Below are 57,671 nucleotides of genomic sequence, written 5' to 3' on the forward strand. Positions count from 1 at the left end.
GAGTAGGTCGCCGCCTTTCTTAGATCTGAACCTTGTTCAGATACTTAAAACCTCAATCTAACGATTGAGGTTTTTTTATGACCAAAAACGAGATAGTTGTTAATCTTAATAGCTTAAGTAGGGCTTGTTAAAAATTGTATGCTGGGGGATGTAGTGGCTAAGCATAAATAGTGGGAAACTAAAAAAATATATGCAGGTTTTACTGTTTCCAAATAGCAGAGCATTAAAGAGTACGTCGAGAAGTTCTGTAATGTTATAGTTAGTAATATCCCGTTTAAAGTCGAAAAATAAATATTTCTATATTATAGCACCTTGAAATCTTTCTTTAAATTGTTTGCTTTTCGCATTAAGATTGCATGTGAGTATTTACTGCTTTATTATTATGCTGTGGAATATATTCTTATGGTGTAAAGCAGTATTCTAGCACTACTATAAAGGCCTTTAATTTGTGCTTGCGGCACTTTTTCATGCCATTTAGCCAGCCTTATAAGTTTCGAAGTTTTATACTTTTCTTGGTTATAAATCTAGGATAGGTTTGTAAATAATTTAGATACATCTTCTGTATCTAGCCATCGTTTAAAGAGTATATTAGTGTCATAAGCGCGGCTTTTAGATCATTTTTATAGAGATTACAAACTAATTATTTGCTTTTGCAAGTACTTGATTAAAAAACACATCGAATAGAAAGTATTTTTGACTTGTATTTTAAATACGATCTTTTATTTTTTTTAGGGTGGTACTTTCCTTGTCACTAGCATTCCAATTTGTTTAATTCTATTCTTTTGTAAAGCTTTTATAACGATTAAACTCGCATCAATAGAAGTTTACTTTTTAAAGGACCTATTTTGTTAAAGGGCAACATCAGTTCCTTGCGTTAGATGACAGATTTCTACTCCCGAAGTTTCGGAATATAACATTCACAATCTAAACCCGACATACGATAATTTTAGTAAGAATTCAAAAGATATAAAGCGGTTAAGTGTCTTACAGCTCTTTTTCGGTCTGGACACGATAGCGAAATATCTTGTAGAATTCAATAAAATTATCAGAAGTCTAGATTTTTGTTTCTTGGTATTTATCCCGAGCGAAGTCGAAAGGTCAATGGAAAAGAAAAATGAATAAAATTGTAAGACAACTTTAAAGTATAATTACTCTGAGGTTAATGACCATTATATCTGCTATTTTAAAGTCACTTCATTAATCTTTGAATTGGCTTGAAAGTCTTTTAGAATTAAGAGAATATAAATTATTGATAACGCTTTTCTAATTTATTATAACCGACTAGTATTTTTTTATAATAAGCAGTAATTTTAGTTAAAATTTTCTTGCGGAGTGCTGCTAGTTATCAATTTTTTGTAACTACTTTTTATAGTGTTCATTTAGCCAAGATCATACGAGGATATAAAATCCTATTTTCTCGAAGAGGAAATCTTCAATATTAGTTTTCTAAAATAATCTTTAGAATTGGATATAATCAGGTTTAATTCTTCTGTAATTATATTTAAGTTTATAAAATAGTAATGATGAGCTCTATTTTTAGATTTGTATTTACTTATTTAGGGTTATCAGCAAGTAAATCTAATAATAATTTAGCAAGTGCAATTTAGTTAGTCATCATTTATAAAATTTATATACCACCAATTTGAAGCTAATTTCTTATTAATTTAAAAGTTTTTAATGCTCTGGATTCATAGGTTATGGATAAAGAATAAACTCTTTTTATTTTTGGTAGTTGAATAGAATTTAACTTAAAAAATTGTTTTTTACTACTTATTAATATTTCTTTGCGATAAATGTTTTTTCTTCTAATAAATTTCTAGTGAGCAAAGTATTTATCACCATCATTTTACTTGAAAATTTTATATTTAATTATGCTCTACAGGGTTTGGTTATAATTCAATACTTTCAGAATTGGAAGCAGATGCATCAGGTTCTATGATTGCACTTGTCCATGTATTTATAGATTTGCTGCATTGAATTCTACTGCGGTTCCGTAAATAAATATGTCGTTTACAAATGCATTTACATTTTGATACAATGAGAATCGTAAATACCTAGTGAAAATGGTGTTCTGTTTGTATTCCATTTTTTGAAACTATCGCAAGGGTCTATAAAAAAAATAGTCCATTTAGATATTTCGCCGTATTCTATTGAGAGATCCTGCTTATTATGCATATCATTCAAATTTTTTTGAGAGATTTTGCACCCTTTCTCTAAATCGATAAGTACATGATAAGATTCCTGCTTCATAATGTAATTTAGTTTCCAAGAATTACTGGTTGCATGTTCTCCTTATTGTTCATCTAAATGCTGTTCATCAAGCAAAACTAATGGCGTGTTTAAACTTCCTCATTTTACCAAATCTGTAATTATGTTTGGTGTTATTTTTATATCGTTGCCATCGATAATCTCTTTTTTTTTCGGTTCCTCTATTTTGAATCCAATAGGAACAGGGTATTTAAATATAAATATTGCATTAATCGCTGCGAATGGACTTTCTTTCATAGATAAACGTAAACAACGTGTGTCGATTTCTTTTATATGTTTATTTTAGAATTGAAATTTATCTAATAAATAAATAAAGCAACCCTATTGGATGAATTTCCATATTCAATAGAAAAATCATAAGCATCGTGCATATCGTGAAGATGTACTTCTGAATTATGATACTCTTTTCCTAAATCGATCACGACATAATACAGAGCATTGGTGTTTTTATAGCTGGTTTCCAAGAGTGGCTTATGGCTTTTTCTCTGGCATTTTCTGTAAAGTAATTTGAGTTATCAGATTGATTTAGGAAAAATGTAACATCGGTATCATAGTGGTTATGTTCTGCAGTTACCTAGTTAATTTCGTTGTAATTTTTTATAATATGATTTCCGTTAATTGTTTTAAAATAATTTCGATTGATTTTTAGTGGAGCGAGCGTATCACTAATTGAACGGTTGTCTGTAAAAATTCCTAAATTAGAAGCTATGTAATTATTGCTAAACGTACTATGGCCTTTGCCATATATTGCAATACCCGTTGAAGGAGCTTCTATAAGATTATTGTTCTAGGCATTTACAACACTGTTAACGCCAATTTGTAGGATGCTGGTTTGATACTGGATATTACTTAAAGCTGCATTTAAGAGTGTATTATTATAAATTTAGACATCTTCAACCATATTGGCTATTTGTATAGATTCTCTTAAGGTATTTCGAACAATATTATTGTACATTTTGACATGTTTAAACTCCATTCCTGGTGATTTGGTTTCCCTTAAATACATCCCTTCTGATACATTTTCTATAAAACAATCGTGTATACTTAAATTTTTAAAGACAGGTTAATGAAAAGGAGGATTGCTATTATAATTTTTTTTAGTCATAATACCGAAAAACCCATCGGGATCTATTTTTATAAATTCAGCTTCACAATCAAAACTTAATTCTGCAAACACTAATCCGCATTCATCCGCAGATAATTCAAATCCGTATTTGTAGTTTGGATGTTCGGCGCCACTAATTTTTATATACCTACAATTTTCAAAAGTAATAGTGCGCCACCTGTAGGTGTCGCGCCTCTCAATTTTTACTTGACCGCCCTTGTTGATAATCACAAGCGGATTATTGATATCTCTATTTGTAAATTGAAACCTTAAAGTATTTGTTCTAGAAGAAGCAATAAATATGGTGTCTCCGGCAATGGTTGCGCTGCCTAATCTTTGTTGATTTACATAATAAGGGAAACTGTGGTCAATTATAAAGTTCTGATATTTAAATTAATAAAGTAAACTAATACATAAAGTAAGAATACGAAAAAAAGCTGTTTTTCATGAGGGAAATATAAAATGGAATTAAAATTAGCAATGCCAAAATAAACCCTAGTTATATTTCTTGTTTATCGTTTATTTAGAAAATGATACTTTCTTTAAGGTATCGTAATACTATCAGTAAGAGCTACTTTTACTTTTTATTTTAAACTATTTTATCAAAAGATTATCAATAAAATACTGCATGCATGGTATCATTTTTTATAGTTTGCCAGTAATAAAGTAGCGGAATTAACTTTTATTGATGGCGGAATTATACGCTTCCGATCTTTTATAATGCCTTTATTTTGGTTCTTTTAAATACTGTTTAACAAACAATTAATCTGTGCTTGTTTTCTCATTTTGATCAACCAAAACATATTTATCAATAATATAAGTCGTAATCGGTTTTAATTCTTTTAAGGTTTCTGGGTGTATACCTCGATGTGTAAAAAAACTAATTTCTCCTATCTCCGATTTTCCATACCATATAGTTGGTCTTCCGTAGGAGAAAAAAGAAGTTTCGTTGGTTACTTCTATCTTCTTAAATTTATCAATAGCAATATTGTACCGCCCATTATTGATTGCATTTTTTGCGGCACAAGAAGATTCTTCGAAAAGATTAGTATTCCAAATAATACAATCTGCGGTGGCAGCAGTGTTGTATCTGTAAATAAAAAAAAGTAGCGGAAAGATACATAGTATACCAACCGAGACCATTATTTTTTGGGCGGATACTTTTTCTTTAAAACGCCAAGTATTCTTCTTATTGCTGCGTTTAATAATTTTTTCTGTTGGTCCTTTTTCTGCTGCATACTCCTCATAATTTTTATAATTTAAGTATTGTGCCATCACATCACACAGAAATTTATCTGGCTCTTTTACACTTACCTTTTTTTTGTTTTCAACATACTTTTCATAAATTCTTGTTGCTTTTTTTACTCCAATATAATTTCTATCATGATACCCAACTTCTTGAAGCTCTTGAACCCAAAAGACAGCTTTCGCATTTTTATTCTTCTTCAGTTCTCGTTTTTCAATCTCACAAAAAAAATCTATAACAAGTTGTTTGATCATAGCTGCTTATTTAAGGATTCAAAAATAGACATTTTAGACAAACTCTAGTTAAACTTGTCAAAAATTAGACAATTTATTGATGTCTAAAAACTGTCTAAACCTTTATTACTATTAGTTTTAAATGACTGTTGATCTTTGCATAAGAATTAATCTTCTAAAAAAAAGACAGATAATTAATTCAGAAAAAGAGCATAGAATCGTTTTGTTTTTTTGTCTTGGGAAAACAGACTTATACAACTATTTCATGCAAAAACTTCCCGCAGAAGAGGCGCGCGACTCTTTTAAATGTTTATGTGTTGTGAACAACAAAAAAGCTGAATTCTAAAAATTCGGATAGCAACACTATTGTTTAATTTTTAAAAGAGCAATCATGAAAAAAATATTTTTGGTATTCGCAATAGTATTTGCAAACAGTGTTTTTACATCTTGTACCGATTTAGATGAAAACCTAGAAAATGAATTTATAAAGTTAGAGACTTCAGTAACCGGAGGAGAAGATGGAGAAGATTTTGATGAAGAAGAAGAACCTACAAATGGAGGCTAGTAATTTTAAATAATAATAGTATTTTAGAGGAATGAAACAAGTAAAAGTTGCGTTCCTCTTTTTTATAATATTATTCTTTTTATCCTGTAAAAAAGAAGTTTTTAAAGAAAATAATTCGTCTCAAAAAACATCTGAAGTGCAAAACACGTATCAGAGTTCGGCATATAAAAAACTTAAGTATCAAGAAAAACTTCAGGTGTCAAAAAAAATACTGCTAGAAGCATCTCTAAATAGTGCCGATAGGTATATGATTTTTAATAATATTAGCTACTTATACGGTAAACTGAATAAAATTGATAGCTCAATTTATTATTCTAAAGAGATGTTACAGTTAGATCATGTTAAGAATAATGATCAGTATTTAGGAAATATTAATTATAAGTTAGGGGGGTATTTTATTAAAAAAGATCAAAGAGACAGCGCTTTTTATTATTATAATAGATCAAAAGAATATTTTTTGAATAGAAAAGACAGTATCTATGTTGGGCGCTGTTTTCTGAATATTGCTTATATAGAATCAAATTTTGGAAGTTATTCTAAAAGTGATTCATGTGCAGTAGCATCCATAAAGTTTATCAACAAAAAAAGAAAAATAACTACAGCATCTGCCTATAATATTTTAGCGATCAATTCTAAAAATAGATTTTTATATAACGATGCAATTTCTTATTATCTAAAAAGTATCGATATTTCAAATAGTCAAAGGTCAAAAATAATTTATAAAAATAATTTGGCCAACGTTTATAAAGAACTCAAAAATTATTCAAAATCGATTTTAATTCTTGAAGACTTATTAAAAGACTCAATTAAAGACTTAAAAACAAAAGCAAGAATTATTGATAATTTAGCAGATGTAAAATGGTTAAAGAACCCAGAAGAGCCCATTTTAAAAGAGTTATTAATGGCTAAATCGATTAGAATAGCACAAAAAGATAATTATGGGCTGTTAGCTAGCTATAGTCATTTGTCAGATTTTTTTAATAGAAAAGATAAAATGAAGTCATTGGTTTATGCGGAGAAAATGTACGAAACCTCAAAAAAATTATCGAGACCAAAAGACCAAATTGAAGCTATAACAAAAATTTTAGCACTGCAAACGCCCCAGAAATCTATAAAATATTATAAAGAGAGTATACGTTTAAGAGATAGTTTACAAAAAACAGAAATAAAAAGACAGTATAAGTTTGCTAAAATTAAATACAATTTTGAAGAAGAAGAAAAAGAAAAGCAAAAATTTAAGACACTGTCTATTGAGAGTAGGTGGATTGCCGAGCAAGAAATTAACCAGAAAAAAAACCTTTTAATTGTTGGTGTTTTATTAGTATTGGGCTTGCTTTTTTTGATGTACAAAAGAAAGCAACAGCATAAAAAAGGAATTTTACAAGAAACCTATACCACAGAAATAAGAATAGCAAAAAAATTACACGACGAATTAGGAAACGATATTTTTAAGACACTTACCAAGATTCAGAGTACAAAATTTAAGACGCAAGATATTATACATGATTTAGATAAAATATATATGCAAGCGCGATCAATTTCTCATGAGAATGATTCTATTGAAACAGGTAACAATTTTGAAAATTATTTTAGAGATTTAGTAGCAAGTTATAATTCGGATGATTGTAAAATTACTTTAAAAGATTTAGCTGATTTAAATTTAAACGAATTAGAGCAAGAAAAGCAAGTTGTGTTTTATCGTGTTTTTAATGAGCTTTTTGTAAATATGAAAAAGCACAGCAAAGCTAGCTTGGTGGTCATTTCTTGTAAAAAAATAAAGAATTATTTAGAGGTTGTGTATGCTGATAACGGCGTAGGTTTTAAGGATGAAAAAATTATTTTTAAAAATGGACTTATAAATATGGAAACCCGTACAAAAACTATTAAAGGATTAATTATCTTTGAAAACCGAATTACGGGCGGATTGAAAGTCGTTTTCAGTTTTAAAAAATAAAAAATGATAGAAAAAGTTTTAGTTGTAGAAGATTTTGATGTTATCAATAGTGGCATAAATTCTGCCCTAGAAAAAATGGAAATAAAACAAATAGATTCTGTTCCTTATTGCGATGAAGCTTTTTATAAAATTAAAAATGCTGCTGTCATAAAAGAACCGTACAACTTGATTATTTCAGATTTGTCATTTGTGAATGATGGTACTCCGCAAAAATTAAAATCGGGTGAAGAGCTGATAGCAAAAATACGCACAGAATTTCCTGATTTAAAAATAATTGTTTTTTCAGTTGAAGACAAACCTTATAGAATTCAACACTTATATCATACTCTAAAAATTCAAGGCTACGTCTGGAAAAATAGAAACGGATTAAAAGAATTAAAAGAAGCAATCCATTCCGTTTTTACTTCCAACGAGTTTTATATTTCGCCAGAATTAAATAGTGCAGTACATCCTAAAAAAGCTATAGAGATTACCGAATTTGATGTTTTTTTAATCGCGTCTTTATCGCAAGGTTTTCTGCAAGAAGACATCAGTAAAAAATTAAAAAAGAAAGGCACCATACCATCTAGTGTAAGTGCTGTAGAAAAAAGATTAAAAATTTTGAAAGAACATTTTAATGCAAAAAACCCTGCGCACTTGGTAGCTATAGCTAAAGATTTCGGACTTATTTAACACTTGATTTAAATAAAATTATGCAGACTACGGAAACCCGTAGTCTTTTTTTGTTTTATAGTGTTAGTTTTGACTTTTAATCAGAAGGAAAAGAAAAAAATGGGACTATTTAATCAATCACTCGAAAACGCAGGTGAAGTTTTTACAGAAAAACTATATGAGAAATATAAAAGATTACTCATAGAAAGCGAAGTGGTTGAATTAGGTTTTAAACTTTTTAGAGATATTTTTATGTTTACCAATAAAAAATCGATACTTATAGATATTCAAGGTTTAACTGGCGGTAAAATAGAATATATATCGATGCCTTATAAAAGTGTCTCTAGGTTTTCTTTAGAAACAGTAGATGCTTTTGATTTAGATGTAGAACTAAAAATATGGATACCTAGTTAAAATATGCCAGCAGTTCGTAAAAAGTTCAACAAAAGTATCAATGTTTACGGTATCCAAAATATCTGGCAAGTAAAATTTTATAATAGTATTATGCGAAGAGAGAGTTTTATTTCAACGCCTTACGATTTTCTGTAAGGCGTTGTTTTTAATAAGTTCTACTTTTGAAAAAAAAATAAGCAATGACAACCTATTACGTAAATAATAAAGCACAAGAAAACGGAGATCACGAAGTACATAAAGAAGATTGTATGTATTTATCTTCAATTATAAGTAGTATAGACGTAGGTGATTATTATGGTTGCGATGCCGCCATTAGAAAAGCTAAAACTATTTATGCACAATCAAACGGTTGTTTTTATTGTTGCAAAGCTTGCCATACTTCTTGAAAAATAAGTTTGTGAATTTTAAAGGAGGTGAAAAGAGTAGGATATAATATAAACAAAAAATAAACTTATTAATTTATGAAAAAAAAATATATCAAAATTTCAACAATTTTCTTTGTGTTTATTTTTATCACGGGTTGCCGTGCAGATAGACTACCAAAACTATTAGATACAGTTAAGTTAGAGAAAGAGAAGTTTAAAATAAATAAAATAAATTTCTATTTTGAAAACTCATTAAGCATGAATGGTTACCTCAAGGGTGAAGATTTCAGACACTCTATGGCTGAAATTATTTATAATTTTAAAGGAGATTCGATACATAATTATTTTGTGAATACAAAAGTTCACAAAACGGATTCGATGCTAGACAAAATTAGGAAAGGAAACATATCTGTTGGAAATACAGGTAATTCGGACCATAAATTTATTTTTACAAATGCTATAAAAAATGCTGCTGGTAATAATTTAAGCATTGTTGTTACTGATGGTATTTATTCCATGAGCAGTGGTGGTTTAACACTTGGAGATGTTGAAAAAGACATAGAAAAAGCTTTTGAAAATGCATTAAAACAAAACGAGCTTGAAACAGTAGTCTTAAAAATGGCTTCTAATTTTACAGGAAGATATTATTCTGAAAGTTGTCCTATTAAGGGAGGTGTAAAAATAGACCAGGAAAGACCTTATTATATTCTTTTATTTGGAAATAAAGAGGTCATAGATAAAGCCCTTGAAGAAATTGTAGTCTTGGAAGATTTAAATGGCTTTAAAGAACAAGCTAGATTTTTCATAACAAAAGAAATAAAAGTTGATTATTCAATTCTTTTAAACGGAAAGGATAAGAAAGGTTCTTTTAAACCTTCGGATAGAAAAAATAAAATAATTAAATCTATTGATCTTGAAGAAAGGTATGAGCCTCGTAATTCAGATATAAGTAAGGCTTATCTTCAATTTGCTGTGGGAGTGAACTTTACTAATTTATCAATTCCTAAGGACTATCTTTTAGATACAGAAAATTACACTATTTCTGATAATACTGATTATGAAGTTCTTGAAATTAAAGATTTAAGGAACCTTGACCAAGCAACTAAGAATGATATTAAATCAAGAGATAAAGATTTCTCTCATATCATAATATTGAAGGGAAAAACAAAATTGTATGGTGATTTAAAAATTCAATTGGATATTAAAGTTCCCAGTTGGATAAAAAAAACAGGAACTGCTAACGATTGCGCCATACAAAATGATACTACAAAAACTTTTTCATTTGACAAATTAATGCTTGGTATAAACAAAGCCTATGAAAAAATTAATAAAAAGAACGAATATTTTAATCTTATAATAAAAATTAATCCTTAACAATTATGATTGAATTCCTAAACAACATATTTGCTCCATTGTATGAAGCATTTTTTGACTACCAAACAAATAATGAATTATTACAATGTATTTTTAACAATTTTGATTATGCTAAAATGGTAGGTGTTTTACTAATAACTCCTGTCTTGTTACTTTTAGGTTTTTATAAAATATGGGATCCTATTAAAAACCCAAAGTTAAAATGGATTTTAACGATTATAATTAGTGCATTAATTAGTGCTATTCTAACACAAAAAATTTTAATAGAATTGAATGTTTGTTTGCGCATGAAAATAGGAGGCTTTACTGGAGATGGGGTTGATCCCTTTAATTTCGCTTTAAGTATGAGTATGATTTCATTCTTTTACGCATTAATTATTTCAATTATCCTCTCAATAATCCCATTTAGATTAATAAGTACTAATAATAGATACAATCCCTTTTAAATTATGGCAAATAAATTATACGTTTTTGGAATTGGAGGCACGGGTTCCAGAGTAATTAAAGCATTAGCAATGTTATTAGCTTCAGGTGTAAAATTAGATAGTAGTTTTAATACTGTAGTGCCAATTATTATTGATCCCGATACAGCAAATGGAGATTTAAATAGAACAGCAGATATTTTAACAAAGTATCAAAATATTGTAAACAAAGCAGGGAGTGAAAATGCCCTGTTTGGAACTAAAATAAAAACACTAACACAGCTAACAAATGAAAATAGCCCAAATTTAAGTAACAACTTTAAGTTTGGTATAGACGGTAGCGGTCAAGAATTTGGACAATCCATAGATTATAATGGATTAGATGATGAAAATAAAGCATTGATTGATTTATTATTTAGCAAAGAAAACATTGAGGCAGATATGACAGTCGGTTTCAAAGGAAACCCAAATATAGGAAGTGTCGTTTTAAATAAAATTGTAGATTCAAATGAGTACGTAGAATTTTCGAATTCTTTCAATCAAGGAGATGCAATTTTTATAATTAGTTCAATTTTTGGAGGAACCGGAGCTTCTGGATTCCCGTTGTTATTGAAAAATTTAAGAACCAATGATGCAAGTAAGTTAAATTCCAATTTAATTAGTAAAGCAACTATTGGAGCCATTTCTTATTTACCATACTTTAAAGTATCTGATAATGACAATACTAAAAAAGCAATAGATTCTGCAACATTTTTCGGAAAAGCAAAAGCCGCATTAAGTTATTATGAACACGCAATTTTTAATAACAATAATAGCATATTAAATGCATTTTATTATTTAGGTGATAATGCCAATAATAATATGAAATATGCGGTAGGAAAATTAGCTCAAAAGAATAAGGCACATTTTGTTGAATTGGCAGGTGCGCTAGCTATTGTTGATTTTGTGAAAAGTATACCCGTTGTTTCTCAAAGCAATCAAACCGCTATTAAAGAGTTTGGGGTTGAAGATGGAAGTTTAAAATTGAAATTTGATAGTTTAGGACAAGACGCAAAAGATAAATTGAGAGTTCCCTTATCAAAAATGTACTTATTTGATACGTTTATTGAAAAATCTATGGGCGAATTATTGAAATCCCCAGGCAGTTATAATGGTGAAAATGGGATTAAAAAGGAGTTTTATAATTCTGACTTTTATAAAATTGAATTTATTCCTTTTTTAAATTATTTCAAAGAATGGATCGGAGAAATGGCGACAAATGAGATTTCTTTTACTCCTTTTCATCAGAATCAAAAGCATGACTCCTTATTAGATTTTATCATTGGAAATAAAGTTTCAAAAGGAGGTCTTTTATCAAGAAATAAAATTACTGGCGATATTTTAATTAAAAATGCTCACAAATTAGTAAAAGAGGGAAAACTAAACAATGTAACGGTAGAGGAACGTTTTATCAAAGTGTTTGATGAAATTTTAACAGTTCAACTTAATAACATTCTAAATTAAAAAAAATGGGAAAGAAAGTTTTTAGAATACACAATCAAGGCGCTTTAACAAATGATTGGTTTGCATCTACGCCAATTAATGCAACCTTAATTGATAGTATAATAACAGATGGTGGAGATGGTAAAAAATTACCAACTTCTATTCCTAGTCCATTTGCAAGAATTGATTTAGTTAGAACTGCATTTAATATTATTGGAAATAGTGGTCAATTAGATGGAGTAGAAACACATGGGTTAGCGACAGCATCAGATAATCATAAATTAATTTCTGACGCTCTAGATATAGGACAAATTCTATTTAATTACGATAGATACAAAGAAGATTTAGAATTGGTTGCTTGGGATAAAGTAACAAGTTTAAATACGTTATTAAATGGCAACGACCAGCAGAAGCATTTAGGTAATACGCTTGATTTATTTTTAAAACAAGATAGCCAACAATATAATTTTAATGATTGTGATAAAATTTACATATTAAAATACAAGTTTAAGATTATTGGGGGTACATCTCCAAGAACCCTTTTTTTTGCGGCGCCAAATGCAAAGGAAATTGATATTAAATTTGGGAATGATATTATGTTAGATGAAGGTTTACATCCTTTATATAAAAGAGATAAAGAATATGTAAAATATTTGTACGCATTGTCTAAAACGAATAACTTTAATGCTAAATTTCCTGAGTTTAATAGTTATTTAATTAAATCCTTTCAGGAAATTTATAAAATAGATCAGACTTTTTATAATGAATTAATGAATATTAATACTGATCATTATTTAAATTCATTACCAAATGTAGTTTTTAATGGAAAAGCAGGACAACCCATAGAAGTGATAAGGGGTTTGTCATTAAAACAATATGTATTAGATCCAATAAAAATTCAAGAAAATAGTGATTTAACAATAGTTACAACTAAAACTAATAAAGGTTTTAAACCATTAGTTTTACCTGTCGACCCGCTTAATTCAAGATGTAGATATACGTTAGACTCATGGAATCCTGCTACAACTGTGCCAGTTGAAGATAGTAGACCTTTATCAAAAAGAACATTACCAGAGCAAGGTGACTTATACCCTTACTTAACAATGAATGACTTTTTATCGAGCACAATTATTAAATTACCTTATGAAATAGATAAGGAAAAGTTTTTTACGGTTGGGGAAAACAAATATCTGTTACCGCTCACAAAAAGATTTTTTGATTATTTCAGTGTCGATGATATTTTAAATAAAAATATGATTGAGCTAAATGCTAGAGCTGGAGATAGTGTAGAAATTAAATTAAATATACCTATTAAAAAAGGATTTATTCAATATTCAAAAATATATTATCCAAAAACTAGCAATGATCCTAAAAAAGGAAGTGTGGTAGAGAAATCGTTTGCTCTTTCAATTTATCCTTTTGTTTTTAGCGAAGAAGTAGATATTATGTACGCTTTAGGATTAGCTGATGTAATGCCAGAGAATGGAAATTCATTAGATTTAACCGTTTTTAATTCAAAAGAAAACAATGAAAATATTCCTGTAAATCAAAAGCAAAGATCAAAGACTCCATATATAACTACGCAAACAATTGTCAAAGATCGGTTTGATACAATCTCAATTAAATATGGAAATTATGAGAATTACTTAATTCCAACTTGGCCAAATTATAAAGGTAATGGAGGTGATGACTATGAGTTTTCAATCGATTTTGGCACAACCAATTCTCATATAGAATATAAAATTGATGGTCAAGGAAGCGAAAAAGCTTTTGATATCTCTAAAGAGGATACTCAAATAGTATTTTTAATACCTGAAGACACTTCTATAAGAACACAGGAAATTAGAAGTGTTTTTGACGCAGGAACTCACTTAGAACAGGAGGTAATTAGCAAATACTTTGGAGATAACGAGTTGAGAAATGCGCCATTTAGAACCTGTTTAGTTCAAAATAAGGATATAAATTATAACCAACCTACATTTATCTTTGCAGATGCTAATGCAGGTTTTGATTATGAGAAAGTAGTTATTAGAACCTATTTAAAAGCATTTACAGATTTGAAATGGGCGAATAATAATGCCGATGATAAGCATAGACTTAAACTTTATATTGAAGAGCTTTTAATATTATGTAAAAACAAAGTACTAAAAAATAATGGAAATATAAATAACACAAAGGTTACTTGGTTTTATCCTGTTAGTATGACTTCAAATCATTTAAATAGATTAAGAACAATTTGGAAAAATAGTTTTAAGGAAGTTTTCGGTAAGAATATAAAAGACGAAAATTTGCTTGACTTTCCTGAAAGCGTAGCGCCATTTTATTATTTTAAAGCAAAAGAGGGAATACCTACGATGGCAAAGCCTTCTGTTTCAATAGATATTGGTGGTGGCACTACAGATATTATGATTTATGCGGATGGTGAACCAAAATTAATATCTTCCTTTAGATTTGCTGGGAATGCAATTTTTGGAGATGGTTTTAATGGAAACATAAATGGTAATGGTTTTGTAAATAAATATTATACAAAGTTTAAAGAAGTACTTTCTCAAAATGAATTAAAAGTAGAATTAGAAATTCTCGAGAAATTATTTCACGAAAATCAAACATCTCAAGATTTAATTAACTTTTTATTTTCCTTACATGACAATAAAAACATCAAAGACAAACAACTTAAAAACCTCAATTTTTCTGAAGAACTAGCAGGAGATAGTGATTTTAAAATTATCTTTTTATTATTCTATAGTGCAATTATCTACCATATTGCAGAATTAATGAATACAAAAGGATTTGATGCACCTAGAAATATTGTTTTCAGCGGTACAGGCTCTAAAACATTGCAAATTTTGGATAGAGACACTAAAAATCATGAATCTTTAAAAAAACTTTTCGAGGCTATTTTTAATAATGTATATGAAGAAACAGATGCAAAAATTACGATAAAGGCAACTAATAATCCAAAAGAAGTTACTTGTAAAGGAGGCTTTTATATGGGGGCAAATTTAAATAATTTAAATCATACGGAACTTGTTGAGGTAAATGTTGGGAGTAGAAATAAAATAGTTCAAAATCTAAGTAATATTTCTGAAGATACAATTAAATATAAAGATTTAACAAAACCATATTTAGAAAGTGTAGTTCAAAATGTAGAAGATTTTTACAAGCTCTTTAATAAATTGATGATTGATCTTAATTTCAAAAACGCTTTTGATATATCAAACAAATCATCAAAGATTTTTAATAGTATAAAATCTGAAGACTTATTAGATTATGAAATGCAAGGAATCGAAAGTCAAAAGTCAGATACAGTTGATGAGGACCCTTTGGGTGAAACCTTATTCTTTTTTCCGCTAATCGGTAAATTAAATGAATTAGCGAATGAAATTAGCAACGAATAATCAATTAAAACTATGAAAAAAATTTGGTATTTGTTTATAGTAGTTTTTTTGTTCACGAATTATAATTACGGGCAATCTAAACAAGATAGTATTGATTCTTATGAAAAAGTGAATAAATGGGCAGTGGTTAAATTAACTATTGCCTACATGGCAGACTTAAGAAGTTGGTCTGCAGAAACGGAGAAATCAAAAGTAAAACAAAGTTTAAAAAAAGAGTTTGATGACTATATTACTTTAGAAAAAAGCTACGATGAATATTCAGAAGTAATAGATTTAGAGGAGTTTGAAGCCTCATTAGAAGATAATTGGTCAGGCACAAAAAGGGCTGTATTCAAAAAATACAAGAAGGAACTTGTAGATAGCACAAATGTTAATAATTTCGTGAATATACGTTTTGTTCCTCCAAATGCCCCTAAAAATAATCGCTCAAATATAATTCTAATAATCAATAAAAAATATAATTCTTTACTTCCTAAATCAGGAAATAAAAATAAAATAGTTGTAAAAGAGAATATTTCCAAAAATACAGCTTCTAACACTAGTTCTATAAGAAATAGTAATAAATCAAATCTTGTAAATATTACAATTTACCCACTATTGGCTTTAGCTGTATTATTAATTTTATATTTATCTTATAAATTAACGAAGGCTAAAAATAAAATTAACGGAATCAAAAAAAACAGAAGGAACCAAACTTCTGAATCTATTGATAATAATAAGGCCTTTAATAATAAAATTAATTCATTACATAAAGAAATTGATTCCTTAAAAAGTAAAATTAAATTATTAGAAGAAACGAATTCAGATTTAATGAATCAACCGAAATCAAATAAAAATAATTTAGAAGTCCAGGAAACAAAAAAATCTATGGAAGACATAAAGTCAATACCTATAGATTTAACAACTCCTAAAGTACAGCAAACGATAACAAAACGGATATACTTTCCTTCACCTTTTGAGAATGACAGATTTGCAAACGAAGAGGCGAGTGAAACTGAAAAGCCAATTTCTTTGTATGTCGCTGAAATTGATAAAAATACAAATCGAGGAAGAATTAGTTTAATAGAAACAGCAGACCTATCTAGGGCGCTAAACTCTCCAAATACTTTTTTAGAAATGGTCTGCAACTATGAAAATGCATACAGTTCTTCTGCAAAAGAAATAAAAGTAATAGAAGAGGGCAAAGTAGCTTTAGTAGGAGAAGATTGGATAGTGAACCCTAAAATAAGAATTAAATTTATTTAAAATTATGTACCAATATTTTGAAGTACTTATAATAATCACCATCATAATCTTTCAGATTATAATTGCTAGAGATTTATATTTTAAGATAAGAGCATACAAAGCAATTTTCGATTTTGAAGACTTACCTACGATTACTCAAAAAAAGGTTTCAAAAAATGTTTTTAAATCTGGAGATGTTTATGAAATATTAACGTTTGAAGGAGAAGAAGGTGTTGTAAATATTACTTATTTGCAATACAACAATAAAAGTCGCGTGTTGGCTACAATGGTGAAATACATAAATGTTTATTTGATTAAAAATAAAGGAGCAACTATTGATTTCCATTTAATAAAAGATATTGTAGATAAACATACAGAGACATCGCAAAATGAAATTGAAAATAGAATACCAGCGCCCTTATATTTAGGTCTAGCCGCTACCATGTTGGGGATTATTATAGGACTTTTTTCTGTTAACTTTAATGCTAATAGTAATGCTTTAAATGCAATTCAGCCTCTTATTAATGGTGTAAAATGGGCAATGTCTGCAAGTGTAATAGGCTTAATAATAACTACTGTATTTTCGATAAAGATTTATAAAGATGCTCAAGTAGAAGCGGATGAAGAAAAAAGTGAATTCTTATCCAAATTACAATCGGAATTAATGCCAAAAATGGCTACCGGTAAAATGCCTGAAGTCGCTATTCTGTCAGATAAATTAGATGTTTTTGCAAGAAATACAAGTAGTTCAATTTCTCAATTAGATGCTATTGTGCGCAATACTTCTAATACTGTTGAAAGAGAGCAGCAATTAATTCGTGATATAAGGAAATTAGATGTTGCTAAAATTACATCGGCAAATGTTCAAGTATTTAGTGAGTTAGATAATATGATGGATTCTTTTAAGAATTTTGCAAATTATTATAATAAGTTAAATAGTTCAATGGAAGGAACCACTGATCTTGTTAGCAAGTTACAGCGTTTTATTTCGAGCACAGAAAATATTAATATTGTTCTAGAGGGAATTAAGAAAAATATTGAAGAAAGTAATGTTGCAACTACTTTTTTTAACACTCACATTCAATCATTTGAACGATACGGGGATGCTGTAAATGAAGCTGTCATTAATGCTGATTCAAAAATGACTAAAGCGATCAGTGAACTTGGGAGATTAACTGAAGAACAATTCAACTCATTTAATGAAGCAATTGCAAACTTTGATTCTAAACTTTCAACAGCTTTTACCCATTCTATTGAAAAATTCATGGAAGCAATGGATGCACAAATTTTAAGAACAGAGATGGCCTTTGCGGATAGTAGACCAAAATTTGAAAAATTGGATAAATTAGATTTGCTTGATCAATTAAGTCAATTAGATCAACTGCCAAGTATAAATGTCCGTTTAGAAAGTTTAGAAAAAAATTTAGCCAATGTTTTTAATAAAAATAGTCAAGAAATAATTTTAGCATTAAAAGGAAACAATCAATTCTATCAAAAAGATGATAGTCCAAATAATCCTTTACCAATTGAAACTATAGAAAAGAAAAAATCACTTCAAGAAAAAATACTTTTAGTATTACAGATTGGTACTTATATCGTTATTATAAATTACGGGGTCTATACACTCTTACAATATTTTCATTTAATGAAATAATGAAGAAATCAAATTTTTTTTGGGTTGGGTTTGCAGATTTAATGACAAGTCTATTTTTTATAATGTTAATTTTATTTGTTGTGACAATTAGCTTTCTTCAGTTTAAAATGAAAGAAAACGTGAATATTTTAGAAAGAAGTAAAGCTGTAATTGAAAAAAACAAACAGTTGATTAAAGAAAATGTTACTCTAATTAGCTCATTAGAAAATAAAGAAGAACAGTTGAACATAGAAATTCAGCGTTTAAATAAATTATTGAAAATTGAAGAGCAATTTAAACCATTAGAAGATAGTCCATATTTTGTTTATTTAGAAAAGTGTAAGAAATTTGTAGCCCGTAATTTGGTAGGAAAAGAAATTTTTGAGTCTAAACAAACGAATATAAAAAGTGAATTTAAAGATATAACTATTAAGGCAGGCGAAATTTTAGAAGATTTTTTAAAGAACATGCAGAATAGCAATCCTGAACAATCATATTTATTGGTCATTGAAGGTAATATGGCTAATAAGTTAGATAAAAGTATCAACGTTAATAATTCGTGGGGGTATAAACAAAGTTATGAACGTGCTCTCGCTGTGTATAATTTATGGCAAGAGAAATCCATTAATTTCAGAAAATATAATGTTGAAGTTATGATTTGTGGGAGCGGATTTAATGGACTTTGTAGAGATGAAGCAGAAGAAAATAATAAGAGGTTTTCTATTCAGATAATTCCAAAAACAGAAAATCAGTCAAAAAAAAGTAAAAAATGAAAAAGTCAGGTTTTTTTTGGGTGAGCTATGCGGATTTAATGACTAGCTTGTTCTTTGTTATGCTCGTATTATACGTGATATCATTCGCCATTCTGAGATCTAAACAAGGAATTTTAGAGGCACAAGCACAACAGTTAAAAGAAATTAAAAATGTTCAAAAAGCAATTGAAAGTTTAGACTCTACCTATTACCAATTTGACAAAGAAAATAAAAGGTATAAATTAAATATTGATGCTAAATTTAGACCAAATAGTTCAAACGTTTTTGATATACCAACAGATAAAAGGATTGAGATTGCTAAAGCTGGTAAAAATTTATATGATAAAATTGAAAGTATAATCGATACAAGTAAAACAATAGATTATTTATTAATTATAGAGGGAAGCACTCAAAGGTATAATAACAACTGGAAAGACAACCCTAATTTAGGGTATAAATTAAGCTATCAGCGCGCACTATCATTATACAATTATTGGAAACAACAAGGCGCCGATTTTAGAAGGTTAGGAAGTCAATGTGAAGTTATTATTGCGGGTAGTGGTTATTTTAGTCAGTCAAGGGATGAGCAAAATGAAAATAATAATAGGAGGTTTACCATTCAAGTAACTTCAAAAGTAGGTAAGTTTTTATATAAAAAGGAAGTGCCTCTAACTAATATACCAAAAGTAGAAGAAGAGAGTGTTATCGACAAATTTTTTAATTAGAAAGAATGAAATATAAAATAGTTATTTTTAGTATGGTATTTTTTTTACTATTAATTTTAAATGCATCATGCACAAGTTGTTCTAGATCTGGCAGGGCACAAATAATTGCAATGGCGCAAAAAGAGGCTGCTAAAAAAAACACAATACCCGAACCGAATACAATTATCAAAGATGTAGAACCAGAAATTGTAATGATTGAGGATGTGGTTACTCCCAAAGAAAGAATTGTAATAAAGAAAGAATTGATTAAAAGTAGAATTCCAGAAGCTGAAGGAGATTTAATACAGGTAGAAGGATTGATAGCAAAAGAAGTTTATGAATTAACAATAGACCTAGAAACGGGATCAAACCAAATAAATCAAATTATTGCTATGAGAAATTATGTTTTCAGTCATTGGCATTATGTATTTGATCCTGCTAGTGGCCATGATACTTGGCGGTCTGCAGAAGCCACACTTTCTTTAAAGTATAAGGGTAAATATTCTGGTGATTGCGATGATTTTGCTATTTTACTGGCTTCCTTTGCTAGGCAAATTGGGTTAAGGTCAAGAATGGTAGGCGGTTATGATGGAGATTCAGGGCATGCATTTGCTGAGTTTTTATTAGAGGATAAAGAGGCGAATAATAACAAATTAAAAGGTATTGATTATAGAATTGATTTTTCTGGTAAATGGATAAGTTTAGACTGGTTTCAAGGAGTAGATCACGAAAGGTTTACACAGAATATTAAGGTCTATGAAGATATTTGATAATCACAACCTAAAACATCCAAAGTTATCATGAAAAAATCAGTATTATTTCTACTTGTTTTCTTTTTCAATTTTACAAATGCTTCTTATAGTAGTAGCCAAGAAAATAGAGTTTTATCTAGTTTAAAAGAGCAAGAAAAGAAGATCGCTTTAAAAATCTTAACATGGAATATTCAAGATTTAGGAAGAAGTAAGAATGCAGATGAAATAACTGCTATTACCAAAATAATAAAGGCGCATGACATTATTGCAATCCAAGAAGTTGTAGCAAAAGATCCGGCAGGAGCCCAAGCTGTAGCAAAAATAGTAGATGAATTAAACCGCTTAGGTAGTAAATGGGATTATAGCATTAGCAATCCTACCAAAAGTCCGTCTAGTTATATTAGCGAACGCTATGCTTACATCTGGAAAACCTCAAAATTAAAACTTGTAAGCAAGGCGACTTTAGACGAAAGTTTAGAAAATAGTATTGAAAGAGAACCTTATTTGGCAAAATTTGAAATTAAAAAAACCAAAACAGCCTTTTATTTTATCAATATCCATGCACGTGTTCATAGCAGAAACCCAGAAATGGAGATCGTTAATTTTAAAGAATACCCTCAAAGATTAAAAACAGATAACATTATTATTTTAGGTGACTTTAATTTAAATGAAAAACATAATGTTTGGAATCCGTTATACAAAATGGGATTTAAATCCGCTATAAAAAACACAGCAACGAGTTTAAAACGGAAATGTAAAAACGGCAATTACATGAATCATGCAATCGATAATATTTATTATAATACTCATAAAATGAATGCTGTTAATTGGGGTGTTATTGATTTTGTAAGTGACTGCAATAATCTATTAAAAGCAAGAATGATCTCTGATCATTTACCTGTATTTTTAGAGGTAACGCTTCCGTAAATTTTTTCTTTAGCATTCAATTAGTTCTACGCATTTTATAAATCGAATAAAGTAAAATCAATGTAAGATCACAGAATTCTTTGTCGTTTGCCTTAAGGATAGTTCGTTTCAAGAAATTGTTTAATTTTTTTTGAAACTTTGATCTAGCAAATTTGTGCAAATTTTAGCGTGAAATCTCTTTTTATATGAATCATAAACCTATTTTCTTTTAACCTCAATAAGAATTAAAAAACACGAAATAAAAATAAATTATTTATAAAGAAATAGCTTTTAATTTAAAAATCATAGATGCAAAAGTATATATAATTACACATAATGCTGATCTTAAACAACCTTTATATACAGCAAGTTGATGTTTTTATAAAGTATGAAAAGAAAACCAAGACAAGGTTTTAGAAACGTATTACAATAAAGAAAAGGTATTGACTATTCTTTAGCAAGTACAATATTAAACCATCTAGAAGCCGCTAAATATGTTTGGAGAACTGGTTTTCATTGGTATGAAGATTGGGAAGACACCAACCCAATGCCTAATAATGTTGCAAAAGTTAATGAAGCATATCCATGTGCGTGTTCATGGCAGAAACGCCTTTTATCTAAAGATTATAATATCACTCAAATAGGAAGTAATAAAGGCAAGAATTTCATGGCATTACATACGATGATTCATCAAGTAAAATCACGAATTAGAACCACCTTTTCTTCAGTAAGTAATTTTAACATAAACAGCTATCTTGATGAGTTTTGTTATTGAATTAACCGTTTTCAAAGCAAAATAAATATCTTTAATAATTTAATAGTAAGAATGGCGAAAGTAGATAAAATATAGCAAGCAAAAATCATATGTTCTTAACGACTAACCTCAATAAATTAAAATTAAAAATAATTTTCTTTTGGTTAAAAACACTTCAAAATAAAGTCTTAAATAAAAAAAGTTAGTTCCAATTATCAGTTCTAAAAGACGACACAGGCAGTCCTGAAATACTAAATAGGCTTCCATTTAAGCAATCTTCAAAACCATACCTCACGGCTTTAGGCATAACTACCTCTTTACTGTATACCGTAAGTGTTTGGTTTTTGTTGATTTTAACTTTGGCGGGGTAAAACTTTTTATCTGCCCCGGCTATTTGAAAACTTTTTATTGTTTTGTTTGAATCAAAAAACCAGTGCTCTTTATTATTACTAAAAAACTCAAAAGTGAGAATAATTTTATTCTCTTCGGTTTTCATAGATTTATATTCCGGACTTCTATACTCTATTCCACTTATATTATACTGATTTGCCAACGCCCAATTTGCTAAACGGTTTGCTATTATTTCTTTTTCTGGAGGATGTATATCATCACATTTCCCAACATCGGTGGTTACAACCAAACCTGTATTTGCCATTTCGCTAGCAGTTTGTAATTGTGCTTCCCTAATTAAATCAGGATAAATTAGTACCGTTTTTCTTAATTTATTGTAGGCATACGGCGCAATTTGAACTATATAAAAAGGAAGTTTCTCTTTACCCCATTGGGCTCTCCATGAGTTTATTAAAGTATGTAAATATGCTTTATATGGTTTTGGATTGTTTCGGCTAGTTTCACCTTGATACCATAGAAAACCTTTTACTGTATAATTTTGAAAAGGATAAATCATGGCGTTGTATAGCAATGACGGTAATTTTTGTTTGTTTATTTCTATTGGTAAAACTTCAGGATGTTTAATATCTGTATACTTTAATAGGCTATCTTTAGGTATCCAAGGCTCAATTCGGGTACCTCCCCATGAAGACTCAATAATACCAATAGGAATATTGAGGTTATCTAATATTTTTTTACTAAACATATAACCTATAGCACTAAACTCGGCTGCTGAAGCTTTAGTAGATTCTTCCCAAACACCGTTAACATTAGTTTGTGGTAACAAACTTGCGCTTTTATTGTTATTAAATAATCTAATATTAGGATTATTAGCCGCATTTAGATAAGCTTCAGAATTATTTACTACAGAATTTTTAAAACCTTTAAGTGGCATTTCCATGTTTGATTGACCTGAACAAAACCAAACTTCGCCAATTAACACATTATTTATGATTACGTTTGTACTACCCATAATGACTAAAGTATGTGTGTCAAACGAAGCCTTATTCGTTTTTAGTGTAGCTTTCCAGGTGCCATTGTCTGCTGTTTTAGTATAGCTTTTTTCTCCCCAACTTGCCTTAATTTCAATAGAAACTCCAGGGTTATCTTGCCCCCAAATAGCAACCTGTTCTTGTTGTTGTAAAACCATATTATCTCCAAAAAAAGCAGGTAATTTTGTTTGTGAAAAACATGACGCGCTAACTAGTACTATAAATATTTTTAAAATACGTACCATGCTATTTGCTAATTTTTAAGTTATTAAATTGTGTTTGTAGCTAACTGTTTTATTTTTCTGCATGGCATCTAAGCCCATTTGTACACAAATAGCTGTTTTTGCACCTGTAATACTATCAGATTTTGGTTGTTTATTATTTAAAATAGAGTCTTGGAAATCTAATAATGCCTGTTTAGTTGGGTTTAAATGTTCTACGTTTAAAGGCGTGCCCTTTTCATTATTCCACTGCACGGTAGCGCCACTAACACCATCAATTTCAGATAATTCTTTTTCGTATGTACCTTCAGGATAAAACCAAGCATTTTTAGTATCTATAAGTATAGTTCCTTTATCTCCTAGAACTTTTATTTGATAACCGCCTTTTGCATTATTAGTTAAACATGTAAATTTTGCGGTAATACCATTTGGGTAATTATATATTAAATGTACATTATCATTGGTTTCTCTGCCATCTTTCCAATAATCTATTCCTCCTACACCCATCACAGTATTTGGTGTAGCGTCTAATACCCAGTTTACAAAATCTATTTGATGAGAGCACAATTCGGCCGTTAGCCCTCCAGAAAATTCCTTGTACATTCTCCAATTAATAGCTTTTTCAAATTCAGGACTTGGAACTGGTCTTCTCCAATTTGTATGCCTATTCCATTGGCATTCAAACGCTGCAATGGTTCCAACTTTACCGTTTTTTATAAGCTCTACAATATGCGTATACAATCTTGAACTGTGGTATTGATGCCCTGTTTGAAATATGATTTTGGAACTTTTTACTTTTTGCACTAACGCTTTGATATTCTTGTAGCCTTTGGCTAGTGTTTTTTCACAATACACATGCTTTCCAGCGTTTACAGCATCTATGGCAATTTTAGAATGGGTGTTAAATGTTGTTGCTATTATTACTGCATCAATAGTTTTGTCATCCAAGAGTTGTCGATAATCTAAAAATCCTTTAGGTTTTGATTCTGATTTTGCCAGTCCTTCCTTTAATCGGAAAGGTAAAATATCGCAACAAGCAGACACGTTTAAACCCTCAATTGAATTAATGATTTTTATCAAACCACTTCCTCTAACACCAGTACCTATAACACCAATATTAATTGGTTTTAAGCTATTAGGTTTAATACTACTACTACTTATTAATGGCGAGCATATAATTGCTGTTGCAGCGAAACTACCTTTTTTTATAAATGAGCGTCTTTTCAAAATTTATAGATTTGGTTCCCAACCTGGTTCATAAGTTCTTGACCAAAGTTTCATGGCTTCTCTATTAAACATTGCCCCAGATTTAGGGTCAATATCAAAACCGTTATTAATTCGATAAGCAATATTTGCATAATGCACCAAAGCCATACTTTTACTAGCATCATCAATTGGTGCAGATAATTTAGATTTACCTCTTATGGTATCAAACAAGTTTTGAACGTGTAGGGTAGAGGTATCACCACCACCGCCTAATGCTGTACCTGATTCGTTTGAGGTGTTTTTACTTTCTTTAATAATAACACCTTTGCGATCGTACAATATGTATTTACCTCTATCTACAAAAACGGTGCCTTCTGTTCCGTAAATAATGGTACCACGACCAGCGCCATACGTGCTGTAACTATTTCGAGATTTTCCATCCCATTTAATCACTTTATCATCTTGAAATTTAAAAGTAGCTTCCATATCATCATACATTTCCCAACCATCGTCTTTAAATTGACGTTTTTCTGCTTCTACATATACATGTTGAGGAAAATCTACTTGTAATGCCCATCGTGCCACATCCAATTCGTGTGTACCGTTATTTCCAGCTTCTGCGGTGCCGTAATCCCAACCGTACCAATGCCAGTTGTAATTCCATGTTTCGGATGTGTAATTGCGTCTTGGTGCGGGACCTTGCCATAAATTCCAATCTAATCCTTCTGGAACTGCTGCTGCTTTCTGAAGCGGTACTTCACCTCTTCCGTTATCATAAAATGCCACAGCTTTGTATGGTTTACCAATAATACCATTGTGTATTTCATTAATAATTTCTATTGTATGACCAGAAGACCGCTGTTGATTACCCATTTGGACCACTTTATTAAAATATTTTGCAGCTTTAACCAATTGCTCATTTTCATACATATTATGACTACATGGTTTTTCTACATAAACATGTTTCCCTGCTTTCATTGCCATAATAGAACCTGGGGTATGCCAATGATCTGGGGTTGCGTTTATTAAAATATCTACATTTTTATCTTCAAGTACTTTTCTAACGTCGTTTTCTAATATTGGATTATAGTCAATATGTTCTCTAAACTCTTTTAAACCTCTTAAACGTTGACTTTCCATTACATCGCATAAATAAGCCAATTTTACATTACTTTCTTTTAATGCTATAGGTTGTTTAAAGGCTCCTAATCTTCGTCCTAAACCTGCAATGGCTAAATGTAAGCGATCGTTAGATCCAATAATGTTATTATAACTTTTTGCAGACATTGCCATAGCTGAACTTCCTAATGTTATAGCAGTACTAGCCAATGTTGTTTTTTTTATGAAATTTCTTCTTGATATCATAGGGCTTAAAGGGATTTAATTTTAATGTTTTTAAAAGTCACACGATCTCCATGATCTTGTAGCAAGATTTGTCCTTTTTCTAAAGTTCCAAAATTTGGCCATTTAGCATATTTACTTTCTGAAACTAGTTTTAAAAAGTCATCGCTTCCTCGCTCATATTCTAAAACTTTAACGTTGTTTAGCCAATGCGCTACAAAATTGTTTTTTGATATAATGTAGGCGGTATTCCATTCTCCTATTGGGTTTATTGGTTTTTTTGGGTTTGCTTGAATCAAATCGTATAAAGAACCTACTGTTCGGCTACCTTGATGCGATCCTAACTTAGCATCTTCATGTAATTCGTCGTCAAGTATTTGATATTCTAACCCAATAGATGATCCTGGTCCTTTGTTTATTTGAGTATCTACATAATATTTTATACCACTATTGGCTCCTGGAGTCAATTTAAAATCTACCTTCAACTCAAAATCTCCATACAATTCTGTTGTTACAATATCACCTCCTGCAGTAGATTCTGCGCCACCAGAAGCCAATACAATTAATTCACCATTTTCAATGCTCCACCCTTTGTTTGGAAATGTATCTAATTTTGCACCTCGCCAACCAGTTGTGGTTGTTCCGTCCCAAAGCATTTTCCAACCTGATTTTTGTTCGCTATTTGTAAGGTTATTTTTAGTGATTATAGGTGTTAATGGAGAATTAGTAGTATATTTTGAAAGATTTTCAGTTAAAATTTTAGCATTTTTCCACATCACTTGTTTGCCCAATTTCTCTTTTTGATTACCTATAGAGTGCACTTGCAACGCTATAAAGCCACTTGCCGTTAAATCATCTATTAAATATGCTGCAGGCACGCCATTTATCCATGTTTTGATAGTATCTGCAATGGCTTCTACCCGGTAATGATTCCATTGGTTTTGTTTAAATGCTTTTTGAGCATCCAGATTGTTTTCTAATGTGTTTAACCATTTACGTCTTCCTTCATCATAAATACCGCCACTCCAAGCTCTATTAGATGGGTCAATCTCTACTTGATAACCATGTACTTTACCGTTTTTATAAAAAGGTAAGCTATTGCTTCTTATTTGTATTCCAGAATTCATGACCGAATCTGTCTTAAAATCTATTTCTAAAATAAAATCATCATATATTGTATTGGTAGTTAAAAAAGTGTTTTGAGTCCCTAAAACGGTGGTTCCGGTAATAACACCATCATTTACCATATAGGTTGCTTTTCCATCTTTAATTGACCAACCGTTAAGTGTGTTCCCGTCAATAAGATTTATCCAAGGTGTAGGGTCTTTTTCTGTTTGATTACAAGATAAAAGTAAAAACACCGATAATAGGGTTGTTATTATTGTTATTAATTTTAATATTTTCATTATTAGGTAATTTTATAAGTTAATAAATCGAGTTCAAGAAATTTAATTTAGATTTTAAATTAAAATTCGTTTTGTTATATGTAAACTATTTTACAGTAAGATAAGTGCCTTTAAAACTTTGATTGAGCACCATAACTTCTAAAGGTACATCCTTAATTGTTCTTTTGACTTCAATAGAAGCTTTCCCATTAGCCATTTCAATAACCTCACTACCCGTTGATGTACCTTGACTAATTAAAGCTTCACCTCCATTTAAACATTGGAAATACACACGCTCTTCATAATCTAAACAACGTAAACCATTTTTATCTACAGCAGTTGCTGTTATTAAATAATTACCATTTTCAAGTATTATATGTGATAACTTTAAATCAGTGGCTTTTAAATTCTTGGTAAATCTATAATTTACACTCAACTCATCTTTTACTTCTTTACCCTCTTTTGTTTTTCCAACAGATACCAATTTGTTTTCACCTTCATTAAAATTAAGTGTCCAATTCAAACCAGAAGCTGGAAATGATTTTATATCGCGTTTTTTAATACCTAAACTTACTCCATTAAGAAATAATTCAACTTCAGGACAATTACTATATACCCTTATATCTCTAGATGTATCTTTTGGACCCTCGCGTTCTGTCCAAGTATGAGATTCTATATAAGTAAAGTGATTGTTACTCCAATAACTTTTAAAAACATAAAAGGCATCTTTGGGGTTTCCGTTTCTATCAACTAATCCTTTCTGATTCATATATGGAATGGCATTTTCTGGACGCAGTGGTGTGCCAAAATCTTTAAAAGCCCATTGCACATTTCCAACAAAAGTGGAGTCGTTTTCTGAAACTCGCAAATGCCAATCGAATAAATCAACTATGTAATTCTCACTCCAATCGCCCATTTGAGCAATATTTGCCACATCGGTTTGCACAATAGCTTCTTCCCAACCATCAGACTGTATTTTACCTTCGCCTGTAATAGGATTTTCTGAATGCCTCCCTAAATGACTAGATCCACCATATTCAGCATGTAAAAAATGAGGATATTCAACCTTATATTGATCGATTGCTTTTTGATAACTTTTATAGCTCCCAGAATACCAACCCGACCAGATTGATGGTGAAAATACATCAACAATATCTGCCCCTTCATAATACTTTCTGATTGCTGTTTTTCTTGACGGATCTAACTCATGTGCATAATCATTTAACTCCTTTAAATAAATGTTTATATTTTCTCTATTATCACCATTTTCAAAATCTGGCAACCAGTAAATTTCATTACCTAGTGACCAAATTATAATACTTGGATGATTAAAATTTTGATCAATAATTTCTTTTAACATATTTTTCGTGTTGGCTTTCCAAACATCATTACCTAAACCACCACGACACCAAGGTAATTCGTCCCAAACCAACAAGCCTAGCTCATCACAAGCTTTGTAAACTTCTGGGTCTTGAGGATAATGGGCTAATCTCACAAAGTTAGTTCCCATATCTTTTATAAGTTCCATATCGGCTCTGTGTTGCTCATTACTCATTGCGGCTCCAACACCGGCATGTTCTTCATGTCGATGTGTTCCTCTTAATAACAAACGTTTTCCATTAAGATAGAAAGCGCCATGATCTTTAAATTCAAACCATCTGAAGCCAACGCGGTCTGATATTTCATCTTTTACTTCTTCGTTTTTAATTAGTGCTACTGTTAAAGTGTATAAATTTGGATTATCTGTATCCCAAAGTTTTGGGTTTTTAATGTTGATAAATTTTATTTCTGAGGTGTTATCAACAATATCAAAAACAGATGTTGCAACAGATATTCCATCAGAATCTAATAAATCTGCTTTGATTTTAAAATTTGAGTCGATGGTATTGTTAACGTTTACAGTTGCTAAAATTTCTGCATTTGAATCTGAAACTTGTGGTGTTGTTATTTTTAAATTGGATAAATAATTTTCAGGTAAGGTTACCAACCAAACATCTCTTGTAATACCTCCAAAAATGAAGAAATCGCTTTTTTGCGATGGAATAACTTCAGGATTGTTCGAGTTGTCTGCACGAACCAATATGTCATTATTACCTTCTGAAATTAAATTTGTAATATCGATGGTGAACCCAATATAACCGCCAATGTGCGCTCCTGCTTTCTTTCCATTTACATAAACCTCACTTTCAATATTTACACCTTCAAAATAGAGTTGATAGGTTTGCCCAAAAATAATTTCAGGAATATTTAATTCCTTTTTATACCAACTAGCACTTCTTCTGTAGCCAGGTTTTAAATCGGTAGCGTCTAAAGCATTCCAACTATGAGGCAAATTAATATTTTTCCAACTTTTTTGGTTTAAAGCTTTGTCTATATTAGTTGTGTTATTTTCTAAATATTCCCAATTTTCATTGATATTGGTTTTTAATCGCTCTTGATTTTTAATTGAATTTGATTTACAAGAGAACGTTAATAGGAACACACTTGCAATAATTGACTTTAATAAGACTCTTTTACAATTCATAAGTTATGATTTACTTTCTATAAATTAACAAACTTGTTAAAATTATTAATATTTCTGAAATATATTTAATACCAAGGATCACTTAAAATGCGCTTAATAATTTGTTTCTATTGTACCTATATTTCAACATGAAATAAAACCGTAGCAATTGCTATGCTTTAATTTTCTGTTTCATCTAAACACATTATAATTCAATTATTTTAGGTTCATTTTAAATAACAATTGGTATAATTATTAAAAATGGTTTAACAACTTTTGAAACCCACACATAAATTTAAAATTAATATCAGGCTAAAAATACGAGCATGAGTTTTGGGGTGCTTTTAAAATAAAAGAGCAGTAACAAAACGATACAGGTACAAATAATGATGCGTTCATAATTTTATATTAATTTTATTTTTACAACATCTATATTGCCGAAGTATAAATTATCAACCCCTTGGCCAGATAAAAATAAAATCATAGAACTGAACTTAAGAGAATTACCAAAGTAAGAGAAATGACTACTTGATTATTTTGCAATTAAATTTAACGTATTCTAAAATTAAATTTTAAATCATTAAATGCTATTTTTCAAGTTGTTATTTATGTTAATTATACTATTATTAATTGGCTGTATTTTTAATAAAACTCATTTCTAAAATTAATGGGTATCTTTAATCCAGTTGTATGGCGTTCTTTTTACCCAATTACCTCTTGTAAAATCCGGAAAATCTTGTGGCTCACCATTATTTTCTATTGAAGCTTCAGACAGTGGTGTAATAGCACTCCATGCTGCCGCGTCATAAGCATCCATAGGTGGCGCTATATTTTGTTTTGCCGACTCAACAAAAGCATGCAAAACAAAGAAATCCATTCCACCATGTCCAGCACCACTAGCTAAATCACCATACTTTTTCCATAATGGGTGGTCGTATTTCTTAAGCCATTTATCGGCATCATCCCATTTATGTGATTCTGTTATACCATCTATATGAATTCTATTGCCATCTACCTCCCATAAACCATTGGCTCCTTGAACTCTAAACCCTAGTGAATATGGTCTTGGCAAATTAGTATCATGTGTTACTATTATGGTTTCTCCATTGCTTGTTTCAATGGTTGATGTAACAACATCACCTAACTTAAATTTTAATTTTGCATTAGGATGGTTTTCCCCTCCATGTTTAACAATATAATTGTTTAAGCCTACTGCTTTAGTCGCACTTGATGTTAATGACATAAAACGATTGCCTCTATTTATATTGCACATCGTTGCAATTGGCCCAATACCATGGGTAGGGTATAGATCTGCATTTCTTAATAGGGAATGTTGTGTTCTCCATTTAGCTGCTGAAATACCTTTTTCGCCAAATTCTACACCTAATGCACGTGCCTCTATTCCGTTATTAAACTTAACATGTCTTAAATCGTGCTGATAACCACATCTAAAATGCAATAACTCTCCAAAAACATTTTGCTTTACCATATTTAATACCGCCATAACATCTCTGCGGTAATTAACATTTTCTAGTATCATTAAATGCGTTCCTGTTTCTTCATGGGTGTTTACCAGATCCCAACATTCTTCCATAGTGTTTGCTGCCGATACTTCTAAACCTGTATATTTTTTGGCTCGCATGGCATCCTTAGCCATTCTAGTATGCCAAAGCCATGGTGTAGATATAACAACAGCGTCAACATTATCTAGGGCTAGAAGATTTCTATAATCATAATCATCTTTACCAAATACCAAAGGTTTTTTAGAACCACTTTCTTTAATTTTATCAAGTGCAATAGTAATTCGAGCTGGATCTATATCACAAATAGCAGTTACATTTATATCGTTTCTTAATAACAAGTTCTGTAGATGTTTTGTGCCGCGTAAACCAACTCCAATAAGACCAATTTTAAGTTTATCGGCATTACTACTGCTATTTAATCCAAAAGTAAAACTTGGTAGAAGTGAGATTCCTGTTCCTAATATTGCCGTTTTCTTTATAAAATTTCTTCTAGAGTCCATACTTTTATATTATTATAATATTTTAGATTATTAATGATGCCGATTTACAAATACTTTCATAGTTGCCTAGTGCAATAATTCTAAAGGGTTGTACATATTAAACTTTTTTTTAATTTTTGATAATCTTAAAATTACCTGTTCCTTTTCTTGTTGATATTTGAACAATGTACATGGCTTTATTTAAAGACCTAACATTTACTTTAACTTGATTATTAATATAGTTATCAAGATTGCTATTTAAAACTAATCTGCCAGCTATATCAAATATTTTCAAAGACAGCATTTCCTCTTTACCCTTAATTATTAAAAAATCTGAAACAGGATTTGCAAATCTAAAACTGCTATCTGTAACGCTATCTAGACTTAAACTTGAATCTACAGTTAGTGTTTTTGAAACATAATCTGCCGATTTGAAAGTTGCATTACCAATTTGAGAAGCCGTAATTATAGAGGTTCCATTACCTATAATTTGTATTTGTCCACTAACAATGGTTGCAACCGCTATATTTGAGCTGTTGTAAACAATGGGTAGTCCAGAAGTAGATACTGCATCTGGAGTAAAATTAGCATCACCCACAGCTTTTATCATCATATCTGGAAATGTTATTGTTTGCGTGGTACTTGGCGTTGGAATGCTAGGGTTTAAGGAGAGGTAATATTCATAAGGTAGCTCAAATTCACAACCTTCAGCTATTAAAAAGTCAATTACTTTTTTAAACTCTGCTATTTCTACTGAAGTCCAAGCATCAGGATGTGATTGTAACACCATGAAATTTGTGTAAGAATTTTTAAGATTATTATAGTTTGTTACGAAATGATCATAATTTGGCACCCTAGTACTTATTTCAACATTAACTCTATTATTTAAGTTTAATTTACCACTAACTGTAGGACTTTGAAACATAGTAACTCTATAATTATTACCCGGACTCTCTAAAATAACTCGGTTTGTTGTTGCATCATTCCTGTTAAAAGGAGCTCCAAAGGTTGTCATTTTAATGTTAAATAACCTGTTTAATTTAGCGTTCGCATCGTCAAAATGACTTTTTTGGAATGCATACGATTTCTGAAAAAATTCATTACTACTATGATCCCAACCGTGATTCCATATTTCAATAAGTCTATCTCCATTGGCATCTTTTGAATTCAAATATTTACTGTAATAACTAATGGTAGTTTCGTCGTTTCTAGCACCTACTAGACCAAAACTTCCTTTAATTTTGTTAACTGTTAAATACTCTAGTATTTCGAAACCTCCGTAAGCCCCATTTCTAACCATAACATCATCAAACTTTAAAATTATTTTTAACGGAGTTTGTGCATTAATTGATGGGGTGTAACTTAGTGTACAAAATAAAATAACCCAAATACATAAAATTTTATTCATAACTTTTTACCTATATTATTCGGCAAGTTACGTTGTCTTTTAGTAAAAGAAATCCAAAAAAAGGTTGGTTTTCGTATTTGATAGGATGTTTTTTACCAACAAATAAAAATTTACAAAAAAAGAATCCACGTGGTTTTAAATGAAATAAAAGTATATCTCAAAACAGTCACTTTTATCGCTGTAGGCATTTAAAGTATTTCTGTAAGGTGTTGATGTTATATGTATTAGTAGAAATACACATTTAAATTCATAACTTAAAAACAATATTATTACTATTTTCAAAAGGTCTAAACTTGCTAGAGTTTTAAGACAGCTTTAAGAATAAGAGGACTAAAATCGGACTAAAAAGTCCATTTTTTTGCAAGTCCATTTTATTTATGCAATAGGATTAGAGTCGTTAAAAAAACTTTTCTCTATAATCGGAATGATTCCAATTTTACTCATTGGTGTATTTTTAACTTTCTATTTATTTGATTTTAATTTTGATCAAGGCGGATATGCTTCGTTAATTTTACTTTGTGGTATAAGTGTAAATTCTGCATTATATATAATAAACGATTATAATAATTTGAAAATTCAATATCCTAAAAGAGAGAAAAAAGTTTGTATTTTAGAGCTTTTAACTCCAAAATAATTCATGTTGCTCTAACCATTGTGTCGACTATTGTTGTTTTAATTCCTTTTGTTTTGAATGGAAAAAATGAAGTGGAGTGGCTGCCTTTGATGTGACGATTTTTATGAGCTTATTAATTTTATAGTTGAGGTATGGTAAAAAAGTATAACAATGAATTTAAAGTTATGATCGTAGAACTATTAAATTTAGGTATTAAAACGAAACAAGTTACTGAGGATTATGGCTTAAGCAGCAGCATGGTTGGGTGTTGGAAACGCGAATACAAGTTGAAATCTGGATGTTTATCCAAAAAGAAAGAAATATCTCTAGAAGCTCAAGAACTTAAAGCACTAAAGAAGGAACTAAAGAATGCAACGATGGAACGTGACATCTTAAAAAAGGCGGTGAGCAAACAACCCGAAAACGATGTTTTCTCCTCTTAATATCAAATATCCAAGCGCTACTTATAAGATATCAATTCATTTCAGAAAACGTGAATATAGCCAGTTGAAAAGATATGTAAATCCATGAAAGTTAGTAAAAACGTTTACTATCATTAGTTTAAAAACAAACTAGCAGCGCCTTCTGCTACTTTTTTTAAGGACAACAAGTACACCAAATGGTACTTGATTGTCTTTTGTGTTATAAATAACGTTAGCAGAACCACGGCCTAAATTTACACCAAGAACATATCCTGTAGCGTCTTCAGCTGGGTTTTTTTGATACCAAACAATTGCGTTGTACCTATTTTCAGATGGCGAGTTAAACGTAAAAATAAACGTAGAAAAGTTAGTATCAGCCAAAGCTGTAATTCTGAATAAAAAGGAAACGGAAAGAGTAGTATAACCCTATTTTGGCGTGTATGAATGAATAGGAGCTTCTCTAGCGCCTGAATACGCTATTGCATTTCCTGTTGTTGCTACACCTTCAATATTTCAAGTGGGAGACGCTACAATATCAATATTTGGCGGAAATGTCACATCGCTTATCGTCCAATTTTCTTGACCTTGATTTGCATTAACTGTAAATAATGTGACCGAAGTGGTATAATCAAAACCTTTATAAGCTGGCAAAGTTGCTTGACCAAAAGCTATAATTGTAAAAAATAATAAAAATATAGATAATGATTTTTTCATACTCATAAATTTAAAAAAGTTAATAAAGCAATACGATTATTACTTCAGGCCACGAGACATGATTTTTAAAGGAGATGAACGTCTAAAAACAGGATGAATTTCGTAAAAAAAAAATACAGTATTGGCCGATAACGACACACGAACGGCCCACTTTTAAAACCATGAATTAGAATTGATTGCAATCAATTGGCAAACAAATAAAAAGTAAAAAGAGAAACCTTTTATCTATTCTCTTTAAACAAATTCGTGAAGAAAAGTCTGTTGAAAAAATATAAAACTCATTATTTAAATAGGGTTTCAGTGCACTAAATTAGTGCAAGCAGATACTACTGCTTTAATGAATACACGTTAAGAAAAGCGCTATTTACAATTTTAGTTAGATTGTAAGGCTAAAAACAAGTAAAGATTCGTTGTTTTAGCCAAAGCCAGACAATTAAAGCCTGCCTGTGAATGGCAAGTAAGCTGATTTTAAAAAAAATAGCATTTTACAACAGCAGATTGCTTTGTCATTTACCTGCTTGTTAGCAGTTAAATTTTTCGCTATGACCGTGCAAAAAAAAAAAAACTCGCAACCCTGTTGTGGTTGCGAGTTCTTAAAATTATTTAAGCTACCTCTTTAAAAGAGGATTAAAAACCTGTACCAGGTGCTTCTGGGCTTTGAGCTTGCGCTTTCTGCGGACTTAAAATCATATAGGTACCTAGTGCAGTTAATGCAGCATATTTACCATAAGACCCTATTTTTTTAATCGCTTCTTTTCTTGAAATGTCTTCTTTACTTTTTATGTTTTTCTTCATGATGTCTTGTCTTTTAAATTTTGGTTGTTATTCTAAAATAATTTTCTTGTTCAACTTTCCTTTTTGTGTTTCTAATTGAACAATGTAGACACCAGTAGCTAGTTTTGGTAAAGAAATATCTATGATTGCATTCGTAGCATTATTTTGCTCTGTACTAAAAACTCTGCTACCTTGTAAATTATAAAGTGAAACTTTAAATTCAGTTTCATCTAAACCAGAAATTTTTAAAGTATTGTTAGATTCATACATAGAAACATTACTTAACGCTGCATCATCTAAACTCAATGCACTGTTAGCCGTTGTTTGTATAAAAAATCTTCCTACACCGTTTACACCTTTATTTAATTTTATAGCATATACTGCATCTTTTTCGCTTAAGTTAGTGAAGGTATTCAATATTCTATCCTCAAGAATAACAGTTACATCACTTGGTAAGTTAAATTGCGCGGCAGTAAATCTAAGTTCACTCTCTTTTTTTGCAATAACACCAACGGCAATTGTTAAATCATTACTTGCAGCCAAAGCTAAAGATTGTGTTTTTATTGCAATTCCTGTATTGTCTTCTATCAAATGAGAATAGACAGCTAATTCAGAAGAAACGCCCGTAAACATACCGAAATCTTGACCCGGGTTTAAACCACTTGTTGCATTCTCTAACAATACAAATTTTGTTACCACACTTTCGCTTCCACTACTTAACTGCAATGTAAAGTTGGGTTTTTCTTCATTTTTATAAAAGGTAACCCCTGTTTGTGCACTTTGTAAAGCTTCTGTAATATCTAAATTGTGTTCATCAAACCTAGCACTTACAAAAAAGGCTTGGCCAGGATGCAAATAACCAGTAGTTAATTCTTGGTATACACCACTTGTACCCGCAGTAGGATCCCAAACATAAATTGCTCTAAATAGAAGACCTAATTTAGCCGCATTTACCGAAATAAACTCTGCTATGTTTAGGTAAGAAGGATACGGATTTCCTACTAAATTCCAATTATTACTAGTAGCACTAGCTTGGGTAATACCTACTTTGTAATTAAACTTCGGATAGGTACCTTTAAAAGAATAAGTACCAGCGGCAATAACGTCTCTTTTTAAAGAATACCCTTTCAACTTATTAAACGTTCCGTCTGTTCCTCCTTGCATGTAGCTCCAATAGTTAGTTGATGGGTCATTAGTAGCATTGTCATAAAGAGAAATACCCCTATTTGTAGTTGTTGTACTACCACTAGCAATGTTATTATCATCAACCCAAGTATCATTGTAAGCTTGCCCTATTACTGGCGATGCCACTAAATGCCATTTATCGTCTGGTATGGCAACATTATAGGTAAACTCACTTGGTGGCACTCCAGTAACCTGCAAAGAACCACCTGCTGTTATTGTTAAATCTTTAGAAGGATCTAGTATGAAATTGTGCGCAAAGGCTCCTGTAGAAGCTCCAACAATAGGGCTAGTTCCTGCGTCAGATGGTATCACAACATTACCTAAAGAATTTGGTACAATGCCTGTATCCCAATTAGATGTTGTACCCCAATCTGCGGTAGTTCCTGTCCAAGTATGTTTTACTTTGGTTACTTCATCCCAAGTACCAGCAACTCTAATTTCATCAAAAGTTACGTCTGGCACAGACGCAGAATCAGCTTGGTCAAACTGTAAAAAATGAATACTACCCGTTGCAGCATCTGGATCTTCTTGAGAAGCCTCAGGTTCTGAGCCTGCAAGTGATGGGTTTATCCATATTTTTGATGTATCTGCAGCTGTTCTTTGTATTACAATAAATAACTCGTCATTTACATTATATTCTACATCAACCATTGATCCATCTTGCACAAATACTGGTGTAGCACTACTTGTACTTCCATTATTAGCTATAGCTAAATTATACGCATTAGCTGTAGCACCTTTCTTTATATAGATATGTGATCTAAGAAAATGTCTCCCATCTCCATTCAAAACAGTAAAACCAGCTAATCTTCTAGGAGTATCATCTAAGGTAGCCATATTTGTAACTTTCATTAAAAATGAAGAATAGACAGCACCTTCTTGTCCCGGAAACTCTAAATATAATCTCGGTCCACCTGAACCACTTATAGTAAGTGCTTTCCCAGTACTATTTAAACCAGTATCTGCACTCACAGAAGACCAAGTTGGTGAATTAACAACTGTAGCGTTTGCTATACCAGTGGTTAGTGCACCCCAAGCTCCTTTTCCTGTTCTTTGATTATCATCCATTAATTTTGCATTTAAAGCATAATTATCAAAACTTTCATACACAGGAAAGACTGGTGTGGTTGCTGTTGTAATTGTAGTTGCTACTGCACCAGGTGTAACAGGAGCAGGAAGCGGTTGCTCTGGCGCTACATCATTCCAAGTTTTAGCAATTCTTACCTCATCTATAAACATATCTGGACTTCGAGCAGAACTAATAACACTAATTTTGAAAAAGCTAAAATCTGCAGTATTTTCATCGTTATTAACAACTGTTGGTGTAGGTTCAACTCCATTTACTGCAGGATTAATCCACAATTTAGAAGCCTCTACCCCTGCATTTCTTGAGAAAGAAAATACTAGAAAAAATTGATCGCCAGCTACAAATTTAACTCCAGACCACTGCACTGCTGCTGGTAGAGTGGCAATATCACTATTATTAGTAATACCAAACTCCACATTTTCGTCCGCAGTACCTCTAGCCCAAACAGTTCCAACACCTTCTAATTCAAACACAGGATAACCTGTTTGAGTATTATAATTTGTACTATAACCGTCAATCTGAATAAACATAGATACAAATACTTCACCAAAATCTCCCGTTTGAGTTGGAAAGTATATCGCTGGGTTTTCACCAAAACTTCTTAAGTCTAACATATTGTCGGTAGCAACTTTTACATTTGAAGATAAAGACCAAGTTGTGGATGCTTCAATCTTTTGGATAGGATTCCCCGACGTTCTTGGTGCTGTTGTGTACCAAGGGCCTAAACCTTGGTTAGTACTAATTTGAAATAAACCTTCACTAGTGCCACTTACTGGATAGTTAAAACTATCATGGAAAAGAAAGTCTATCTCTGTTTGCCCTTGAGACAGAAATGTTGTCAAGCAACAAAATAAGGTAAGTTTAAAAAGAAATTTTGTTTTCATGATGTTGATTTAAAGTTAAGTTAAAAATAATTGTATGTTAATTTATTGCTAAACTATATAATTAATTAACTCTAAAAGTCCGAAAAAAGGTCTGTTTTTGTTTTTTAAATGTCAATAACACACGAAAACTCTTTAAAAATTGGTTATTCAGCATTTTAATAATTAATTACCTCTCGATACAACAAACATATTGACACAAGTTGTGGTATTTATTTTTTGAATTTGGCTAGAATTGAAATAAGTTATTTTAGCGGTCTTTTTATATTAAAGACTTGATACAAATTTTATTATTCACTGCAGAAAGATTATCTCTTCCGAAGTTTCGGAACATGCCTCTTTCTTAATGATGATGGTTTATTTAAGTTATTTGTTTTGAGCAAATTACTTTCGATAAGTAATAAATTACGAAGCAATCTTTAGCTGAAGTAGCCGTGATTTAAATTATAAGATTGCTTCAGTCGTTTCTTTTTCGCAATGACTGAAGATGGCAGGAAATGACGAAGCAATCTGTTATTAATAATTACTGATAGATTCAAATAAACTACAATCGATTCTCAATAATACTTTGCACAACTTCCGGATTTAAAAGGGTGCTTGTATCGCCTAAATTATCCATTTCATTGCACGCAATTTTACGTAAAATTCGACGCATAATTTTTCCTGATCTCGTTTTTGGCAATCCTTCAGAAAACTGAATTTTATCTAATTTTGCAATCGGACCAATATGTTCTGTAATTATTTGATTGATTTCCTTTCTTAAATTATCGTGATTTCTTGTTTCGCCAACATCTTTTAAAATTACATATCCGTACAACGCACTTCCTTTTATATCATGAGGAAAACCAACAATGGCACTTTCTGCTACTGCAGGATGTTCGTTTATTGCATCTTCAATTGGCGCAGTTCCTAAGTTATGACCAGACACTATAATTACATCATCTACTCTACCCGTAATTCTGTAGTAGCCAACTTCATCTCTTAAAGCGCCATCACCTGTAAAATACATGTTTTTATAGGCTGAAAAATAGGTTTCTTTATACCGTTTGTGATTTCCCCAAATGGTTCTTGCAATACTTGGCCAAGGAAATTTAATACACAAACGTCCATCAACTTGATTGCCTTTTAATTCTTCGCCGTTTTCATCCATTAATGCAGGTTGAATACCAATAAAAGGCAAGGTTGCATAGGTTGGTTTTGTTGGCGTAACATACGGAATAGGAGTAATCATCATTCCGCCTGTTTCTGTTTGCCACCAAGTGTCTATAATCGGACTTTTTTTCTTGCCGATATTGTCATTATACCAATGCCAAGCTTCTTCATTGATGGGTTCACCAACAGAACCTAAAACTTTTAAAGAGGATAAGTCGTAAGTGTCTACCAATTCAGTTCCTTGTTTTGCCAAAGCTCTAATTGCGGTTGGTGCTGTATAAAACTGATTTACTTTATGCTTTTCGATAATGTTCCAAAAGCGTCCAAAATCTGGATAACTTGGTACGCCTTCAAAAAGTACTGTGGTTGCTCCGTTTGCTAAAGGGCCGTATACAATGTAAGAATGACCGGTAATCCAGCCAATATCCGCAGTACACCAATAGACATCATTTTCTTTATATTGAAACGCATTTTTAAAAGTATACGCCGTATACACCATATAACCAGCAGTTGTATGCACCATTCCTTTTGGCAATCCTGTAGAGCCAGAAGTGTATAAAATAAATAATGGATCTTCTGCATCCATCACTTCTGCTTCACATTTTGTTGATGCCGCATGTAACAAAGGTTGCAACCATTTGTCACGACCCTCTTTCATGTTGATGTCTGAATTGATTCTTTTTGCGACCAAAACTGTTTCTACACAAGTACATTTTTCTAAAGCTTCATCTACAATTCCTTTTAAATCGATTGTTTTTGTGCCTCTATAAGAACCATCCGAAGTAATGACCATTTTACAATCTGAATCATTAATTCTAGTTGCTAATGCGGTGGATGAAAAGCCTGCAAAAACAACGGAATGAATCGCGCCAATTCTTGCACAAGCCAATGTTGCAATTGCTAATTCTGGAATCATAGGTACATAAATACAAACCCTGTCTCCCTTTTTTATTGCGTGGTCTTTTAAAACATTAGCAAACTGATGTACTCTTTCTGATAATTGTTGATAGCTAATATGTTCTGCAGCTTCATCAGGATTATTAGGCTCAAATAAAATGGCAGTTTTATCTCCTCGAGTTGCCAAATGTCTGTCAATACAATTTTCTGTAATGTTTAATTTTGCACCTTGAAACCATTTTACTTCTGGCTTTTTAAAATCCCATTCTAAAACTTTATCCCATTTTTTTCTCCAGACAAAATGCTCCTCAGCTATTTCTTCCCAGAAATTTTCTGGCTCTCTGATTGATTTTCTATAAACTTGATAGTACTCTTCTAAATGTTTGATGTGATAATTGCTCATAAAAATAATCTGTTTGCTAACGTTGTATTATTTCTTCAAATAAGAATTTCTAGATTTAAAAACACTAGTGTCCTGTTGCTTCTCCAACACCACTTGGTATTCTTATGTTTTCTACAATTTCTTGAACTTCTTCTGGTGTTTCTGGTGTAAACTTCATTACTACTATAGAGACTACAAAATTTAAAATCATGGCAACTGAACCAAAGCCTTCTGGAGAAATACCAAACCACCAATCTGCTTTCTCACCGCCACCAAACCAACCAAACTTAAATTTGGTCATGTAAAACAACATCACTAAAATACCAACTACCATTCCTGCAACAGCACCTTCTTTGTTCATTTTTTTATAAAAAATACCCAAAATAATTGCTGGAAAAAAGGAAGCTGCTGCCAAACCAAATGCCAAAGCTACCGTGGCGGCGACAAATCCTGGCGGATTAATCCCAAAATAGCCCGCAACGCAAACTGCTACTGTTGCAGCTAAACGTGCTGCAATTAATTCGCCTTTCTCTGAAATATCTGGATTGATCATTTTTTTGATTAAATCATGCGAAACAGAGGCAGAAATAACCAATAACAAACCTGCTGCTGTAGATAAAGCGGCAGCTAAAGCACCTGCGGCAACTAAAGCAATTACCCAATCTGGTAAATTTGCAATCTCTGGATTTGCCAAAACCATAATATCATTGTCTATGACTAATTCGTTTTTACTTTCGTCAGCTAAATACTGAATCAATCCATCATTATTTTTATCTGTAAAACTTAATAAACCTGTTGTTTCCCACTTTTTAAACCATTCTGGCATATTTTCATACGGTTGATTGGAAACCGTTTCTATCATATTTGTCCTAGCGAATACCGCAACTGCTGGCGCAGCTGTAAATAAAGTGGCGATAAGCAACAAAGCCAATCCTGCCGATTTACGGGCATCTTTCACTTTTTTTACGGTAAAAAATCGCACAATAACATGCGGCAAACCTGCTGTGCCCACCATTAAAGCTAACGTAATTGCAAAAACATCTACCATAGATTTTGTACCTTCTGTGTATTCTGCAAAACCAAGATCGGTGCTTAAACCGTCTAATTTATCTAATAAGTAAGTCCCTGAACCATCAGAAAGAGTGCTTCCAAAGCCTAGTTGCGGAATCGGATTTCCCGTCATTTGTATCGAAATAAAAATAGCAGGAACCATAAACGCAAATATCAAAACGCAATATTGTGCCACTTGTGTGTATGTGATTCCTTTCATTCCGCCTAAAACAGCATAAAACAAAACGATTACCATTCCTATAATTACACCTGTATTAATATCTACTTCTAAAAAACGAGAAAACACCAAACCTACGCCACGCATTTGACCTGCGACATACGTAAACGAAACTAAAAGTGCACAAATAACACCAACCAAACGTGCAGTATTTGAATAATACCGATCTCCAATAAAATCGGGTACCGTAAATTTTCCAAACTTCCGTAAATATGGCGCTAATAAAAGCGCTAGTAAAACGTAACCCCCAGTCCAGCCCATTAAATAAACGGCACCGTCATAACCTGCAAAAGAAATAATTCCTGCCATAGAAATAAAGGAAGCAGCACTCATCCAATCTGCTGCTGTTGCCATTCCGTTCGCTAAAGGAGAAACGCCTCCTCCGGCAACATAAAATTCTTTTGTAGAGCCAGCTCTTGTGTAAATGGCGATACCTATATAGATTGCAAAAGTGATTCCAACGATGATGTAGGTCCAATTTTGAACGCCTAATCCATCAACAAAAAGTAAATTATTCATCATAGCCATATTTTTTATCTAATTTATTCATCAGTCGAACATAAACGAATATGAGTATTACAAACACATACATGGCGCCTTGTTGGGCAAACCAAAATCCTAATTTAAATCCTCCAATTCTTATTTCATTTAGAGCATCTTTCAATAAAATTCCAGCGCCAAAGGAAACTATAAACCATATGGTAAGAAGGATGAAAAGATATCTTATATTTTCTTTCCAATAGGCTTTTGCTTTTGTTTTGTTTGTCATAAGTTTAATTTTTCCAAATAATTATGTTTACAAAACTAATGTATAAAGAGCTATTAAAAGTCCGTAAAAAGTGATTAAATAGTTCTTAATTAGTATTAAAGCAATGTTGCTATCGAACGAATGTTATTATTTATTTTTTTATGTAACTTAAATTGAAATATCATTGACCATTGGATATACTAATTTAGCCAGGAGTTAGAATTCAGAGAAAAATCTTAATTTTAACAAATGAAAACAATGCGAAAAATTTATGGTACCATCTTTAAGACAAAAGCAGTTAAACGCAGTAATGAAAGATTAAACATTACAGAACTAGGAGTAGAGGTAGGCATACGAGTTTCTGTGTTCTATAAATGGTTTAAAGAATATGAGAAATTTGGTACAAGAAGTTTTTCTGGTAAAGGGATTTTAAAACAAAGTGTTGATTAAAAAGTAATTAGTGAATTAAAAGCAAAGCTCAAAGAAGCAGAATTAAAAAGAGATATATTAAAAACAGCAATAGGCATTTTTTTCAAGAGCGGTCGATGCTATATGATTTCATTAAAAGTGGTGAGAAAGTATTTAAGATTTAAAAAATGTGTTAAGTACTAGGGGGTAGGTTGTAGTGGATATTACCGTTGGACATGTTACTAATTCCTTAAGCGAAATATATGAAAATTATTAAAAACAAACAATTCTCTTGCAGCGTTCTTATTACAACACTCAAAAAAAGTATTGTAAAATATTCAACTTGCTTTTAAGATAAACCTTTTCTTGCACGCGATGATTAAATACTTACAAATCAGATATTTGAATATCTTAAACATCTACTTATGATTAGGTTATAAAAATTTTAATAAGGTCAAATAGATTTATTAAGACGAAAACCATCCTCTTTTCGGATTTTACTGCTTAATTAATAATGTAGTTTAGCATAATAATTTAATAAACATTTAACATAATTACTTAATATGAAACAGAAAGCAATAAACAGAAAACCTATTCAAAGTTTTACGTTGTTATTATTATTGGTGTTTTTTAGTTTTACCGGAGCTAATTTAAACGCCCAACAGGTTTCAGGTACTGTTGTAGATACTTCAGGAACCCCATTGCCGGGAATTTCTGTGGTAGAGAAGGGAACGACCAATGGAACAAGTACCGATTTTAATGGTACCTATTCTTTAGCTCTTAAAAATGGAAAAAAAACACTCGTTTTTTCTTCCTTGGGCTTTGAAAAATTAGAGTTAACAATTGGTAATAAAACAGTTATTAATGCTACTCTTCAAGACTCTAACGAATCTTTAGATGAGATTGTAGTTATTGGGTACGCACGAGTTAAAAGAGAGAAAGTATTAGGTTCTGTAGCTAGTGTAACCGCAGAACAGATGGAGAAATCAACACCTATACAAGCTTTTGACGCAATTCAAGGTAAAGTATCTGGGGTTCAAATAAGAACAAACAATGGCCCAGGTCAAGGATTTGATGTTCAGATTCGAGGTATCTCTTCTCTTGGCGGGAGTACAAATCCTTTGTTTGTTGTTAATGGTCAGCAATTAGACAATATTGACAATATTGATCCTGCTGACATTAAAAGTTTAGACGTATTAAAAGATGCAGCTAGTACTTCTCTTTATGGTGCTAGAGGAGCAAATGGTGTTGTAGTAATTACCACAAAAAGAGGTAAAGCAGGTGAGCTTACACTAGATGTTTCAAACATTTTAAGTATTTCAACATTAGTTGGAGATTTACGAGTGGCTAATGCTGATGATAGACTGTTCTATGAGGGTACAAGAAGCGGGCGAGGAAATCTACATCCATGGCAAAGGGATTCTTTAAGTACGCTTTTTAGAAATTCTTATAATCTACAAAAATTAATGATGAAACCTGCGGTAAGAACACAAACAAATGTAGCCTTGAGTGGTGGTTCTGAAAAAGCTCGATTTTATTGGAATACTGGTTTTTTACAGGAGGGTGGCATTGTACGAAATAGTGGATATAAGAGAGCAAATACAAACCTTAGGTTAGATCTTAAACCGAACAATTGGTTAGATATAGCTACTAACGTAAATTTATCCTTCGAAGATAGATCAGGTGTAAACGAGAGTGAAGCTTTGGGCACTATAGTAGATCGTATTCCATTTTTTCCTTTATTCGAAGAAAATGGTGAGTATACAAGACGGATTAATGGTCAACGAAATCCTTTGGCTGAAGCAGATTTTGGAGTAAACAGTAGAAGAACATATAGAGCTACAATTTTTAACGATGCCACCGTAAAATTAGTAAAAAATCTTACTTTTAGAACCACGGTTGGAGCTTCTTTTAGAGTGGATAAAATTTTAAATTTCGAGCCAGTTATTTTGCAGAATCCAAATGGTGAGGGGTTTCCTTCTGGAAGAGAAAGAATACCACTTTCTTATGGAATTCAGCAAGAGAATGTTTTAAATTATGGAAATTCATGGGGAGATCATAACTTAGTAGTTATTGCTGCGACGCAAGTTCAAAGAGAAGTTACTGAAAATTCTGATTTTTCGGCTAATCAATTTGTGAATGACCGTGTACAGACTTTTAATAATACCGCACCAGAGGTTATTATTTCTAGGTCGGAAAATAGTAGAGAGGGTTTATTTTCTTTAGTTGGTAGTGCTGCATATGATTATAAAGGCAAATATTTAATTGGAGGTTCTATACGAAGAGATGGTTCTTCTAAATTTGCAACAAATAATAAATTTGCCTATTTCCCCTCTGCTTCGGCAGGTTGGAATATTGCTAAAGAAAATTTCTTGAAAGAAAATACGGTTATTAATCGATTAATGTTAAAAGCTAGCTGGGGTGTTGTAGGTAATGAAGATGGTCTTGGAAGGTATGAGTTTTTTAGTTCATTGAGACCAGGAAGTACCTATAACGGAGAGGCGGGTATTGCACCAGCGCGTTTAGGAAATCCTGATTTAAAATGGGAGACGACTACTTCTTCTGATTTAGGGCTAAATTTAGCATTGCTTGATAACAGACTTGAGGTTGATGTAGCTTTCTGGAAAAGAAAGACCGCAGATCTTTTAGCTTCAGTACCGTTGCCCGAAGAAACAGGTTTTGGTTCTGTGCGCCGGAACATTGGTAATATAGAAAATAGAGGTTTTGATCTTAACATAAATGCGACCATTATTAGAACGGAAAATTTTACATGGTCAAGCAATTTTAATATTGGATATCTTGAAAATGAAGTAACAAAATTAGCAGGAGGAACGCAGTTTCAAGCTGGTAGAACACTTATAGAAGAAGGGCAACCGATAGGTAATTTCTTTGGCTATAGAAACTTAGGAGTATACCAGTACAATGAATCAAATGCATATACTGATAATGGTGTGAGATTGATGCCTGTAGTCGAAAATAATAGAGTTGTTTATGAAGACTTTACAAACTCACAGGGTGTTATAGTTAATAGACCAGTTTATACATTAAATGGTCAACCATATGCTGGTGACGCTATTAATAAACATAGAGCTGCAAATATAGTATCGAGAGGAGGAGATATTATATGGGAAGATCTTCCAGATGCAGATGGTAATTATAATTTTGTAATTGATGATTTTGATAGACAAATTTTAGGAAACGGTCTAGCCAATGTTTTTGGTGGTTTTTCGCATAATATTAGATACAAAAATTTTGGAGTAAGTTTTCAATTTGATTATAGCTTAAATCATGATATTTATGCCAGATGGGATCAAGAAAGAAACGATACCAATTCAATTGGAGAAACGCCAGGTCCAGAGCGTATATATGGGCAATGGATGCGACCAGGAGATGTAACAGTGTATCCACGTTTATCTCGTTTAGCTCAAAATAATGTGTTTGGTAGCAATCCACAAAGCTTTTTTGTTACTGATGGTAGTTACATAAAGTTTAGGTACATTCGATTTAATTATAGTTTACCAAAAGATGTGATTAAAAAGATAAAAGGAGTAAGCAATATTTCATTAAATTTTGCTGTAAATAATGTGTTAACTTGGACAAATTATAACGGGTATAACCCAGAGTTTGGGTCAAGAGGCGCTGCATTAACACCAAATGAAGACAATATGAGATTTCCAAACGATCGTGAATTTATATTAGGATTAAATGTGCAACTAAAATAAAAAAAAAACAGGTAAAATGAAAAATTATAATAAACTTATAAAACAAGTTAAACTTACTTCTAGCATGCTTATTTTGCTTTTGGTTGGCTATTCTTGTGATAACATTACAGAAGAAAATCCGATAAGTGAAATAGGTACATCGCAATTTTGGTTAAATAATTCGGATGCGAATACAGGTGTTGTTGCTATTTATGATGCCTTGCAGCCTACTTATAGATCCTCGCATCTTCAATGGGGAGAATTTAGATCAGATAATTTTCAAGCTTATAGTAATTCGACTTCAATAAATAATGCTTCTTATCCATTAAATAACATCTTTGCTGGCGACGGATCTATGCGATGGAATGATATTTACGGTGCTATTTACAGAGCCAATTCAGCCATAGAGAACATACCAAATATATCTGGTGCAAATCCAAATTTGTTAGCAGAGGCATTAACCATAAGAGCAAAATTGTATTTTGATGCTGTTAGAGTTTGGGGTGCTGTGCCTTTTATTACAGAAACTGTTATAAATATTGAAGATGCTGCAAGACCAGCTACAGACCCAATGACCATAATGAATGAGTTGATTATTCCAGATATGATAAAAGCAGAAGGTCTTTTTACAGTTCTATCTAGAGAATTCAGATTTTCTTTATCAAGTCTTTACTGCTTGCAAGCAGAAGTGTATATGTGGCGAGAAGAGTTTGATAAAGCAAAAATTGTTTTAGACAAATTAGTGAACCTAGGAGAATACAGTCTAGTTACTACTACTGAAGGATACTTTAATTTGTTTGCAAACGACCAAGGTGGGCTAGGTAAAATTCAGATAGGGCCAGAACTAATTATGTCTATCCGTTTTGATCTAATAGATGCAGATAGATCTGGTATATTTAATTTCTTTAATGGTGGTATTCAGCAATTTGCGATATCAGAGGATGCAGACCTAAAATGGAGAGAAAAGTTTCCTACAGATTCATTAGAATGGGTAAATAAATATCCAAATACAGCACCTGTTGCAACAAGAACCCTTAATTTAGTAGATGATAATGGTGCTATAAGAGATTCTATAATACCAGTCTATGGAGACTGGAGGTATTTTATGGTTCGTGAAGGAGGTGTAGAATTAGGTCCAAGTGATGGGCGAGCTATGTTTACCAAGTGGGGTAAAGGTATTTCTTATGATAGAAGCCAAGATGATACAGATATTAATTTATACCGTTATGCAGACATGCTTTTAATGTTAGCAGAAGCAGAAAATCAATTAGACAATGCAATCAGTATAGCAAGGTCTTTAGAAATTGTAAATGAGTTAAGAACTGCAAGAATGCTTCCTCCTGTGAATATTTTTGAATTTGGCGGAACCAAAGAATTAAGAGAGCACTTTTTATTGGATGAGAGACGTTTCGAGTTATTTGGCGAAGGAAAAAGATGGTGGGATTTACGTAGAACAGACAAAGCGATAGAAATTCTAAATCCTATTTTATTGTTAAAAGACGGAGGAGTGCAGATAACCCAAGATCGTTTGCTTTTTCCAATATTTAATGATCATTTAATAGAAAACCCGCTTTTAAAGCAAAACCTCGGTTACTAATAAAAAACACACAAAAATGAAAACAATAAATAAAATAAAAATTTTTAGGGTAGTAGTAGTACTTTTTACTGCCTCCATTTTTACAGGGTGTGAACTTGGTTTGCAAGAAGAGTATGACTTTAAACCAGAATTAACAATTACTAATTCTTTTAAGGATATTACTGCATGGGAGTTTATGAATAACTTCGGCTTGGATTCTTTGAGGGATGTGCAGACTGATGAGTTAGTTTTAGACCCTGTGACTGGAGCGCGTCAAATAGATGGTGATAGTTTTGATTATATGTTAGCTGCAATTAAAAAAGCAGGGTTAGAGGATTTGTATCAGCAGACAGCTACTACAAATAGAACCTATTTTTTACTAAACAACAGAGCCTTTTTACAAGGTAGAAGTATTTTACGAACGGTTACAGGATCTAACAGTACTATCATTTTTGAAGGATTTGTTGGTGGTATACCCATCCTTAGAGAAGGTACAGCAGAAGAAATTATGGAAACTGTAGACACTCCTGAAGAAATGGAGAAATTGAAAGCAATTCTTATGTATCATATAGTTACAGAATACGTTGCGCAAAGACCTACCTTATTTTTATTTGGGGAATGGTATGTATACCAGACCTTACTACCAGGACAAGACGGTTTAATTGGACTTATGAGAGATGAGATTGATTTCATAAATATAAATGGTAGAAGAAGAAATCCACAATATAGTCCTTCACCAATGCCAGCATCTTCACAAGTATGGGATGCACAAGTTTATAACCATAATTATATCTTTTCAAATGGTATTGGACATCATTTAAGTGAGCCAGTGAGAAATAAACCTTATTAGAAAGTAAATGGTGTAGCTATTTTTTAAATTCAGATAGCTATTAAATTTCAATTAATTTAAGAAATCCTCTATAATAAATTGTTTATGGAGGATTTTTTTTGTGAAGATAATAGTGCTAATTAACTTTGAAAAACAGCCAAGCTATAAATACAAAATTATTAGATGAACGTGCCTGTATTCGGGAGTGTAAATTAAACTTTGTTTGTTAGTTTTTTCCGTTTCAAAAATAATTTAATTTTTTCTCTTCATATGGTTGTTTAAAAAAATCGAGTTGTTTTTAAAGTGAGTCCCAGCGGTGGCGTCACGATTTGCTTGGTTTTGAATTAATAGCGAGCTCAATTCTATTTCCAAATTTAATATATAATTGTTGAATTGTCAAACTCCAAGTATGAAGCGGTGCTATCCAATTTTTTTTGGATGTTCTTTGTTGCAAGAGAAAACAACTTTAAAAGTGCCATATCACTGATAAACGCTCCTTTTTTTTGGTCACTTTTCTTACCTGACGATGAAATCCCTCTAGAGTATTGGTGGTGTAAATAATCCTTCTTATCGGTTATGAATATTCAAAATATGCCGATAATACCTCCTAGTTCCGCTCCCAACTCTGAATGACCACTGGATATTTTTCGCCTCATTTTTAAGATAATTTTAGTAATTGGTCTTCTGTAACCGATTTATTAACGCCTTATAAACCAATTTTAAATCGATCATAAACTCTTTTTGGTCTTTAGAAGCCACATACTTTAAAGAGTTTCTAATTTGATGAACAATACATTTTTGGATTTTTGTTTTCGAAAAAATACTCAAAATAGCCTCACTAAACCCTTTTAAATTATCGGTACAAGCTATTAAAATATTAGTGAAACCTCGGTTATTTAAATCTGTAAGAACTTGAAGCCAAAAATTAGCCCCTTCACTTTGAGATATACATTCCTAAAATTTCCTTTTTTATTTCTTTAGTAATTCCCAAAATAGTGTACAAAGCTCTATGTTTTATTTTACTGTTTACATGCACTTTATAATGCATAGCATTCAACCAAACAATGCAGTAAATCGATTCTAAAGGTCTGTTTTTTTTGGGCTTTAATGTATGGAATAATACGGTCTGTAATTTCTGACAAAACCGTGTGAGAAATACTCATATCATACATTTCTTCGATGTGAGAAGAAATATCTCGCAGACTCATTCTTAAGCCATGTAAGGTGCTAATTTTTTCCGATAAATTATCAGCTAAAATTGTTTGACGTTTCTTTATAATGCTAGGTTCAAAACTGCTATTTCTATCCGTAGGTGTCGTTATTGCTGTCTCGCCAATATTGGTTTTTAAGGTCTTTTTACTTGTACCATTGCGTTTGTTTTTTTTTGGTTCTTCTAATAAATATGCAAACATTTCTGCGTCTAAAGCTTTTTCTATAAACTCTTCAATATCGGTGTAAAAGCACCATCTTTCCCAAATAAACTCTTATCTGATAATAACTGATTTACTGCTTTTTTTTTCAAAGGCTTGTTGTTTACGTGTCCATATTTTCTGTTTGAATTAAATTAATACTTTTTTCTATTCAGACAGAGTTGAGTTTACAGTCTTTTTAAAATTAAATTTTAGACACCACTTTTCTCAAAGTTTCTTATTTAAATCATTGTTGTCCGATTAAAACTATTTTAAATTCAGTTACATCAATAAATATTAGGGTTTAACGTCATTTTTTTAATTAATAGTTTCAATTTGAAGTTGCCTTTAAAAAGACAAATAAATGCAACTTTTATTTTAAAACACCTCTGTATTTTAGTTAGTTAGAATTAATTCTTGTCTCTTGATTCTAAAATTGAGTTGTGTTGAACTAGTTTTACTAAACGATTTCGGTACTTTTATCGGACAATAGTGTACTTAAATACAATTTTGTACGAAATCCAACATGTTTATGGATTTTTACATCCTTTAAAAGTTTTAAATTTAACTCACAAAGTAATAAGAGTATTGCTTTATTAACTTTTTTAAATTTATTATTATGAAAAAATCATTACACGTATTTTTATTGTTTTTTACAATTATAGCTTTTGGTCAAGCAACTTTGCCGGCTTATGAAGGTTTTGATTATACCACTCCGGGCAAATTATTTCCAGTAAATGCAAATCAAGGTCAAGGAAATTGGACGATAGGCGATGTGACTTTTACACCAAATGTTGATATTGTAGCGTCTCCAACTTGGAATGTTAGTGGTGTAGCAACAACAGGAAATGCAATGGCTTATTCAGGTCCTGGAGAATCGCCTATTTATTCATATACTCCAGAAGACGGTCAAGCGACTGTTTACGTTTCTTTTTTATTAAGAGTTACAGCTTTGGCTGACACTAATTTATCTACGTTTCTTACTACGTTAAAATCTCCATTCGAAGGTCGTTTTAATGCAATCGTTTGGTATAAAAAGAATCCAGCTGAAGGCGCTACAGGATATGTTCTTGGTGTAAATTTAGGCCGTGGTTCTGCTGACGTCTTTTATGACACAAAAGATTATCAAGTAGGTGACGATGTACTTGTTGTTATTAAAAAAGTAGAAGGAGGCGCAGTTAGTTTGTTTTTAAACCCAGATTTAGGCACAGAGCCATCAACACCAACAGTAGAAGATCCCACGGTTAGAGATTATCCTTTTGGCCAAATATTTTTTAGACGCGATGCAAATGATAGAACTCCTTCATTAATTATTGATGAGTTAAGAGTTGGAAAAGAGTGGGCAGATGTAGTGCAAACTGCAGTCTTAAGTACTTCTAATGTAGAAGCTGCTGAAATAGGTATTTATCCAAACCCTGTTTCTGATGGTACATTATTTATCAATTCTAAGACAAATACAACACTCGAAATCTATTCTATTTTAGGTAAAAAAGTATTAGCAAAAAGCAATGTCTCTAAATCAGTAGATGTTTCGCAATTAGCGAAAGGCTGTTATATCTTAAAGATCAAAAATGAAAACAATGCTGTTAAAACTAAAAAATTAATCATTCAATAATTATTCTAAATAGCTTTATGTTAAAGTTATTTAAAATAAGTTTTGAATTTATTTATAAGAAAAAGACTAGCGTTTGCTAGTCTTTTTTTTATAGCTAGTTTTTAATCTTGCAATTCAATGCTGCCAATGCTCTAAAAGACTACCGTTGAAATCTAATTTCGCACAAAAACCAACCTATTTTCGGACTTTAAAACCCGTTAAAAATTATAACTTGCAAGCGAGTAACAATGGTGTTATTTAATTAACTTTTTTAAATTAACAATTATGAAAAAATCATTACACGTATTTTTATTATTTTTTACAATTATGGCTTTTGGTCAGGTAACTTTGCCGGTCATTGAGCAATTTGATTATTCTATTGGTAGAGGATTAACAGAACAAGAGAATTGGAGGCGAGCTGGAGGAACTAATAATCCAACTGATATTATGGTAGTAGCATCTCCAAATTGGACAATACCAAACACAACTACACCAAGAGAAAATGCGGTTTCACTATTTGGTACTGGATTAAATGCAATGTTCGAATTTGTAAGGCCAGAAGGGACTCCAACAATTTACGCTTCTTTTATGATGAAAGTAACAAATATGGATAATATTACTGGTGAGGGTAATTCTTTTGCCTCATTAGCCTTAAATAACTCATCAGATCAGTTAACTAGAAATTGTAGCGTTTTTATAAGACAACATTTTACTGGAACTGGTTATAATATAGGTATATCTCAAGGGCAAAATGGTACCGAGATATGGAATGATGCAGTTTATTCTTTAGACGAAGAGGTGCTTATTGTAATTAAAAAAGAGAGTCAATTTTCTGGTTTGAGATTTGCGAGTATATTTATAAATCCAGATCTTACCGCTGCAGAACCAGCAGCAACAAGAGTAACTGGTGATAGATTCGGAACACCAGATAGATTTGTACTTGACCAAAATAGAGGTGATTTGCCAACAATAGTTATAGATGAACTTAGAATTGCAGATACCTGGAGCGATGTAACTTTAAGTGCGCCTTCAAGTGTAGAAGAGGCTAAAATTGCTGTGTATCCAAACCCAGTTTTTAAGGGAACTTTATTTGTAAATGCAGCTTCGAATGTATCAATAGAAATTTATTCTGTATTAGGTAAAAAAGTATTAGCAAAAAGCAATGTGTCTAAATCTGTAGATGTTTCTAACTTAGCAAAAGGTTGCTACATTTTAAAGATGAAGGATGAAAATAATGCGGTAAAAACTAAAAAATTAATCATTCAATAATTATTTTAAATCGCTTTATTTTATAGTTGTTTATAAAATTTAGTAAGATTATAAATAAAAGAAAAGACTAGCGTTTGCTAGTCTTTTCTCTTTTTACGCCTAGTTAATTTATTTATAGTTGAAATGTTTTCACCTTTTTGAACCTAGATTTGTTACTCATAAATTTCAAGAATTATTTTCATAAACCCTTTTTGAATCCGGCAGTAAACAGTATTTAAAAAGTAAACTTGTTGTTTTGTTGTGCAGTTCACTTAAAGTAACACAAATTTACCTCCCATGAGTATTTATGCTTTAGAACTAATTTTCATACCAAAGATATTGTTCATTTTATCTATATAACATGATCTAATGAAATAGATGAAAATTTGAACATAGTAAGTTTTTAAAAAAAAACACATACGATGACAAAGGTTAATTTGCGAAAAAAAAACTTTTTATTTTAGCGTGTTTACTTATAATTTTAGAAAGCGCATATGCTCAAAAACAAGAATTACGTGTATATTCTTTGGCTTCATTACTTAAAATTGGAGATCCCGTTTTAACAGTACTCAGTAAAAATGAGTTGAAAAACAATTACACAAGTAAAACCAAATAGTAAAAGAGATGTGAAAAATGCAATGCATTTAGAGGCTTTTGGTTGCTTACTCTCTGGTGTTTAACTTTAGCTTGCATTAGGATAGGAGTAGATAAGACAGCTGAAGGAAAATTACGCGCAAAATACATCGCTTTGGCTCAAAAATGCCATGATAATACCACGAATCCTGAAGCTGCAGATTTTATGAATTTCAATATTGATAAGCAACCTTTAGTAGATGCTGCTTTTTTTGCACAAGCATTACTAAGGGTACTGAAGCAATTATGGCATCCTTTGAATGAAGCAACTAAAGAGAAAGTAATAAAAGTATTAAAAGCTACTCGAGTTATAAAACCGCATGAAAATAATTGATTACTTTTTTCTGGAATGGTAGAAGCAGCACTATTAAAGTTTGATGGTGGTGCAGATGTAGCTCCTTTGGAAGATGCTTTAGAGAAACATGAAGAATGGTATTTAGGAGATGGCACGTATGGTGACGGTAAACATTTTAGACGGGACTATTATAATAGCTTTGTAATTCAACCCATGGTGCTCGATATTTTAAAAAATATGAATGAAGTAAGCAATACTCGTAAAAACGAGTATGATAAAGTGCGAAAGCTTGCAATACGGTATGCTGCTACTCAAGAAAGGTTAATTTCTTCGGATGGCACGTATCCGCCAATTGGCAGATCTATCGTATACCGGTTCGGTGCCTTTCAATCTTTAGCACAAATAGCACTTTTTAATAAATTACCAGAAGAAATTCATTCTGCACAAGTTCGTTCTGCTTTGCATCTTATGATTCGAAATCAATTGAGCGCTCTAGGAACATTTGACAAAGAGAAATGGCTAAAAATTGGACTAAATAGTTAGCAGCCCAACCTTGGAGAAAGTTATATTTCTAAAGGAAGTTTGTATTTGTGTGCCGAAGTAGTTTTGGTTTTAGGTTTACCAGTAAAAGATACTTTTTTGAATTGCACCTTACCAAACTTGGACACAAAAGAAAATTTGGTCTCGACAAGATATTTCTATTGATGGTGCTTTGAAAAAAGAATTAAAAAGGCTAATCTCTTTATTCTTCTAGTATACCTATATTATCTTAATTTTATAAAAGTTTAAAATGCACAGTAAAATAAAAATTATCTAATTAATAGTTATTTTATCATCTTGTGGTTATAGATTAGGATTTTTAGATACCCTATTTTAAATTTTTCCTAGAAATTTTCGTACTATTTTTGTTATCTTGGGGTAAAGTATAAATGCAATATTAAGTTCACCGAAGTATTTCTGATTGTGCTTATTGTAGCTATATATCTGACAATTGTACAATTGATTTTATGATACATACTTTTATTTTTTATGAATGCCTACAATTCTTTAAATTAGAGGTATGTTTTTTTTTATTTTAAATTAATGCCATACTTTTAATTTTACCTTACACATAAAATAATGAGATATCTAAAAAGCACAAAAATACTAGTCATGTTATGCACTGTCATTGTAAGTTGTAAAAGTGCTAGGAGTAGTATTAATGTTGAAAAAGTAGCACCTATTAAAACAGCACTAGAAACAATAAAAAAAAATCTAGATATTTATATACTCATAGGTCAATCTAATATGGCGGGTAGAGCAAATATTGAATTACAAGATAAAGATACTTTAGACGGTGTTTTTTTATACACAGGAATAGCTACAAAAATTTGGGAAAAAGCGGCAGCACCTTTAAATAAATATTCTTCTATTCGAAAAAATATCGAAATGCAAAAATTTAATTTAGGCTATACCTTTGGTCGCGATATGGCAAAAATGGCTAAAAATGAAATAGGCTTGGTGGTAAATGCCAAAGGAGGAACTAGTATTGATTTATGGGCGCCAAATTCTCTTTTTTATAGTGAGGTTGTTAGTCGAACAAAAACAGCTTTACAATATGGCGAATTAAAAGGTATTATTTGGCATCAAGGAGAATCTGACTCAGATAAATACAATACATACTTAGTAAAACTTATTAACCTTATTGAAGCTTTACGATTGGATTTTGGGGTTTCTAATTTGCCTTTTATTGCTGGTCAACTTTCAGGAGATAAAATATCTCGAAATAATTTTAATGAAATGTTATTAGAATTGCCCACTAAAATTAAAAACACAGCAGTTGTTCAATCAGATAATACAAGCACTATAGATAGCACACATTTTGATGCAATAAGTCAGCGTTTACTCGGCGAAAGATATGCTCTAGAAATGAAGAAATTGATAAAATAAAACAAGTATTAAAAAGTATGAACTATTTACGCGGCATGGTTTAAAACTACCGATTTAAATTAATTATTTATAACACAAACAACAATGAAAAGAGTACCCATATTAATTGCCTTATGTTTTTTTAATAGTATCATTTTAAATGCACAGGAAGATATACAAGAAAAAGAACCAATTACTTTTAATCTAGCCGAAACAATTGGTTTTGCCGAAAGCCAGTTTTCAAAAGCCACAAGTAGCTTAGATATTGATAAAGGAT

At 31.3% G+C, this 57,671-nt stretch carries 43 protein-coding genes and 4 pseudogenes (1 of these 47 running past the window's edge); 27 read left to right on the forward strand and 20 right to left on the reverse strand.

Annotated features, from left to right (window positions below; translation table 11 throughout):
• Positions 1-1,957 precede the first annotated feature (1,957 nt).
• The 4 genes from ES044_RS19200 to ES044_RS05250 all read right to left on the reverse strand — a co-directional run bounded on the left by ES044_RS19200 (position 1,958) and on the right by ES044_RS05250 (position 4,873).
• Positions 1,958-2,086 carry a hypothetical protein gene (locus tag ES044_RS19200; RefSeq protein WP_262712397.1) on the reverse strand — a complete coding sequence of 43 codons (129 nt, stop codon included), beginning with the start codon at positions 2,084-2,086 and terminating at the stop codon, positions 1,958-1,960.
• A 481-nt stretch (positions 2,087-2,567) separates the two neighbouring features.
• A complete protein-coding gene (locus ES044_RS18450) occupies positions 2,568-2,732 on the reverse strand; it encodes a hypothetical protein (RefSeq protein ID WP_189663192.1) in 165 nt (54 codons plus the stop codon).
• Positions 2,733-3,331: 599 nt separating this feature from the next.
• The gene (locus ES044_RS05245; RefSeq protein WP_147118301.1) at positions 3,332-3,604 is read right to left on the reverse strand and encodes a hypothetical protein; all 273 of its coding nucleotides are present in this window, start codon (positions 3,602-3,604) and stop codon (positions 3,332-3,334) included.
• Positions 3,605-4,135: 531 nt separating this feature from the next.
• On the reverse strand, positions 4,136-4,873 hold the full coding sequence (locus ES044_RS05250; protein WP_147118302.1) for a hypothetical protein: 738 nt from the start codon (positions 4,871-4,873) through the stop codon (positions 4,136-4,138).
• Between the two features lie 370 nt (positions 4,874-5,243).
• On the opposite strand from ES044_RS05250, the gene ES044_RS18455 reads away from it, so the two are divergent.
• The 16 genes and pseudogenes from ES044_RS18455 to ES044_RS05325 form a co-directional block, all read left to right on the forward strand.
• Positions 5,244-5,417: a hypothetical protein gene (locus tag ES044_RS18455; protein WP_189663193.1), complete on the forward strand. Its 174-nt coding sequence runs from the start codon at positions 5,244-5,246 to the stop codon at positions 5,415-5,417.
• Positions 5,418-5,448: 31 nt separating this feature from the next.
• Positions 5,449-7,371, forward strand: a complete 1,923-nt coding sequence (locus tag ES044_RS05255) for a sensor histidine kinase (RefSeq protein ID WP_147118303.1) — start codon at positions 5,449-5,451, stop codon at positions 7,369-7,371.
• A gap of 3 nt (positions 7,372-7,374) precedes the next feature.
• A complete protein-coding gene (locus tag ES044_RS05260) occupies positions 7,375-8,043 on the forward strand; it encodes a response regulator (RefSeq protein ID WP_147118304.1) in 669 nt (222 codons plus the stop codon).
• A 99-nt stretch (positions 8,044-8,142) separates the two neighbouring features.
• Positions 8,143-8,436: a PH domain-containing protein gene (locus tag ES044_RS05265; RefSeq protein WP_189663194.1), complete on the forward strand. Its 294-nt coding sequence runs from the start codon at positions 8,143-8,145 to the stop codon at positions 8,434-8,436.
• A 179-nt stretch (positions 8,437-8,615) separates the two neighbouring features.
• Positions 8,616-8,822, forward strand: coding sequence for a hypothetical protein (locus ES044_RS05270; protein WP_147118305.1), 207 nt, complete (start codon positions 8,616-8,618; stop codon positions 8,820-8,822).
• A 75-nt stretch (positions 8,823-8,897) separates the two neighbouring features.
• Entirely contained in the window at positions 8,898-10,175 is a 1,278-nt protein-coding gene (locus ES044_RS05275; protein WP_147118306.1) for a hypothetical protein, read from the forward strand.
• Positions 10,176-10,180: 5 nt separating this feature from the next.
• The gene (locus ES044_RS05280; protein WP_147118307.1) at positions 10,181-10,621 is read left to right on the forward strand and encodes a hypothetical protein; all 441 of its coding nucleotides are present in this window, start codon (positions 10,181-10,183) and stop codon (positions 10,619-10,621) included.
• 3 nt (positions 10,622-10,624) lie between these two features.
• On the forward strand, positions 10,625-12,100 hold the full coding sequence (locus ES044_RS05285; RefSeq protein WP_147118308.1) for a hypothetical protein: 1,476 nt from the start codon (positions 10,625-10,627) through the stop codon (positions 12,098-12,100).
• 5 nt (positions 12,101-12,105) lie between these two features.
• Complete coding sequence (locus tag ES044_RS05290) at positions 12,106-15,477, forward strand: hypothetical protein (protein WP_147118309.1); 3,372 nt, start codon at positions 12,106-12,108, stop codon at positions 15,475-15,477.
• Positions 15,478-15,489: 12 nt separating this feature from the next.
• Positions 15,490-16,722 carry a hypothetical protein gene (locus ES044_RS05295; protein ID WP_147118310.1) on the forward strand — a complete coding sequence of 411 codons (1,233 nt, stop codon included), beginning with the start codon at positions 15,490-15,492 and terminating at the stop codon, positions 16,720-16,722.
• A gap of 4 nt (positions 16,723-16,726) precedes the next feature.
• Positions 16,727-18,355: a hypothetical protein gene (locus ES044_RS05300; protein WP_147118311.1), complete on the forward strand. Its 1,629-nt coding sequence runs from the start codon at positions 16,727-16,729 to the stop codon at positions 18,353-18,355.
• A complete protein-coding gene (locus tag ES044_RS05305) occupies positions 18,355-19,107 on the forward strand; it encodes a hypothetical protein (RefSeq protein WP_147118312.1) in 753 nt (250 codons plus the stop codon). Before ES044_RS05300 ends, ES044_RS05305 begins: the two co-directional genes overlap by 1 nt.
• Positions 19,104-19,811 carry a hypothetical protein gene (locus tag ES044_RS05310; protein ID WP_223269120.1) on the forward strand — a complete coding sequence of 236 codons (708 nt, stop codon included), beginning with the start codon at positions 19,104-19,106 and terminating at the stop codon, positions 19,809-19,811. Before ES044_RS05305 ends, ES044_RS05310 begins: the two co-directional genes overlap by 4 nt.
• Positions 19,812-19,816: 5 nt before the next feature.
• Positions 19,817-20,560, forward strand: a complete 744-nt coding sequence (locus ES044_RS05315) for a transglutaminase-like domain-containing protein (protein WP_147118313.1) — start codon at positions 19,817-19,819, stop codon at positions 20,558-20,560.
• Between the two features lie 30 nt (positions 20,561-20,590).
• Complete coding sequence (locus tag ES044_RS05320; protein WP_147118314.1) at positions 20,591-21,469, forward strand: endonuclease/exonuclease/phosphatase family protein; 879 nt, start codon at positions 20,591-20,593, stop codon at positions 21,467-21,469.
• A gap of 589 nt (positions 21,470-22,058) precedes the next feature.
• Positions 22,059-22,298: pseudogene (locus ES044_RS05325) on the forward strand (IS1595 family transposase); the annotation flags it as partial.
• Between the two features lie 106 nt (positions 22,299-22,404).
• Here ES044_RS05325 and ES044_RS05330 read toward each other — a convergent pair.
• The 7 genes from ES044_RS05330 to ES044_RS05360 form a co-directional block, all read right to left on the reverse strand.
• A complete protein-coding gene (locus ES044_RS05330) occupies positions 22,405-23,829 on the reverse strand; it encodes a sialate O-acetylesterase (protein ID WP_147118315.1) in 1,425 nt (474 codons plus the stop codon).
• A gap of 15 nt (positions 23,830-23,844) precedes the next feature.
• Complete coding sequence (locus ES044_RS05335; RefSeq protein ID WP_147118316.1) at positions 23,845-25,032, reverse strand: Gfo/Idh/MocA family protein; 1,188 nt, start codon at positions 25,030-25,032, stop codon at positions 23,845-23,847.
• Between the two features lie 3 nt (positions 25,033-25,035).
• Positions 25,036-26,376, reverse strand: a complete 1,341-nt coding sequence (locus ES044_RS05340) for a Gfo/Idh/MocA family protein (RefSeq protein ID WP_147186932.1) — start codon at positions 26,374-26,376, stop codon at positions 25,036-25,038.
• 5 nt (positions 26,377-26,381) lie between these two features.
• The gene (locus tag ES044_RS05345) at positions 26,382-27,758 is read right to left on the reverse strand and encodes a DUF1080 domain-containing protein (protein WP_147118318.1); all 1,377 of its coding nucleotides are present in this window, start codon (positions 27,756-27,758) and stop codon (positions 26,382-26,384) included.
• A gap of 85 nt (positions 27,759-27,843) precedes the next feature.
• Positions 27,844-30,261: a glycoside hydrolase family 2 protein gene (locus ES044_RS05350; RefSeq protein ID WP_147118319.1), complete on the reverse strand. Its 2,418-nt coding sequence runs from the start codon at positions 30,259-30,261 to the stop codon at positions 27,844-27,846.
• Positions 30,262-30,904: 643 nt separating this feature from the next.
• Complete coding sequence (locus tag ES044_RS05355) at positions 30,905-32,263, reverse strand: Gfo/Idh/MocA family protein (RefSeq protein WP_147118320.1); 1,359 nt, start codon at positions 32,261-32,263, stop codon at positions 30,905-30,907.
• A 109-nt stretch (positions 32,264-32,372) separates the two neighbouring features.
• Positions 32,373-33,650, reverse strand: a complete 1,278-nt coding sequence (locus ES044_RS05360) for a T9SS type A sorting domain-containing protein (protein ID WP_147118321.1) — start codon at positions 33,648-33,650, stop codon at positions 32,373-32,375.
• A 358-nt stretch (positions 33,651-34,008) separates the two neighbouring features.
• Between ES044_RS05360 and ES044_RS05365 the strand changes: the two genes are divergently transcribed.
• Positions 34,009-34,284, forward strand: a complete 276-nt coding sequence (locus ES044_RS05365) for an efflux RND transporter permease subunit (protein WP_189663195.1) — start codon at positions 34,009-34,011, stop codon at positions 34,282-34,284.
• Between the two features lie 131 nt (positions 34,285-34,415).
• A pseudogene (locus tag ES044_RS05370) lies at positions 34,416-34,820 on the forward strand (transposase); the annotation flags it as partial.
• A 15-nt stretch (positions 34,821-34,835) separates the two neighbouring features.
• Here ES044_RS05370 and ES044_RS05375 read toward each other — a convergent pair.
• The 7 genes from ES044_RS05375 to ES044_RS05400 all read right to left on the reverse strand — a co-directional run bounded on the left by ES044_RS05375 (position 34,836) and on the right by ES044_RS05400 (position 43,814).
• Positions 34,836-35,066 carry a hypothetical protein gene (locus ES044_RS05375; RefSeq protein WP_147118323.1) on the reverse strand — a complete coding sequence of 77 codons (231 nt, stop codon included), beginning with the start codon at positions 35,064-35,066 and terminating at the stop codon, positions 34,836-34,838.
• Positions 35,067-35,198: 132 nt separating this feature from the next.
• Positions 35,199-35,399: a hypothetical protein gene (locus ES044_RS05380; RefSeq protein WP_147118324.1), complete on the reverse strand. Its 201-nt coding sequence runs from the start codon at positions 35,397-35,399 to the stop codon at positions 35,199-35,201.
• A gap of 627 nt (positions 35,400-36,026) precedes the next feature.
• Positions 36,027-36,194: a hypothetical protein gene (locus ES044_RS18460; RefSeq protein WP_189663196.1), complete on the reverse strand. Its 168-nt coding sequence runs from the start codon at positions 36,192-36,194 to the stop codon at positions 36,027-36,029.
• A gap of 27 nt (positions 36,195-36,221) precedes the next feature.
• Positions 36,222-39,329 carry a T9SS type A sorting domain-containing protein gene (locus ES044_RS05385; protein ID WP_147118325.1) on the reverse strand — a complete coding sequence of 1,036 codons (3,108 nt, stop codon included), beginning with the start codon at positions 39,327-39,329 and terminating at the stop codon, positions 36,222-36,224.
• 541 nt (positions 39,330-39,870) lie between these two features.
• Positions 39,871-41,778, reverse strand: coding sequence for an acetate--CoA ligase (acs, locus tag ES044_RS05390; protein WP_147118326.1), 1,908 nt, complete (start codon positions 41,776-41,778; stop codon positions 39,871-39,873).
• A 64-nt stretch (positions 41,779-41,842) separates the two neighbouring features.
• Entirely contained in the window at positions 41,843-43,567 is a 1,725-nt protein-coding gene (locus ES044_RS05395; protein ID WP_147118327.1) for a sodium:solute symporter family protein, read from the reverse strand.
• Positions 43,557-43,814 (reverse strand): DUF4212 domain-containing protein, encoded by a 258-nt coding sequence (locus ES044_RS05400; RefSeq protein WP_147118328.1) that lies wholly within the window; start codon positions 43,812-43,814, stop codon positions 43,557-43,559. Before ES044_RS05400 ends, ES044_RS05395 begins: the two co-directional genes overlap by 11 nt.
• A gap of 228 nt (positions 43,815-44,042) precedes the next feature.
• Between ES044_RS05400 and ES044_RS05405 the strand changes: the two genes are divergently transcribed.
• The 4 genes from ES044_RS05405 to ES044_RS05420 all read left to right on the forward strand — a co-directional run bounded on the left by ES044_RS05405 (position 44,043) and on the right by ES044_RS05420 (position 50,328).
• Positions 44,043-44,243 carry a hypothetical protein gene (locus ES044_RS05405; protein WP_147118329.1) on the forward strand — a complete coding sequence of 67 codons (201 nt, stop codon included), beginning with the start codon at positions 44,043-44,045 and terminating at the stop codon, positions 44,241-44,243.
• Between the two features lie 521 nt (positions 44,244-44,764).
• Positions 44,765-47,923 carry a SusC/RagA family TonB-linked outer membrane protein gene (locus ES044_RS05410; protein WP_147118330.1) on the forward strand — a complete coding sequence of 1,053 codons (3,159 nt, stop codon included), beginning with the start codon at positions 44,765-44,767 and terminating at the stop codon, positions 47,921-47,923.
• 16 nt (positions 47,924-47,939) lie between these two features.
• Positions 47,940-49,499 (forward strand): RagB/SusD family nutrient uptake outer membrane protein, encoded by a 1,560-nt coding sequence (locus ES044_RS05415; protein ID WP_147118331.1) that lies wholly within the window; start codon positions 47,940-47,942, stop codon positions 49,497-49,499.
• Positions 49,500-49,599: 100 nt separating this feature from the next.
• On the forward strand, positions 49,600-50,328 hold the full coding sequence (locus ES044_RS05420) for a hypothetical protein (protein WP_147186934.1): 729 nt from the start codon (positions 49,600-49,602) through the stop codon (positions 50,326-50,328).
• A 648-nt stretch (positions 50,329-50,976) separates the two neighbouring features.
• Here the strand turns inward: ES044_RS05420 and ES044_RS19455 are convergent.
• Positions 50,977-51,355 (reverse strand): annotated as a pseudogene (locus tag ES044_RS19455) (transposase).
• Positions 51,345-51,785, reverse strand: a complete 441-nt coding sequence (locus ES044_RS19460) for a transposase (protein WP_410524675.1) — start codon at positions 51,783-51,785, stop codon at positions 51,345-51,347. The pseudogene ES044_RS19455 and the gene ES044_RS19460 overlap by 11 nt, the downstream one beginning before the upstream one ends.
• Positions 51,786-52,335: 550 nt before the next feature.
• Between ES044_RS19460 and ES044_RS05430 the strand changes: the two genes are divergently transcribed.
• From ES044_RS05430 to ES044_RS05450, 5 genes and pseudogenes are all read left to right on the forward strand, one after another.
• Entirely contained in the window at positions 52,336-53,331 is a 996-nt protein-coding gene (locus ES044_RS05430; protein ID WP_147118333.1) for a T9SS type A sorting domain-containing protein, read from the forward strand.
• A gap of 264 nt (positions 53,332-53,595) precedes the next feature.
• The gene (locus ES044_RS05435; RefSeq protein WP_147118334.1) at positions 53,596-54,579 is read left to right on the forward strand and encodes a T9SS type A sorting domain-containing protein; all 984 of its coding nucleotides are present in this window, start codon (positions 53,596-53,598) and stop codon (positions 54,577-54,579) included.
• Between the two features lie 727 nt (positions 54,580-55,306).
• A pseudogene (locus tag ES044_RS05440) lies at positions 55,307-56,191 on the forward strand (DUF2264 domain-containing protein).
• A gap of 447 nt (positions 56,192-56,638) precedes the next feature.
• Positions 56,639-57,415 carry a sialate O-acetylesterase gene (locus tag ES044_RS05445; protein ID WP_189663197.1) on the forward strand — a complete coding sequence of 259 codons (777 nt, stop codon included), beginning with the start codon at positions 56,639-56,641 and terminating at the stop codon, positions 57,413-57,415.
• An 84-nt stretch (positions 57,416-57,499) separates the two neighbouring features.
• Positions 57,500-57,671, forward strand: the 5' end (the start) of a protein-coding gene (locus ES044_RS05450; protein WP_147118336.1) for a glycoside hydrolase family 88 protein. Its footprint extends 1,019 nt past the window's final position; only the first 172 of its 1,191 coding nucleotides appear in the window; the start codon lies at positions 57,500-57,502; its stop codon lies beyond the right edge, outside the window.

Source organism: Polaribacter sp. IC066 (assembly GCF_007997085.1).
Classification (GTDB): Bacteria; Bacteroidota; Bacteroidia; order Flavobacteriales; family Flavobacteriaceae; genus Polaribacter.

Bases quoted from the DNA above. Each gene is read 5' to 3' on its own strand.
- ES044_RS19200 (WP_262712397.1), bottom strand. From the start codon at position 2,086: ATGGAATACAAACAGAACACCATTTTCACTAGGTATTTACGATTCTCA.
- ES044_RS05250 (WP_147118302.1), bottom strand. From the start codon at position 4,873: ATGATCAAACAACTTGTTATAGATTTTTTTTGTGAGATTGAAAAACGA.
- ES044_RS18455 (WP_189663193.1), top strand. From the start codon at position 5,244: ATGAAAAAAATATTTTTGGTATTCGCAATAGTATTTGCAAACAGTGTT.
- ES044_RS05255 (WP_147118303.1), top strand. From the start codon at position 5,449: ATGAAACAAGTAAAAGTTGCGTTCCTCTTTTTTATAATATTATTCTTT.
- ES044_RS05260 (WP_147118304.1), top strand. From the start codon at position 7,375: ATGATAGAAAAAGTTTTAGTTGTAGAAGATTTTGATGTTATCAATAGT.
- ES044_RS05265 (WP_189663194.1), top strand. From the start codon at position 8,143: ATGGGACTATTTAATCAATCACTCGAAAACGCAGGTGAAGTTTTTACA.
- ES044_RS05270 (WP_147118305.1), top strand. From the start codon at position 8,616: ATGACAACCTATTACGTAAATAATAAAGCACAAGAAAACGGAGATCAC.
- ES044_RS05275 (WP_147118306.1), top strand. From the start codon at position 8,898: ATGAAAAAAAAATATATCAAAATTTCAACAATTTTCTTTGTGTTTATT.
- ES044_RS05280 (WP_147118307.1), top strand. From the start codon at position 10,181: ATGATTGAATTCCTAAACAACATATTTGCTCCATTGTATGAAGCATTT.
- ES044_RS05285 (WP_147118308.1), top strand. From the start codon at position 10,625: ATGGCAAATAAATTATACGTTTTTGGAATTGGAGGCACGGGTTCCAGA.
- ES044_RS05290 (WP_147118309.1), top strand. From the start codon at position 12,106: ATGGGAAAGAAAGTTTTTAGAATACACAATCAAGGCGCTTTAACAAAT.
- ES044_RS05295 (WP_147118310.1), top strand. From the start codon at position 15,490: ATGAAAAAAATTTGGTATTTGTTTATAGTAGTTTTTTTGTTCACGAAT.
- ES044_RS05300 (WP_147118311.1), top strand. From the start codon at position 16,727: ATGTACCAATATTTTGAAGTACTTATAATAATCACCATCATAATCTTT.
- ES044_RS05305 (WP_147118312.1), top strand. From the start codon at position 18,355: ATGAAGAAATCAAATTTTTTTTGGGTTGGGTTTGCAGATTTAATGACA.
- ES044_RS05310 (WP_223269120.1), top strand. From the start codon at position 19,104: ATGAAAAAGTCAGGTTTTTTTTGGGTGAGCTATGCGGATTTAATGACT.
- ES044_RS05315 (WP_147118313.1), top strand. From the start codon at position 19,817: ATGAAATATAAAATAGTTATTTTTAGTATGGTATTTTTTTTACTATTA.
- ES044_RS05320 (WP_147118314.1), top strand. From the start codon at position 20,591: ATGAAAAAATCAGTATTATTTCTACTTGTTTTCTTTTTCAATTTTACA.
- ES044_RS05330 (WP_147118315.1), bottom strand. From the start codon at position 23,829: ATGGTACGTATTTTAAAAATATTTATAGTACTAGTTAGCGCGTCATGT.
- ES044_RS05340 (WP_147186932.1), bottom strand. From the start codon at position 26,376: ATGATATCAAGAAGAAATTTCATAAAAAAAACAACATTGGCTAGTACT.
- ES044_RS05345 (WP_147118318.1), bottom strand. From the start codon at position 27,758: ATGAAAATATTAAAATTAATAACAATAATAACAACCCTATTATCGGTG.
- ES044_RS05350 (WP_147118319.1), bottom strand. From the start codon at position 30,261: ATGAATTGTAAAAGAGTCTTATTAAAGTCAATTATTGCAAGTGTGTTC.
- ES044_RS05355 (WP_147118320.1), bottom strand. From the start codon at position 32,263: ATGGACTCTAGAAGAAATTTTATAAAGAAAACGGCAATATTAGGAACA.
- ES044_RS05360 (WP_147118321.1), bottom strand. From the start codon at position 33,650: ATGAATAAAATTTTATGTATTTGGGTTATTTTATTTTGTACACTAAGT.
- ES044_RS05380 (WP_147118324.1), bottom strand. From the start codon at position 35,399: ATGAAAAAATCATTATCTATATTTTTATTATTTTTTACAATTATAGCT.
- ES044_RS18460 (WP_189663196.1), bottom strand. From the start codon at position 36,194: ATGAAGAAAAACATAAAAAGTAAAGAAGACATTTCAAGAAAAGAAGCG.
- ES044_RS05385 (WP_147118325.1), bottom strand. From the start codon at position 39,329: ATGAAAACAAAATTTCTTTTTAAACTTACCTTATTTTGTTGCTTGACA.
- acs (WP_147118326.1), bottom strand. From the start codon at position 41,778: ATGAGCAATTATCACATCAAACATTTAGAAGAGTACTATCAAGTTTAT.
- ES044_RS05395 (WP_147118327.1), bottom strand. From the start codon at position 43,567: ATGATGAATAATTTACTTTTTGTTGATGGATTAGGCGTTCAAAATTGG.
- ES044_RS05400 (WP_147118328.1), bottom strand. From the start codon at position 43,814: ATGACAAACAAAACAAAAGCAAAAGCCTATTGGAAAGAAAATATAAGA.
- ES044_RS05405 (WP_147118329.1), top strand. From the start codon at position 44,043: ATGAAAACAATGCGAAAAATTTATGGTACCATCTTTAAGACAAAAGCA.
- ES044_RS05410 (WP_147118330.1), top strand. From the start codon at position 44,765: ATGAAACAGAAAGCAATAAACAGAAAACCTATTCAAAGTTTTACGTTG.
- ES044_RS05415 (WP_147118331.1), top strand. From the start codon at position 47,940: ATGAAAAATTATAATAAACTTATAAAACAAGTTAAACTTACTTCTAGC.
- ES044_RS05430 (WP_147118333.1), top strand. From the start codon at position 52,336: ATGAAAAAATCATTACACGTATTTTTATTGTTTTTTACAATTATAGCT.
- ES044_RS05435 (WP_147118334.1), top strand. From the start codon at position 53,596: ATGAAAAAATCATTACACGTATTTTTATTATTTTTTACAATTATGGCT.
- ES044_RS05445 (WP_189663197.1), top strand. From the start codon at position 56,639: ATGTTATGCACTGTCATTGTAAGTTGTAAAAGTGCTAGGAGTAGTATT.